The sequence below is a fragment of the Pseudomonas sp. DC3200b2 genome, assembly GCF_049895785.1.
GTDB classification, from domain to species: domain Bacteria; phylum Pseudomonadota; class Gammaproteobacteria; order Pseudomonadales; family Pseudomonadaceae; genus Aquipseudomonas; species Aquipseudomonas massiliensis.
Window position 1 is genome coordinate 216,858 of the sequence record NZ_JAFCTA010000003.1, and the last position, 57,671, is coordinate 274,528.

43 protein-coding genes, 1 tRNA gene and 1 pseudogene (2 of these 45 cut by a window edge) are annotated in these 57,671 nt (G+C 60.9%); 19 read left to right on the top strand and 26 right to left on the bottom strand.

Annotated elements, in window-relative coordinates; all coding sequences use genetic code 11:
* Nucleotides 1–647: the 3' portion of a long-chain-fatty-acid--CoA ligase FadD1 gene (fadD1, locus tag ACP691_RS10445; protein ID WP_426149387.1), read on the top strand. Its footprint begins 1,051 nt before the window's first position; 647 of the gene's 1,698 nt are visible here — the last part of the coding sequence; its start codon lies beyond the left edge, outside the window; the stop codon is at nt 645–647.
* A gap of 142 nt (nt 648–789) precedes the next feature.
* Here the strand turns inward: fadD1 and ACP691_RS10450 are convergent, their stop codons facing one another.
* The 3 genes from ACP691_RS10450 to ACP691_RS10460 form a co-directional block, all read right to left on the bottom strand.
* On the bottom strand, nt 790–2,073 hold the full coding sequence (locus tag ACP691_RS10450; RefSeq protein ID WP_426149388.1) for an NAD(P)/FAD-dependent oxidoreductase: 1,284 nt from the start codon (nt 2,071–2,073) through the stop codon (nt 790–792).
* Between the two features lie 22 nt (nt 2,074–2,095).
* Nucleotides 2,096–3,457: a glutamine synthetase family protein gene (locus tag ACP691_RS10455; RefSeq protein ID WP_426149389.1), complete on the bottom strand. Its 1,362-nt coding sequence runs from the start codon at nt 3,455–3,457 to the stop codon at nt 2,096–2,098.
* A gap of 73 nt (nt 3,458–3,530) precedes the next feature.
* A complete protein-coding gene (locus ACP691_RS10460; RefSeq protein WP_426199688.1) occupies nt 3,531–3,686 on the bottom strand; it encodes a hypothetical protein in 156 nt (51 codons plus the stop codon).
* A gap of 163 nt (nt 3,687–3,849) precedes the next feature.
* Between ACP691_RS10460 and hrpA the strand changes: the two genes are divergently transcribed.
* Together hrpA and ACP691_RS10470 are read left to right on the top strand one after the other, a co-directional pair.
* The gene (hrpA, locus tag ACP691_RS10465; protein WP_426149390.1) at nt 3,850–7,761 is read left to right on the top strand and encodes an ATP-dependent RNA helicase HrpA; all 3,912 of its coding nucleotides are present in this window, start codon (nt 3,850–3,852) and stop codon (nt 7,759–7,761) included.
* A gap of 102 nt (nt 7,762–7,863) precedes the next feature.
* Nucleotides 7,864–8,985 (top strand): beta-ketoacyl-ACP synthase III, encoded by a 1,122-nt coding sequence (locus tag ACP691_RS10470; protein WP_426149391.1) that lies wholly within the window; start codon nt 7,864–7,866, stop codon nt 8,983–8,985.
* 158 nt (nt 8,986–9,143) lie between these two features.
* On the opposite strand, the gene ACP691_RS10475 is transcribed toward ACP691_RS10470, so the two are convergent.
* On the bottom strand, nt 9,144–10,433 hold the full coding sequence (locus ACP691_RS10475; protein WP_426149392.1) for a putative porin: 1,290 nt from the start codon (nt 10,431–10,433) through the stop codon (nt 9,144–9,146).
* A gap of 388 nt (nt 10,434–10,821) precedes the next feature.
* On the opposite strand from ACP691_RS10475, the gene ACP691_RS10480 reads away from it, so the two are divergent.
* Nucleotides 10,822–11,946, top strand: a complete 1,125-nt coding sequence (locus tag ACP691_RS10480) for a GNAT family N-acetyltransferase (RefSeq protein WP_426149704.1) — start codon at nt 10,822–10,824, stop codon at nt 11,944–11,946.
* A gap of 10 nt (nt 11,947–11,956) precedes the next feature.
* Here ACP691_RS10480 and ACP691_RS10485 read toward each other — a convergent pair whose 3' ends face one another.
* From ACP691_RS10485 to ACP691_RS10495, 3 genes and pseudogenes are all read right to left on the bottom strand, one after another.
* Nucleotides 11,957–12,388: a methyl-accepting chemotaxis protein gene (locus ACP691_RS10485; protein WP_426149705.1), complete on the bottom strand. Its 432-nt coding sequence runs from the start codon at nt 12,386–12,388 to the stop codon at nt 11,957–11,959.
* 108 nt (nt 12,389–12,496) lie between these two features.
* A pseudogene (locus ACP691_RS10490) lies at nt 12,497–13,183 on the bottom strand (PAS domain-containing protein); the annotation flags it as partial.
* Between the two features lie 299 nt (nt 13,184–13,482).
* Nucleotides 13,483–16,074 (bottom strand): bifunctional diguanylate cyclase/phosphodiesterase, encoded by a 2,592-nt coding sequence (locus ACP691_RS10495; RefSeq protein WP_426149393.1) that lies wholly within the window; start codon nt 16,072–16,074, stop codon nt 13,483–13,485.
* 280 nt (nt 16,075–16,354) lie between these two features.
* Here ACP691_RS10495 and ACP691_RS10500 point away from each other — a divergent pair, with 280 nt between their 5' ends.
* Nucleotides 16,355–17,440 carry an MBL fold metallo-hydrolase gene (locus ACP691_RS10500; RefSeq protein WP_426149706.1) on the top strand — a complete coding sequence of 362 codons (1,086 nt, stop codon included), beginning with the start codon at nt 16,355–16,357 and terminating at the stop codon, nt 17,438–17,440.
* Here the strand turns inward: ACP691_RS10500 and ACP691_RS10505 are convergent, their stop codons facing one another.
* From ACP691_RS10505 to ACP691_RS10515, 3 genes are all read right to left on the bottom strand, one after another.
* A complete protein-coding gene (locus tag ACP691_RS10505; RefSeq protein WP_426149394.1) occupies nt 17,441–18,295 on the bottom strand; it encodes a formate/nitrite transporter family protein in 855 nt (284 codons plus the stop codon). It lies immediately after the preceding gene.
* 77 nt (nt 18,296–18,372) lie between these two features.
* Complete coding sequence (locus ACP691_RS10510; RefSeq protein WP_426149395.1) at nt 18,373–19,287, bottom strand: alpha/beta hydrolase; 915 nt, start codon at nt 19,285–19,287, stop codon at nt 18,373–18,375.
* 129 nt (nt 19,288–19,416) lie between these two features.
* A complete protein-coding gene (locus ACP691_RS10515; RefSeq protein ID WP_426149396.1) occupies nt 19,417–21,084 on the bottom strand; it encodes a methyl-accepting chemotaxis protein in 1,668 nt (555 codons plus the stop codon).
* Between the two features lie 140 nt (nt 21,085–21,224).
* Here ACP691_RS10515 and ACP691_RS10520 point away from each other — a divergent pair.
* Nucleotides 21,225–21,301 (top strand) — tRNA-Val (locus ACP691_RS10520).
* Between the two features lie 131 nt (nt 21,302–21,432).
* On the opposite strand, the gene ACP691_RS10525 is transcribed toward ACP691_RS10520, so the two are convergent.
* The gene (locus tag ACP691_RS10525) at nt 21,433–22,020 is read right to left on the bottom strand and encodes a hypothetical protein (protein WP_426149397.1); all 588 of its coding nucleotides are present in this window, start codon (nt 22,018–22,020) and stop codon (nt 21,433–21,435) included.
* 251 nt (nt 22,021–22,271) lie between these two features.
* Between ACP691_RS10525 and ACP691_RS10530 the strand changes: the two genes are divergently transcribed.
* The gene (locus ACP691_RS10530; RefSeq protein ID WP_426149398.1) at nt 22,272–22,823 is read left to right on the top strand and encodes an ATP-dependent Clp protease proteolytic subunit; all 552 of its coding nucleotides are present in this window, start codon (nt 22,272–22,274) and stop codon (nt 22,821–22,823) included.
* Here ACP691_RS10530 and ACP691_RS10535 read toward each other — a convergent pair.
* From ACP691_RS10535 to ACP691_RS10545, 3 genes are read right to left on the bottom strand one after another with little or no spacing between them, the layout of a single operon-like run.
* Nucleotides 22,820–23,329, bottom strand: coding sequence for a GNAT family N-acetyltransferase (locus ACP691_RS10535; protein WP_426149399.1), 510 nt, complete (start codon nt 23,327–23,329; stop codon nt 22,820–22,822). The two genes, ACP691_RS10530 and ACP691_RS10535, sit on opposite strands and share 4 nt — an antisense overlap.
* A gap of 14 nt (nt 23,330–23,343) precedes the next feature.
* On the bottom strand, nt 23,344–24,186 hold the full coding sequence (locus ACP691_RS10540; RefSeq protein ID WP_426149400.1) for a helix-turn-helix transcriptional regulator: 843 nt from the start codon (nt 24,184–24,186) through the stop codon (nt 23,344–23,346).
* A 35-nt stretch (nt 24,187–24,221) separates the two neighbouring features.
* Nucleotides 24,222–25,640 (bottom strand): aminotransferase, encoded by a 1,419-nt coding sequence (locus ACP691_RS10545; protein ID WP_426149401.1) that lies wholly within the window; start codon nt 25,638–25,640, stop codon nt 24,222–24,224.
* A 343-nt stretch (nt 25,641–25,983) separates the two neighbouring features.
* Between ACP691_RS10545 and ACP691_RS10550 the strand changes: the two genes are divergently transcribed.
* Both ACP691_RS10550 and ACP691_RS10555 read left to right on the top strand, forming a co-directional pair.
* The gene (locus ACP691_RS10550) at nt 25,984–28,488 is read left to right on the top strand and encodes a PAS domain-containing protein (protein ID WP_426149707.1); all 2,505 of its coding nucleotides are present in this window, start codon (nt 25,984–25,986) and stop codon (nt 28,486–28,488) included.
* Nucleotides 28,489–28,575: 87 nt separating this feature from the next.
* Nucleotides 28,576–29,187, top strand: a complete 612-nt coding sequence (locus tag ACP691_RS10555; RefSeq protein ID WP_426149402.1) for a trimeric intracellular cation channel family protein — start codon at nt 28,576–28,578, stop codon at nt 29,185–29,187.
* A gap of 25 nt (nt 29,188–29,212) precedes the next feature.
* Here ACP691_RS10555 and ACP691_RS10560 read toward each other — a convergent pair whose 3' ends face one another.
* Nucleotides 29,213–29,605, bottom strand: a complete 393-nt coding sequence (locus ACP691_RS10560) for an NUDIX domain-containing protein (protein ID WP_426149403.1) — start codon at nt 29,603–29,605, stop codon at nt 29,213–29,215.
* 129 nt (nt 29,606–29,734) lie between these two features.
* Entirely contained in the window at nt 29,735–30,811 is a 1,077-nt protein-coding gene (galE, locus tag ACP691_RS10565; protein ID WP_426149404.1) for a UDP-glucose 4-epimerase GalE, read from the bottom strand.
* A gap of 268 nt (nt 30,812–31,079) precedes the next feature.
* Between galE and ACP691_RS10570 the strand changes: the two genes are divergently transcribed.
* Genes ACP691_RS10570 through ACP691_RS10585 form a run of 4 tightly spaced genes read left to right on the top strand, consistent with a single transcriptional unit; the run spans nt 31,080 to nt 36,361 of the window.
* Entirely contained in the window at nt 31,080–32,255 is a 1,176-nt protein-coding gene (locus ACP691_RS10570; protein ID WP_426149405.1) for a glycosyltransferase family 1 protein, read from the top strand.
* Nucleotides 32,243–33,466 carry a UDP-galactopyranose mutase gene (gene glf, locus ACP691_RS10575; RefSeq protein WP_426149406.1) on the top strand — a complete coding sequence of 408 codons (1,224 nt, stop codon included), beginning with the start codon at nt 32,243–32,245 and terminating at the stop codon, nt 33,464–33,466. The genes ACP691_RS10570 and glf overlap by 13 nt, the downstream gene beginning before the upstream one ends.
* Nucleotides 33,453–34,607, top strand: coding sequence for a beta-glucosidase (locus ACP691_RS10580; protein WP_426149407.1), 1,155 nt, complete (start codon nt 33,453–33,455; stop codon nt 34,605–34,607). Before glf ends, ACP691_RS10580 begins: the two co-directional genes overlap by 14 nt.
* A complete protein-coding gene (locus ACP691_RS10585) occupies nt 34,604–36,361 on the top strand; it encodes an ABC transporter ATP-binding protein (protein WP_426149408.1) in 1,758 nt (585 codons plus the stop codon). Before ACP691_RS10580 ends, ACP691_RS10585 begins: the two co-directional genes overlap by 4 nt.
* Before the next feature lie 151 nt (nt 36,362–36,512).
* Here the strand turns inward: ACP691_RS10585 and ACP691_RS10590 are convergent, their stop codons facing one another.
* From ACP691_RS10590 to ACP691_RS10615, 6 genes are all read right to left on the bottom strand, one after another.
* Nucleotides 36,513–39,260 (bottom strand): insulinase family protein, encoded by a 2,748-nt coding sequence (locus ACP691_RS10590; protein WP_426149409.1) that lies wholly within the window; start codon nt 39,258–39,260, stop codon nt 36,513–36,515.
* 11 nt (nt 39,261–39,271) lie between these two features.
* The gene (locus tag ACP691_RS10595; protein ID WP_426149410.1) at nt 39,272–42,088 is read right to left on the bottom strand and encodes a TonB-dependent receptor plug domain-containing protein; all 2,817 of its coding nucleotides are present in this window, start codon (nt 42,086–42,088) and stop codon (nt 39,272–39,274) included.
* Nucleotides 42,089–42,177: 89 nt separating this feature from the next.
* Nucleotides 42,178–43,155 carry a FecR family protein gene (locus ACP691_RS10600; protein WP_426149411.1) on the bottom strand — a complete coding sequence of 326 codons (978 nt, stop codon included), beginning with the start codon at nt 43,153–43,155 and terminating at the stop codon, nt 42,178–42,180.
* Nucleotides 43,148–43,642: a sigma-70 family RNA polymerase sigma factor gene (locus ACP691_RS10605; RefSeq protein WP_426149412.1), complete on the bottom strand. Its 495-nt coding sequence runs from the start codon at nt 43,640–43,642 to the stop codon at nt 43,148–43,150. The genes ACP691_RS10600 and ACP691_RS10605 overlap by 8 nt, the downstream gene beginning before the upstream one ends.
* 243 nt (nt 43,643–43,885) lie before the next feature.
* Nucleotides 43,886–44,680 carry a substrate-binding periplasmic protein gene (locus ACP691_RS10610; RefSeq protein WP_426149413.1) on the bottom strand — a complete coding sequence of 265 codons (795 nt, stop codon included), beginning with the start codon at nt 44,678–44,680 and terminating at the stop codon, nt 43,886–43,888.
* A gap of 167 nt (nt 44,681–44,847) precedes the next feature.
* Nucleotides 44,848–46,218 (bottom strand): uracil-xanthine permease family protein, encoded by a 1,371-nt coding sequence (locus tag ACP691_RS10615; RefSeq protein WP_426149414.1) that lies wholly within the window; start codon nt 46,216–46,218, stop codon nt 44,848–44,850.
* Nucleotides 46,219–46,998: 780 nt separating this feature from the next.
* Between ACP691_RS10615 and ACP691_RS10620 the strand changes: the two genes are divergently transcribed.
* From ACP691_RS10620 to drt3b, 4 genes are all read left to right on the top strand, one after another.
* The gene (locus tag ACP691_RS10620; protein ID WP_426149415.1) at nt 46,999–47,172 is read left to right on the top strand and encodes a hypothetical protein; all 174 of its coding nucleotides are present in this window, start codon (nt 46,999–47,001) and stop codon (nt 47,170–47,172) included.
* The gene (locus tag ACP691_RS10625; protein WP_426149416.1) at nt 47,169–47,969 is read left to right on the top strand and encodes a DNA-binding protein; all 801 of its coding nucleotides are present in this window, start codon (nt 47,169–47,171) and stop codon (nt 47,967–47,969) included. Before ACP691_RS10620 ends, ACP691_RS10625 begins: the two co-directional genes overlap by 4 nt.
* Before the next feature lie 231 nt (nt 47,970–48,200).
* A complete protein-coding gene (gene drt3a, locus ACP691_RS10630; protein WP_426149417.1) occupies nt 48,201–49,466 on the top strand; it encodes an antiviral reverse transcriptase Drt3a in 1,266 nt (421 codons plus the stop codon).
* Nucleotides 49,467–49,476: 10 nt separating this feature from the next.
* Nucleotides 49,477–51,420 carry an antiviral reverse transcriptase Drt3b gene (gene drt3b, locus ACP691_RS10635; protein WP_426149708.1) on the top strand — a complete coding sequence of 648 codons (1,944 nt, stop codon included), beginning with the start codon at nt 49,477–49,479 and terminating at the stop codon, nt 51,418–51,420.
* Nucleotides 51,421–51,781: 361 nt separating this feature from the next.
* Here the strand turns inward: drt3b and ACP691_RS10640 are convergent, their stop codons facing one another.
* The 3 genes from ACP691_RS10640 to ACP691_RS10650 form a co-directional block, all read right to left on the bottom strand.
* Entirely contained in the window at nt 51,782–52,687 is a 906-nt protein-coding gene (locus tag ACP691_RS10640; RefSeq protein WP_426149418.1) for a LysR substrate-binding domain-containing protein, read from the bottom strand.
* A gap of 290 nt (nt 52,688–52,977) precedes the next feature.
* A complete protein-coding gene (locus tag ACP691_RS10645) occupies nt 52,978–53,592 on the bottom strand; it encodes a LysE family transporter (RefSeq protein ID WP_426149419.1) in 615 nt (204 codons plus the stop codon).
* A gap of 97 nt (nt 53,593–53,689) precedes the next feature.
* Nucleotides 53,690–54,451, bottom strand: coding sequence for an SDR family oxidoreductase (locus tag ACP691_RS10650; RefSeq protein WP_426149420.1), 762 nt, complete (start codon nt 54,449–54,451; stop codon nt 53,690–53,692).
* A gap of 204 nt (nt 54,452–54,655) precedes the next feature.
* Here ACP691_RS10650 and ACP691_RS10655 point away from each other — a divergent pair, with 204 nt between their 5' ends.
* A complete protein-coding gene (locus ACP691_RS10655) occupies nt 54,656–55,618 on the top strand; it encodes a tyrosine-type recombinase/integrase (RefSeq protein ID WP_426149421.1) in 963 nt (320 codons plus the stop codon).
* Between the two features lie 18 nt (nt 55,619–55,636).
* Nucleotides 55,637–56,275 (top strand): DUF6988 family protein, encoded by a 639-nt coding sequence (locus tag ACP691_RS10660; RefSeq protein WP_426149422.1) that lies wholly within the window; start codon nt 55,637–55,639, stop codon nt 56,273–56,275.
* A gap of 73 nt (nt 56,276–56,348) precedes the next feature.
* Here the strand turns inward: ACP691_RS10660 and ACP691_RS10665 are convergent, their stop codons facing one another.
* Nucleotides 56,349–57,671, bottom strand: the 3' portion of a protein-coding gene (locus ACP691_RS10665) for a hypothetical protein (protein ID WP_426149424.1). Its footprint extends 84 nt past the window's final position; the window shows 1,323 of its 1,407 coding nt (coding positions 85–1,407); its start codon lies off the right edge, out of view; it ends in the stop codon at nt 56,349–56,351.

Genomic DNA, 57,671 nt, shown 5'->3' on the forward strand with positions numbered 1-57,671 from the left:
GCTGCTCCATCTGCGAAGGCTACGGGATGACCGAAACCAGCCCGGTCGCGACCGTAAACCCCAAGCAGGCGGTGCAGATTGGCACCATCGGCATTCCAGTGCCTTCCACCCTGTGCCGGGTCATCGATGACACTGGCCGTGAACTCGGCCTTGGTGAAACAGGCGAACTCTGCGTAAAGGGCCCGCAGGTGATGAAGGGCTACTGGGAACGGCCAGACGCCACCGCCGAGATGCTGGATGACCAGGGTTGGCTCAAGACTGGCGACATCGCTGTCATTCAACCCGATGGCTATATCCGCATCGTCGACCGCAAGAAGGATATGATCCTGGTCTCCGGTTTCAACGTCTATCCCAACGAGCTGGAAGACGTACTGGTGACCCTGCCAGGCGTGTTCCAGTGCGCGGCCATCGGCATCCCCGACGAGAAATCCGGCGAGGCCATCAAGGTATTCGTGGTGATCAAGCCGGGCATGAGCCTGACCAAGGATCAGGTTCTGGACCACATGCGCGCCAATGTCACCGGCTACAAGGTACCGAAGGCCGTGGAGTTCCGTGACAGCCTGCCCACTACCAACGTAGGGAAGATCCTGCGCCGCGAATTGCGTGACGCAGAGCTCAAGAAGCTGGGCCTGAAGAAAACCGCCTGAGCCTTCGGAGCAGCGATTCCCCAGCTTACGCTGGGTCCCACGGGTTTCGGGTTGCATCAGGGGTTCAGTTGAATCCTGTGGGAGGCAGCGGCAGCTGCCGAATCGCTTCCCCAGCTTACGCTGGGTGCCACAGGGTTGCCGGCTAGCGCAGTTTTTCCAGCATTTGGTAATACCACATGCCCGCCGCGAGCAAGGGATTGCCCAGCAGCCTCCCAGCCGGTACCCGTACGTGACGGCACTGGGCAAAGGTGTCGAAGCGGGTGAGGGTACCGCTTACCGCTTCGGCCATGATTTCCCCCATGATGTGACTGGTAGCGATGCCGTGCCCCGAATAGCCTTGGCAATACCAGACATTCTCGGACAGCTTGCCCAATTGCGGAATCCGGTTGACCACGATGCCCATGGCGCAGCTCCATTGGAAGTCGATGGGCACGCCCTTTAGCCGGGGGAAGGTGCGCTCGATGCAGGGCCTGAGTTCCCCCGGGATATCCCGCGAATCCCTGCCCGAATAATTGGCCCCGCCGCCAAACAGCAGACGGCCGTCGGCGGTGAACCGGTAATAGTCCAGCACGAAGCGGCAGTCGTACACCGCCAGGTCCTGGGGGTTGAGCTCTCGTGCCAGCTCGCCCAGCGGCGCCGTGGCAACGATGCCGCCCATGGCCGGGAAGATCTTGCCGCCCAGCTTGGCGGGCTCCAGCCGATGATAAACGTCACCGGCCAGCACCACCTGGGCTGCGTCGATGCGCCCATGGGCGGTCACCAGGGCCGGGCGTGGGCCGTGAACAATCTCCACTACCTCGCTGTTCTCGAACACCAGCGCGCCCAGGCCATGGGCGGCCCGGGCTTCGCCAAGGCACAGGTTCAAGGGATGCAGGTGCAGGTTTCGGGTATTTTTCAGCGCGCCTATGTAAAGGTCGCTTTGCAGGTGGTCCCGCACGCCGGCGCGGTCCAGTAACGTGACCCTGTCGCCCATGCCACGGGCTTGGGCTTCGCTCAGGCTGGCGCGCAATTCGTCCATGTGCGCCGGCTTGAGGGCGGCATGCAGGTGGCCATGGCGCAGGTCGCAGTCGATGGCATAACGCGCCACCCTTTGCTCGATGATGTCGTGACCGCGCCAGCGCAGCGCCCAGATGAAGTCATCCACCTGTCCGCCCAGGCGAGCGCGCATCTGCTTGCGCATCGCCTGGTCTCCGGACAGGCTGCCGGTCACCTGGCCACCGTTGCGCCCGCTGGCGCCCCAGCCGACCTTGTTCTGCTCGACGATGGCCACGCGGTAACCGCGCTCGGCCAGCTCCACGGCCGTGGCAACGCCGGTGAAACCGCCGCCGATGATGGCTACGTCCACTTCATAGGAGCCTTGGCAGACGGGGTAATCGCTCTCCTGCCCAATGGTCGCGGTGTAATAGGAAGGGCTACGAGGGGTCATGCTCTTTACTCCGGATGCAGGCTCAAGCCTGGGTCAGATACCAGCGCCAGTCTTGCTCGCTGACTTCGGCCATGAATTGTCGGTATTCGGCGCGCTTCACCGCCAGGTACACCCGCCGGAAGCCATCGCCGAACGCGTCGCGAACCCAGGACGAGGCCTCGAAGGCGCTCAAGGCGCTCAGCCAGTCCGTGGGCAGGAAGGTGGTGGCGTGGGCATAGCCGTTGCCTTGCACGGGCGCGCCAGGGTCGAGCTGGCGGCGGATGCCATCTTCGAGCGCGGCCAGTATTGCAGCCGCCGCGAGGTAAGGGTTGGCATCAGCGCCACAGACACGGTGTTCGATATGCCGGCTGGCAGCGGGTCCGCCGGGTACGCGCAGGCTGACGGTGCGGTTGTCCACGCCCCAGGTGGGCGCCAGGGGGGCATAGCTGTTGGCCTGGAAGCGGCGGTAGGAGTTGGCGTTGGGGCAGAACAGCAACAGGCTGTCGAGCAGGTGCTCGAGCATGCCGGCGACCGCCTGGCGTAGCAGGGGCGCGCCGGCTTTGTCTTCGCTGGCGAACAGGTTGCGGCCTTGGTCATCCGCCAAGCTCACATGCATGTGCATCCCCGTGCCGGCCAGGTGGCCGAAGGGTTTGGCCATGAAGCAGGCTTGCATGCCATGACGATGAGCCACGCCCCTGACCAGGCGCTTGTAGCGCACGGCCTGGTCCATGGCCTGCAAGGCCGGACCATGCTCCAGGGTGATCTCTACCTGACCAGGCGCGTATTCGGAGATGGCCGTGCGCGCCGGGATCCCTTGCAGCCTGCAGGCGCTGTACAGGTCGGCCAGGAAGGGCTCGATCTGTTCCAGCTCGCGCAGGCCATAGACCTGGGTGGCTCGAGGCCTGCCGCCATCGGCATCCTGTGCCGGTTGCGGCCGGCCCTGGCCGTCGCGTTGCTGGTCCAGCAGGTAGAATTCCAGTTCGCATGCCATCACCGGATGCAAGCCCATGGCTTCCAGCCGCTGGATCGCCCCGGCCAGAAGGTGGCGAGGATCCGCGACCGTGGCAGGCATGCCCTCTACCGGGTGCATGCTCACCTGCAGCGCGGCCGTGGGAATCTGTCGCCAGGGTAGCGGAACCAGGCTTCCCGGCAGGGGGTAGGCGCGGCAGTCGATATCGCCCACGTCCCAGACCAGGCCGGAGCCTTCCACATCCTCGCCTTGCAGCGTCAGGCCCAGCATGGTGCTGGGCAACGGCCGGCCGCTGCGGTAGGTGTCCAGCAATTCCTCCCGATGCAGCAGCTTGCCCCGGGGCACGCCATTGGCGTCGAGAATGAAAAGCTCGAACAGCTCGATGTCCGGCTGTTCCTGCAGGAACAGCCGCGCTTCTACTTCGTTGGCAAACATGGCTCACTCGCTCGCGCCATCCAGGCGCACGGTTTCACAGCCGTGCCGCGGTGGCACGGGTTATGGGGAAGCCTTAAGCGAGGGTGTCTGGCGGGCGAGCGTGGCGGCAATGCCACAGGGCCCAGAAGGCGAGAATGATGTTGAACAGTGGATTCTGCCCAGGATGCTCGCCGCGCTTCGCGAAGGAAGGGCCGGTAGCGTTGCGCGAGGGGAGGGCAATAGCGGTCATGCCCGGATACTCACACGGCTTCGTTGTCCGCTTCAACGGGGATTCGACGATCTTCACTGAGCTGCCGACTAAACATTGAGCGGCCCTTGAGAGCCCCTAAGGGGGCGCAAATCTGCGACAATCGCCCCTACTTTTCCCCGCCGTGCCCCTTCGGGCCTGACTGATGACCGAATCGACGCCTTCCTTCGATACCCTGCTGCGCAACCTCGACCAAGCCCAGACCGCCGACCGCCACCGCCTGCGCCGCCAGCTCCAGGAACTGCGCAAGACCCCTGACGAGGCCAAGCTGGCGCGTTGGCTGGAGCGCTATCGTGCTTCCTGCGCGGCCGTGGAAGCGCGTCGCGTGAGCGTGCCGCGCATCGCTTATGACGACCAACTGCCCATCGCCGCCAAGCGGGACGAGATCAAGGCCCTGATCGCCGAACACCAGGTGGTGGTGATCGCCGGTGAGACAGGCTCCGGCAAGACTACCCAGTTGCCCAAGATCTGCCTGGAGCTGGGCCGCGGCCAGGCCGGCTTGATCGCCCATACCCAGCCCCGGCGGATCGCCGCCCGCAGCGTGGCCACCCGGGTGGCCCAGGAACTGGGCACGCCGTTGGGTGGCCTGGTCGGCTACCAGGTGCGTTTCGAGGACCAGACCGGCCCCAGTAGCCTGGTCAAGCTGATGACCGACGGTATCCTGCTGGCGGAAACCCAGCATGACCGCTTCCTCGAACGCTACGACACCATCATCGTCGACGAAGCCCACGAGCGCAGCCTGAACATCGACTTCCTGCTGGGCTACCTGAAAACCCTGCTGCCGCGCCGGCCAGACCTCAAGGTCATCATCACCTCGGCCACCATCGACCTGGAGCGGTTTTCCAAGCACTTCGATGGCGCGCCCGTGATCGAGGTGTCCGGGCGCACTTACCCGGTGGACCTCTGGTACCGCCCCTTGGTGGGCGAGCAGGACGAAGACGGCAATCCGGTGGAGGAGGATCTCACTGTCGACCAGGGCATCCTGGCCGCCCTGGAGGAACTGGCCGAACTGGAGCGCCGCGAACGCAAGACCCCGGGCGATGTACTGGTGTTCCTGCCGGGCGAGCGAGAGATCCGCGATGCCGCGGACTACCTGCGCAAGGCCCAGCTGCGCCATACGGAAATCCTGCCACTGTATGCGCGCTTGTCGCCCGCCGAGCAGCAGCGCATCTTCCAGGCCCATCCCGGCCGTAGGGTGGTGCTGGCCACCAACGTGGCGGAAACCTCGCTGACAGTACCGGGCATTCGCTATGTGATCGATACCGGCACCGCGCGGGTCAGCCGCTACAGCTACCGGGCCAAGGTCCAGCGCCTGCCGATCGAGGCGGTGTCCCAGGCCAGCGCCAACCAGCGCAAGGGGCGCTGCGGCCGGGTCGAGCCCGGGCTATGCATCCGCCTCTACAGCGAAGACGATTTCAACGCCCGCCCCGCATTCACCGACCCGGAAATCCTGCGCACCAACCTGGCGGCGGTGATCCTGCAGATGCTGCATCTGCGTCTGGGCGCCATCGATGCCTTCCCGTTCATCGAGCCGCCGGACGGCAAGGCGGTGAGCGATGGCTTCAACCTGCTGCAAGAGCTGCGCGCCGTTGACCGGGACAACCGGCTCACGCCGCTGGGGCGGCAGCTGGCCAGGCTGCCGGTGGATCCGCGCCTGGGGCGGATGCTGCTGGAGGGCGCGGAGCAGGGCAGCCTCGCCGAGGTGCTGATCGTGGCCAGTGCCCTGTCCGTGCAGGACCCACGCGAGCGGCCGCCTGAGCGTCAGCAGGCGGCCGACCAGGCCCACGCCCAATGGAAGGATGTAGACTCGGACTTCACCGCCCTGGTCAATCTGTGGAACGGCTTCGAGGCACAACGCCAGGCGTTGGGCTCCAACCCGCTGCGCAACTGGTGTCGCAAGCAATTCCTCAACTATCTGCGCTTGCGCGAATGGCGAGACGCTCACCGCCAGCTCGCTCTGATCTGCCGAGAGCTGCAGCTGCCGGTCAACCCCGAACCCTGCGACTACGCCAAGCTGCACAAGGCCATTCTGTCCGGGCTGCTCAGCCAGATCGGGCAAAAAGCCGAGGAAGGGGATTACCTGGGGGCTCGGCAGCGGCGATTCTGGGTGCACCCCTCCAGCGGAATCGGCCGCAAGCGGCCCCAATGGCTGATGGCCGCCGAGCTGGTGGAAACCACCAAGCTCTACGCCCGCATGGTCGCCAAGATTGACAATCAGTGGCTCGAGCCCCTGGCCGAGCACCTGACCAAGCGCAACCACTTCGAACCCCATTGGGAAAAGAAGCGCGGCCAGGTGGTGGCCTATGAGCAGGTCACGCTTTATGGTCTGATCATCGTCGGCCGGCGGCCGGTGCACTTCGGCCCCATCGACCCGGTGGCCTCGCGGGAGCTGTTCATTCGCGAAGGCCTGGTGCGTGGCGAGATCCAGTCCAAGGCCCGCTGCCTGGGCGCCAATCGCGCCCTGCTGGAGCGGCTCGACGAACTGGAGGCCAAGGCCCGTCGACGGGATATCCTGGCCGATGAAGAAACTCTGTACGCCTTCTACGAAGCGCGGCTTCCTGAGCACATTTACCAGACCGCCACCTTCGACAGCTGGTATCGCGCCCAGAGCCAGAAAGACCCCAACCTGCTGATCATGCGCGGGGAAGACGTGCTGGCCCGGGAGGCCACCGAGGTCACCGCCGCGCTCTATCCTGACACCCTCAGGCTGGGCGAATTGGCCCTGCCGCTGACGTATCACTTCGAACCTGGCGACCCGCGCGACGGCGTTACTGTTCGGGTACCGGCACCGCTGCTCCCAAGCCTGCCGGCCGAGCGCCTGGCCTGGCTGGTGCCAGGGTTGATCGAAGCTCGCTGTGTCGCCTTGATCCGCAACCTGCCCAAGGCCGTGCGCAAGAACTTCGTGCCCGTGCCTGACTTCGTCAAGGCGGCCCTGGCGCGAATGGTCTTCGGCCAGGGCGCGCTGCCCAAGGCCCTGGGGGCCGAGCTGACCCGCATGACCGGCGTCCGGGTGAGCGACGAGGCGTGGGCTGAAGCGGAGCGTGCCTTGGAAGGGCATCTGCGGATGAATATCGAGGTGGTGGATGCCGGTGGGAAGTTCCTCGGCGAAGGACGTGACCTGGACGCCCTGGCAGCCCGTTTCGCCGAAGCCGGACAGGCCGCCCTGGCCTTGCCGGTTGCCAGCAAGGCGCCGGAGCCGGTGCAGCCCAAGGGATTCTCTACAGTAGCCCAGACGGCGCGACAAAACGTGGCCGGGCTGCAACTCACGGTGTACCCGGCCTTGGTGGAAGAACAGGGCGAAGTCCGCGAAGGCCGTTTCTCAACCGCCGCCGAAGCGGATTACCAGCACCGTCGCGCCTTGCAGCGGCTGTTGCTGCAACAGCTGGCCGAACCGGCCCGCTTCCTGCGCGGCAAGCTCCCGGGGCAGACCCAGATGGGCCTGTTGTACCGTGAACTGGGCCGCATCGAGGCGCTGGTCGAAGACATCCTGCTGGCCAGCCTGGACGCCTGCATACTCGAAGGCGAGACCCGCCTGCCCCGTGATGGCGCCGGCCTGGCCAGCCTGGCCGAGCGCAAGCGTGGCGCCTGGGCCGAGCACGCCGAACGCCTGGCACGGCTGGTACTGGAAATCCTGACCCTTTGGCATGGCCTGCAGAAGCGCTTCAAGGGCCGTATCGACCTTGCCCAGGCGGTATCGCTCAACGATGTCAAGCAGCAGCTGGCCGCCCTGATCTATCCTGGTTTCGTGCGGGAAACCCCCGCCCACTGGCTCAAGGAGCTTGCGCGCTATCTCAAGGCAGTGGAGCTGCGGCTCGACAAGCTGGGTGCCCAGGTCCAGCGTGACCGGGTGTGGAGCGCGGAGCTGGGCGGGCTGTGGGCCCAATACCAGGCGCGGGCGACCAAGCACGCCCAGGAGGGCAAGCGCGACCCTGAACTGGTCACTTACCGCTGGTGGCTGGAGGAATACCGGGTATCGCTTTTCGCCCAGCAGTTGGGCACTCGCGTGCCGATCTCGGACAAGCGCCTGGCCAAGCAGTGGACACTGGTCGAACCTTGACAGCGCCCCTGGGACACTGGGCAAAACCAGCACGTTCGTTCCAGGTGTGGCAAAATCCGCCTCCGTCGCCTGCGAGGCGCTCCAACATTCAGAGGAACGAGCGTGCATAACGTCGTGATAAGTGGCACCGGGCTGTTCACGCCGCCCTACAGCATCAGCAACGAAGAGCTGGTGGAGTCGTTCAATACCTGGGTACATCAGGAAAACGCCGCCCACGCCGAGGCTATCTCTCGCGGGGAACGTGAGCCGCTGCCCGAGTCGAGCGCCGCCTTCATCGAAAAGGCCAGCGGCATCAAGAGCCGCTACGTGATGGACAAGGCCGGTATCCTCGACCCTCGGCGCATGGTGCCGCGCCTGGCGGAGCGCAGTAACGACGAGCCTTCCATCCTGTGCGAGATGGCGGTGGCCGCCGCGCGCCAGGCCCTGGAGCGTGCCGGCCGCACGGCCGCCGACGTGGACGCGGTGATCGTCGCCTGCTCCAACCTGCAGCGGCCCTACCCGGCGTTGGCCATCGAAGTGCAACAGGCCCTGGGTATCCAAGGGTTCGGCTTCGACATGAACGTGGCTTGCTCCTCGGCCACCTTCGGCATCCAGATGGCCTGCAACGCGGTGCAGCTGGGGCAGGCCCGGGCTGTGCTGGTGGTGGACCCGGAAATCTGCACCGGGCACCTGAATTTCCGCGACCGCGACAGTCACTTCATTTTTGGTGACGCGGCGACCGCCGTGCTGCTCGAGCGTGCCGACCTGGCCACCTCGCCCTACCAGTTCGAGGTGCTCGGTACCAAGCTGCTCACTCAGTTCTCCAACAACATTCGCAACAACTTCGGCTTCCTCAATCGGGCGGCGGAAGAGGGCGTCGGTGGCGATGACAAGCTGTTCGTTCAGGAAGGGCGCAAGGTCTTCCGTGAGGTCTGCCCCATGGTGGCCGAGCTTATCGGCAAGCATCTGGAAGAGAACGACATCCAGGTCAGTCGGGTTTCGCGCTTCTGGCTGCACCAGGCCAACCTGAGCATGAACCAGCTGATCGTGAAGAAGCTTCTGGGTCGCGATGCCACCGCCGAGGAAGCACCGGTAATCCTCGATACCTATGCCAATACCAGTTCCGCCGGTTCGGTGATTGCCCTGCACAAGCACCAGGACGACTTGCCCAGTGGCGCTCTCGGGGTGCTGAGTTCGTTTGGCGCGGGCTACTCGATCGGCAGTGTGATTCTGCGCAAGCGGTAAGCGCCAGCACGGCTTCCCCAGCTGGCGCTGGGTCCCACAGAGTGGTCGAGCAGATGGGGTTCGGTTCAGGTTTGAACGAAGCCGCGCCGACGCCTGCCGGGGGTGGATGAGGTCCCTGAGAGGCGCCGGCGCGGCCGGCGAACGGTGTTACCGGTGAATCAGAACTTCGCTTCCACGTCCACCTGCAGGGTGTCTACGTCGGCGTCGGTCTTGTTGGTCACGTAGGTATCAGACTCGGCCATGAAGTAGGTCGCGCCCAGGGCGAAGTTCTTGTCGATGTCGTAGGACACCTTCAGCTTATGCCCGCGGGCACCGGTGAAGCCGCCGCCGAAGTCCGAATCGGTGAAGGCGCCGACCACCGCGTTACGCTGCACGTCGCGATAGTTGTAGTCCAGGCCCCACTTGTCGAACACCTTGGTCTTGGCGCCTACCAGCCAGGCGGTGTCGCGGTCGTCGCTGGCGTCGGCGTTCTTCACGAACTGGCCGTACATGGCCAGGGGAATCGCCAGGCCGCTGACGTCCATCTGGGCGAAGCCTTCATACAGCTTGAATTGTTCATTGGCGCTGTTGCCGTTGATGCCGGACAGCTTGCCTGTGCCGGAGGTATCTTCGCCATCGCCATCAAAGCCGTACACGCTGCCGCCCACGGTCAGCTTCAGGTTGTCGGTAAGGCCGAAACGGCCGCCCAACTGACCGGCGTACATTCTCAGGTCATGGCGGAACTGCACGCCTTCGCCGTCGACGTTGTCCTTGAGGTTATAGTAGCCAGCGCTGCCGAACAGCTCGTTCTTGCCACCAAGGGAGTGCTTGTAGGTGGCGGTCAGGCCTTCGGGGTTGATGTCACCGTCCCAGATGACATCGCCCATGTTGACCCATGGCTGAAGCATCTTACCGCCGATCAGGTGCAGGTTGGGGAGGGCGGTAGGGTGGTAGTCCAGGTAGGCCAGGTCGATCCAGGAACTCTTCTTGACGAAGTAGTTGTCCAGGTTCTCGTTGGTGGAGCGTGCGTCGCTGCTGCTGCCAGTGGCCAGGCGAATGCCGGCGTCCACTTGCGGGTTGATCTCGCTGTATACACCGAAACGGGCGCGTACGCGCTGACGATCCTGGTCCTTGCCGCTATTGCTGGCCGCGCCATCGGTGTTCTGGTCTTCGTAACGAAGACGAACGTCACCTTTGATCTGGGTCTTGGCGGCCCAGGCCACCTTTTGCTCGAAGGCAGACAGTTCCTGCTTTTTCGCTTCCTGCGCCGCAGCGATCTGTTGCGCCTGCGCTTGCTTGTCGCGCGCCAGCTCGCCTTGGAGTTCGGCGTATTGGCCGGCGCTGATCGAACCGTTGGCGCGGAGCATTTCCAGCAATTTTTCATCCACGGCTGCCTGGGCAGGCACGGTGGCAGCCAGCAGCATGGCGGCGCAAACGCCCGCTCCGGTTCGTGTTGAAACAAGACGCATAAGGTTCTCCCTGGTTATTAAAGCGGGATGAATTCACCCCAAGGACAGGTCCGGAAGGACGGCATCGCGGGGTTGCGCCTGGGCTGCCCCGTCTTCGAAATCTGGCGCAAGTATTGCGGCGGCCTATTACAGGTTAGTGGCGAGAAGATGGCAGTTTCATGACAAGCGAAGCGGCAAAAAGGGCTCTAGACCGGGGATTTTTCCGCGATATGCGGGCAAAGTGCCTTTATCTGGCGGTTCGGTTTTCAGATAGGCCCGGTCTATTGAAAAAAGAAACCTGCACGCGGCAGGTAAGACGAAAGTTCATCTCGGACTCTCGGTATTGAAACCGAGAAATGCCACAGGCTTTTACGCGATACTGCCTCTACGTCGAACGGAGGGGCGCATGATGAACATGCAGATCGTGAATCGCTTGGCCGAGGTGCCTGCCGCCTGCTGGGATGCTTTGTTGCCCCACGAGCAACCCTTCCTGCGCCACGCCTTCCTGAGCAGTCTGGAAGACAGTGGCAGCCTTGGACCTGGTAGCGGTTGGCGAGCTGAACACTTGCTGGCCTGGGAAGGCGATGAGCTGCGTGCCGCGCTGCCGGCCTACCGCAAGCGGCATTCGTATGGAGAGTATGTGTTCGACCACGGTTGGGCGGATGCCTGCCGGCGCGCGGGGCTGCGGTATTACCCCAAGTTGTTGTGCGCCGTGCCGTTCAGCCCGGTGACCGGGCCGCGGTTACTGGCGCCGGACCTGGAGCATGGCATGGGCCTGATCCGGGCCCTGCCTGAACACTTGCTCACTCAAGGGTACTCGGGGGCACATATCAATTTCACCGAGCCCGACCTGAACGAACGAATGACCACCGAGGCGCACTGGCTGGAGCGCTGGGGCTGCCAGTACCACTGGCATAACCGTGATTATCGGGATTTTCAGGATTTCCTCGACACCTTGAGCTCGCGCAAGCGCAAGCAGATGCGCAAGGAGCGTGAGCAGGTAGCGGCCCAGGGCTTCGAGTTCGAATGGATGTGCGGCGCGGAGCTGAGCGAGGCCCATTGGGACTTCGTCTATGCCTGTTATGCCAATACCTATGAGGTGCGCGGCCAAGCGCCTTACCTGGAGCGTGCCTTCTTCAGCCTGCTGGCCGAGCGCATGCCCGAGGCGTTACGCGTGGTGTTCGCCCGTCAGCGGGGGCGGCCGGTGGCCATGGCGTTCTGCCTGATGGACAAAGGCACCCTGTATGGGCGCTACTGGGGTTGCCTGGCCGAATTCGATCGGCTGCACTTTGAAACCTGCTTCTACCAGGGCATGGACCAGGCCATCGCCCTGGGGCTGACTCGGTTCGACGCCGGCGCCCAGGGCGAGCATAAACTGATTCGAGGATTCGAACCGGTGATCACCCGTTCCTGGCATTACCTGGCGCACCCTGGCCTGAGGGCGGCGGTGGCAGAGTTCCTCGAGCAGGAGCGCGCCGGCATTGCACAATACGCGCTCGAAGCACGGCAAGCGCTGCCCTACCGACAAGGGTAGGGCAGGGCCGTCACTGGCCAAGCTGGTTGGCGAACTGGCCGACCGCGCTGACCACTTTCTGCGCGCCGTCCTGGATCTCGACGATCACATCCCCGGCTTGCCCCGCCAGTTCCAGACCACTCTCAGCCTGCTGCTTGCCGGTAGCGATTACCGTCACCGCATCGGATGCCAGCTTCTGGTTCTGCTGCACCACGCCAGCGATCTCAGCCGTTGCCTGGGTGGTGCGGGAGGCCAATTGACGCACCTCGTCGGCGACCACGGCGAAGCCACGACCCTGCTCGCCGGCCCGGGCCGCTTCGATGGCCGCATTGAGCGCCAGCAGGTTGGTTTGCTCGGCGATGCCGCTGATGGTCTTGATGATGGTGCTGATCACTTGGCTTTGCTGATCCAGTGCCTCGATGCCCTCGGCGGCGTCCTGCATGTGCTTGGCCAGGCCGCGCATGACCGCCACGGTTTCCTGGACCACATTGGCGCCGCGCTGCGCGCTGCTGTCCGTTTGCACCGAAGTGCTATAGGCAATGGTCGCGGCTTCCGCCACGGCCTGCTCACGATTGACCTGGTCGGTGATGACGGTCGCGAACTTCACTACCTTGATCAGCCGGTCGTTGGCGTCCAGCACCGGGTTATAGGAAGCTTCCAGCCATACCGGACGCCCATGGGCATCGACGCGCTCGAAACGTTGGGCCACGTATTCGCCACGGCGCAGACGCTCCCAGAAAGCCTGGTATTCAGACGAATTGTATATTTCGGGGCGGCAGAACAGGCGGTGATGCTTGCCTTTGATCTGCTCCAGGCGATAGCCCATGCCGCGCAGGAATTGATCATTGGCCGTGAGCACATGGCCTTGCAGGTCGAACTCGATGAAGGCCGTCGAGCGCATCAAGGCCTTGATCAGGCCTTCCTGTTCACGGGACGTTTCGATGGTACGGGTCAGGTCACCGGCATAGATACAGAACTCGTTGACTACGCCCTTAGTGTCGCGCATGGGCACCATCAGGCCACGAAGCCAAGCCTCCTTGCCGTTGCCACGCAATAGTCGCAAGGCACCGGCGAATGATTCACCTTTGTCGCAGGCATTGCGCACACGCTGCTGGAAGGGGTCATTCTTCACATGGGGGGGCACGATGTCATCGAGACGGCGGCCGATCAGATCCTGGCGGCGGTAGCACATCTCCTGCTCGAAGTTGGCGTTTACATCCAGAATATGGCCCTGGTTATCCAGACGCAGGACGATCATGTCCGCATTGAGTCCGTCACGGATCTGTTTAACGGCGGCCAGCTCTTCCCGGAGCGCGGCTAATTCAGCTTTGAGTTTGTTGTTGAACACGGCGGCACCCGACAAGAACAGAGGGAGGTTGCCATATCATCGGCCAGGAATGACTGACCTTTAACGGCTTTGTACCTAACCTCTACAAAAGTGCCATGGCTGGCCGGCAGGCTGAATCGATACCCTTGCAAAGCCAAGCGGCGCGGCGCGTCCGTTGGTCGGCGAGCCCCCCATGGCTGGATCGCAAGGGTTGATCAAAGCTATACAGCTCAGCTTTCCCCGGTTGGCTGGAACAGCGCGGGGGGCTCGGCCGTCGCCAGCAGCTGTTCCAGGGATGCCTGGTCCACGGGCCGGCTCAGGAAATAGCCCTGCACTTCATGGCACTGGTCAATGGTCAGGGCGCTGAGCTGCTGCTCGGTTTCCACGCCTTCGGCAGTCACCGTCATGCCCATGGCCTTGCCCAGGCTGATGATTGCCCTCACCACCGCCCGGTCGCCTTCCGAGGCGGTGCTGCCATTGAGCGCCGCGATGAAGCGGCGGTCGATCTTGATGCTGTCGAAGGGGTAGGCGCGCAGGTAGCCGAGGGACGAATAACCCGTGCCAAAGTCGTCCATATTCAGGCGCACCCCCAGCTCCTTGAGGGCGATCATGGTAGCCAGGGCATTGTCGATAGCCGTGAGCATCACGTTCTCGGTGATCTCCAGCTCCAGTCGCTGCGCGGGCAGGCCGCTGGCGATCAGGGCGTCCCGCACATCCTTGACCACGTCGCTGCGAGCGAACTGAGCGGGTGAAAGGTTGACCGACACCATCAAGGGCGCTGGCCACTGGCAGGCTGTACGGCAGGCTTCGTACAGCACCCAGCGCCCCAGGGGTACGATCAGCTCCGATTGCTCGGCCAAGGGAATAAAGGTATCCGGGCCGATCAGGCCTTCGATAGGGTGGTTCCAGCGCACCAGTGCTTCCACCGAGACAATGCTCAGCCCATTTACCTGATACCGGGGCTGATAGTGCAGCACGAGTTCTTCGTTGCGGATAGCCAGGCGCAGCTCGCTTTCCAGGCGCCGACGATGCTGGATCTGCTCACTCATTTGTTCAGAGAAGTAACGCCAAGTGTTCTTGCCGTCGGCCTTGGCCTCGTAGAGCGCGATATCCGCGCAGCGGATCAATTCATGGCCGTCATACCCCTGCAGGCGACTTTGTGCGATCCCCAGGCTGGCACCCACATGCAGGCTGTGATCGCCATGCACGATTGGATGTTGCAGGCTGTCGATGAGGCGCTGGCAGAAGCGATCGATCTCGAAACGGTTTTCCGGGCCACACAGGATCAGCACGAACTCGTCGCCGCCCAGCCGGGCCACCAGGTCGAGGTCGCGGGTACTGGCCTTAAGGCGCTTGGCGATTTCCCGCAACACGACGTCGCCCGCCGGATGTCCAAGGCTGTCGTTGATCGGCTTGAAGTTGTCCAGGTCGATGAGGATCAGCGTCAGGGGTGGCCCTTCCCCTCGAGTTGTCAGGGCCTCCTCCAGGTAATGTCCCAGCAGGTTACGGTTCGGCAGACCGGTCAGCGGGTCGTGCAAGGACAGATGCTGGATCTGGGCCTGGGCCGCCACTTCGTCGGTAATGTCGGTGGCGGTGCCCCTGAAGCCGACGGCCTGGCCGCTGTCCATGATAGGGCGCGCGGAAACGCGGCAGTGACGGCGGTCGCCATTGTTGTCCCGGTAACCGCAGCGCAGTGTCGAGGTCGCGTTCGGATGTTCCGGAAGCGAGGCCAGCCAGGGCGCGATGGGGGTAGTCTCGCAGCTGAGCAACTGGTCGACGGACACGCCCATCAGGCTCTGGACGTCATAACCGGTCACCTCGGCGAAACGGGCCGAAAGATAGGTGAGGCGACCGCGGCTGTCGGTTTCCCAGATCCAGTCCGAGGCGGCTTCAGCCACGGCACGGAAGCGCTCTTCACTGGCTTCCAGGGCCCGGTTGCTGGCCTTGAGCACTTGCAGATGCTCATCGATGCGGCGTGATGCACGCATGGCGAAATAAAAGAAATAGGCCAACAGCAAGGCCAGGATGACCCCGATGGTCAGCAGGGCTGGCAACACGCTCCACAACAGCTCGCGCCCGGGCTGGGCCTGGCTCCAGGTGAGTTCGAAGCCGGTGCCATCCAGGGGCATGTGGGCTCTTGGCCCCGGCTGCCGGTCCACGCTGAGGTTTTTCAGACCGAAGCTTTCACCCATCAGGGCGAGTTTTTCAGGCGTCAGTTGATCGACGAAAACCAGCACGGGCAGCGTCTGGATCTCCTGCGCCGGCAGCGGCCGTTCAGGCTGAAGGACAGCGGCCACCAGCAGGGCGGGCCAACCGTTGAACAGCACATAGCGGCTGATGCCATGCTTTTGCGCGCCGGCTTCCCTGGCCGCGTCCACGATCTGCGCCTGGCCATGGTCGATGAACGAAGCGAAAGGCGCGTCGCTCAGTTGCCCTTTGTAAAGGGCGTAGCGAGTCTGTCGGCGATCGATGACGAACACGGCTTCGTAACCAGAGGTGGTATATAGGGTGCTGCCCATATTGCGTTCTTCGAATGCCCAATGCCGGTTCAAGGGCTGGGCGGCCAAGGCCTTGTAGGCTTCGTCCCACACGGCGTTGGTCAGCAACATGGCCATGTTGCTGGCGATCCTGGCGTCCAGAGCTCGCTGGGTGAAGAAACGGCTTTGCTCGATCTCAGTGCGGTCCAGCCGGTTGGCCAGGGCGAAGAGCGGCGCCAGCGCAGCGGCGAACGTAATGGCGAACAAGGCACCGACGATCAGCAAGAACCTGCGGGTGCGCAGGAATTGGGGCTTGCTGCCTGACGCGGACACGTTCGTTTCCATTGATCGGCAGGTTCCTTGTGCAAGGCCGCGGAGTTCACCACGCTATGCCTGACGCGAGCGGCGACGTAGCCTCTCCCTGCAAGCCACGGGTCCTGCGCGCTAGGGCCTATGATATCTCGACGGACCAGGGCGGCGGAGGTTCCAGAAAGCGTAGACCGACCGTCAGCGGCCCGGCGCTGTCTTCATGCAAGGGCGGGGCGGCCTCTGTATGCTGAACGGCCACAGCCCTCTTGCTACACGCGCTGGAGGTCAAGTGAAACTAAATGTTGCGATGGGAGTGATGTTACTGATGGCTTCGCCTGTCTTGCACGCTGACCAGCAGCCTACGGGCCTGCCCCATTCTCGCCAGGAGGATGGGCGTTACCAGAATCTCACCGCTTTTCCCAAGGACGGGGTATGGAAGAAGCTGCGCATCGGTTTCAAGTACCTTTTGTTGCGCAAGCCTCCCAAGACGCGCCCCGGCGCGCCCTTGCCTGTTCAGCGGCTGTCTACCCAGGCGCTACTTGAAGCGCCTGACAACAGCCTGTGGCGGCTGGGGCATTCCACCGTGCTGATCAAGACGGCCGGCCGTTTCTTCCTTACCGACCCGGTATTCTCCGAGCGCGCCTCCCCGGTGCAATGGGCAGGGCCACGCCGCTTCCATGCACCTCCTATCGCCCTGGCCGACCTGCCGCCCCTGGCGGCAGTGGTGCTATCGCATGATCACTACGATCACCTGGACCACGACAGCGTCATGGCCCTGGCGGCACGTACCGAGCTGTTCCTGGCGCCGCTGGGAGTGGGGGATATCCTGGTGAAGTGGGGCATTGCTCCAGACAAGGTTCGCCAGCTCGATTGGTGGCAGGACACCGAAGCCGCGGGGGTGCGCTTCGCCGCCACGCCCACGCAGCACTTTTCCGGACGTGGGCTGTTCGACAGCAACCATACGCTATGGGCCTCCTGGGTGATGATCACGCCCGGCTGGCGACTGTTCTTCAGCGGAGACTCCGGTTACTTCGACGGCTTCAAGCGCATCGGTGAACGCTACGGCCCTTTCGACCTGGCCATGGTGGAAACCGGCGCCTACAACCTGGCCTGGCCCAACGTGCACATGCAGCCCGAGCAGAGCCTCAAGGCCACCCAGGACGTTGGCGCCCGCTGGATGCTGCCGATCCACAATGGCACCTTCGACCTGTCCATCCACGCCTGGCAGGAGCCGTTCGAACGCATCACCCGGCTGGCCCAGGCCGCGGGCATGCCTCTGGCCACGCCTCGCCTGGGAGAGCGCCTGGACCTGCTGTCGCCCAAGCCTGGCGACCCGTGGTGGCGTGACCTGGCCGATGGGCAGTCGGCAACCGGCGAGCGCGAGGTGGCCTACCGGCCCTGATCAAGGGCCGGGGCGGGTAGAGGCGTCGCTGCGGATCTGCGCGTGGCTGATCAGCGCGAAGATGCAGCTGCCGCCGATGATGTTGCCCGCCAGGGTCGGGCCGGCGAAGCCCAGCCAGAAGTCATGCCAGGACAACTCGCCTGCCCAGACCAGGTAAGAGGTTTCCGCCGCGCCTACCACGATATGGGTGAAATCCCCCAGAGCCATCAGGTAGGTGATCATGATGATCATCCAGATCCGTGCATTGTCCAGGCCGGCGATCATCCAGACCAGGGTCGCGATCATCCAGCCCGAGACGATCCCCTTGGAGAACATTTGGGTGGCGCTGTTTTCCATCACCTTGCGGCCGATCTCCAGGAAGGCGGCGTCAGTGGGTGCGTTGAAGATGGGCAGGCGCAGCATCACCCAGGACACCAACAAGGTGCCGACCAGGTTGCCGCCCAGCACCACACCCCATAGCCGCAACAGACGGCCGAAATTCGCCAGGGTGGGGTGTGTCATCACCGGTAGTACGGCGGTAATGGTGTTTTCGGTGAACAGCTGCTGACGGGCCAGGATCACCGCGAGGAACCCTGCGGAGTAGCCGAAGCTGGCGATCACGTGGCTGGCCTCTCCTTGGGGCAGACGCGCGTTGAACAGCCCCATGGCCATCAGTGACAGACCCATGGTCAGGCCGGCGGCCAGGGCTGACCAGAACAGCGCCGCCACGCTACGCTCCAGTTCATGGTCGCCCTGGCTGCGAATGATTTCATGCAGCACCGCCGGCCGGGGCGGCGCCTTTTCATCGACCTCCTGACGTTCATCGCTGGACAGGCCAGGGGTTTCTTGATGATGAGAGTGATTGGGCTCGGTCATGGTGTTCGCTCCGGAAGATGAGCTACTGACTACGGGCCGCTGCGTTAGGTTCTGTATGAGAATTTACAATCTGAAGCTTACCGGGTCGCGTTGGCAGGAGCACCTGCTCGCCCATCGATTCCGAACAGTTTCTGCAAGGCCTGCGCATATTGCTGGCTGCCGAGGGCCATGGCGTTGAGGTGGGTGGCGCCGGGCACCAGCAATAGCCGCTTGGGCTCGGCGGCGGCGTCATACAGCTGGCGACTGAAGCGGTCTGGCACGTATTTGTCCGCGGTGCCGTGCACAATCAGGACTGGTACCTCGATCTTGCCGATCTTGTCGATGGAAGCGAACTTCTCGGACAGCACCCAGCGCAGTGGCAGCGAGGTATCCATCACCGCCTGGGCAGCGTCCGCCATGTCAGTGAAGGTAGACTCGACGATCAGCCCCGCCGCCGCTGGCACTTCACCTTCGGCGGCGCGCTTGGCCAACTCCACGGCAATGGCACCGCCCAGGGAGTGACCATAGATGAAGCGCTGGCTGGGTTCGGGCTGCAGGTCCGCCAGGCGAGCCCAGCCCGCCTGGGCGTCCTCGTACACGCTGCGCTCGGACGGAAGCTCACCCGGGCTCTGCCCGAAACCTCGATAGTCGATGGCCAGCACGGAGAAACCCAGCTCGCGCAATGCCGTGATCCGCCGGACCTGGGCCGTGAGGTTCCAACGAGTGCCGTGCAGGTAAAGCACCGCCGGAGCGGACCTGCTCGCCGCTGGCCACCACCAGGCATGCAGGTATTGACGCGAACTCGCCAGATTCGCCGCCACGGGAATGTCCATCTCCACCACACCGGGCGGAAGCCCGCTGAACCAGCTCGCCGGGCCCGGCTCGATATTGAAGATCAACTCCCGCTCCTTGTAGGCCAGGCGAGCGCAGCCATAAGGTAGCCCCACGCCCAGCAGGAGGACGACGGCAATCAGCGAAAGCCAGCGGCGATTGGTCAGGTGGAGCAGCGGCATGGGTGGGCCTGGGTTGCGCGCCGGCAGCGCGTACAGAGGCTAGGACAGCCGAGGATTGCATGGGTTGCAGCCTTGTCCGGGTGCCACCCGCTGGCGTGAGGCATCAGCGCCGGCCTGCAACCCACTACCTCAAAGCGCAAACCGCCCCATCATGCGCTTCAGTTCGCCAGCCAGGTCCTCCAGGGATTCGCTGGCGGCGCGGGTATTGGAGGCGCCGCTGGCGGTTTGCAGGGAGAGGTCACGGATGCGCACCAAGGTACTGTCGACGCTGCGCGAGGCTTGCGCCTGCTCGGCGGCGGCGCGGGCGATGACCTGGTTGCGGCTGTCGATCCCGGCGACCGACTCGTAGATGGTGCCGAGGGTGTTGCGGGCGGTTTGCGCCCGTGCGCGGGTACGCCCGGCTTGAGTGGCGCTTTCGCTGAGGGCGCTCACAGCCAGGTCGGTGCCGCTGCGGATTTCGCTCATCATCTGCTCGATTTCGCGCGTGGAAGCGCCAGTGCGGTGCGCCAGGCCACGGACTTCATCGGCCACGACCGCGAACCCTCTGCCCACTTCACCCGCGCGCGCCGCTTCGATGGCGGCGTTGAGGGCCAGCAGGTTGGTTTGTTCTGCAACGTTACGGATTACGTCCAGTACCTTGTGGATGTTCTGGGTCTGGCTGGCCAGCTGTCGCGCCTGGCTGGCGGCGCTTTCCACCTGGCTGGCCAGTTGGTCGATATCACCCATGGCGGCGTCCAGTTGGGCTTGCCCATCATGGGCAGCACTGGCCGAATCCCGCGACGCGTCGGAAGTGGAAAGCGCATTGGCGGCCACGGCTTCCACCGCGTCGCTCATCTGACTCACCGCGGTGGCGGCCTGCTCGATTTCGTTGTATTGAACGCGAAGGTCCTCGGCACTGCCCTGCATCACGCTACCCATGTCATGGGCGGCGGCGTTGAGGCGGTCCACGCTGGTGCCCACTTGGCTTAACAGGCTGTGGAGCTGATCACGCATATGGCCCAACATGGTCAGCAGTTGCGCGCATTCGTCCTTGCCTTCGCTTTTCACGGTCTCGCGCAGGTCGCCATCGGCCACCGCCCTGGCGACCTGCACGGCCTGGCGCAGGGGCGCGGTGATGCTGAGGGTCAGCCGCCAGGCCAGCACCAGCATCACCAGCAGGGCCGTGGCGATGGCGGCAGGGACTATCACCTGGGTTTTCTGCGCGGCGACCGCCGCCTGTTGCACCGCTTCGGCGGAGCTTTGCTTGTTCAACTCACGCAGCAGTTGCACCTGCATGTCCATCAGGCCGCCTTGAAGCCCCAGCGCGTCGCTGGCCTTTTGCACCCCTTCGGCTAGGCGCTGCTGGTCGATCAGGGCCACGGCCTCCTTGAGCGAGGCCAGGAAGGGGTCATAGGCGGCGCGCAATAGCTGTACGGATTCCTGTTCGGTGCCAGGCTGCAGGTTGGCCAGGTAGGCGTCGAAACCCGGTTGCAGGCTACCGGCCAGCTGCTCGATGGCAATGCGACGGTTGACCATCTCGCCAGGGTCATTGGCGGAGCTCATCAACAAGGCGGCCTCGGTACGCAGCTTGCCCAGGTCCAGGGCAATGGCATCGGCCTGAGCGATGCTGCTCAAGGGGCCGCGCTCGATCACTTCGGCCTGGTGGCGAACCGCGTGGATCTCTACCAGGGAAAACGCCCCGACGCCCGCCAGAAGTAGCGCGCACAAGCTGAAACCCGCGAACAGACGCAGGCCGATGCTGAGCCTGCGCAATATCAAGGGAGAGCGGAAAGACTGGAAACGATGAAGGATCGACACGGGAAACAGCCTGCGCAAGGAAAAGACAGGCGGGTTGTAGCAGAGCAAGATGATGGCTTTATGACAGCTTCGCAGGTGGCAGGTTTACAGCAATAGATATTGACAGGCGTTCGAATGTGCGTAGAATGCCGCGCCACAGCAGGCACATAGCTCAGTTGGTTAGAGCACCACCTTGACATGGTGGGGGTCGTTGGTTCGAGTCCAATTGTGCCTACCAAATCCAGGCCCGGTTATCCAGGCAAGAAAAGGCGATCCGCAAGGGTCGCCTTTTTTCGTTCCGGGCTGGCTGGGCTGGCCAGTTGGCGAATGGTTGAAGTCATCCGTTCGCCAGATCTTCTGGGCCTACCGCTACTTACCCAGGATATGTTGCACCAGGGTATCGTGGCCGCTGCGGTCGGCTTCACGGGAAATGACTTGCACCACCGCCATGCGCTTGCCCTCAGCGACTATGAAATAGGTGGTCAGGGTTTTGCCGCCACCGATGCTGGCGGTAGCGTCCAGGCGCTGGGCGGGCAGGCCGTTGAGAATCACCTGAGCTTCTCCCGTCTTGTGAAAGTCTGGCAATGCCTGCGCCTGTTGCGTAACGAATCCTTCGCTGATACCCGCCAGGAACACCTCGTCGGCACCAGCCGCGCCGGCATCGTTCTGTAGCGGGAGTTGGGTTGCGACCACGATGCGCTTCTGGCTTTCATTCATATAAAGCGTGCCTTCGGCATCGGCAGTGCCCTTGGCGGCGTCGCCATGGGGCAGGGGCGCGGCCTGGTAGCCTGGAGGCAGCATGAAGTGAAGCTTGCCGCCCAACAGTGAAACGGCTGTGCCGGTGCTCGGCGTGCTGGCGGCCGCGGCGGGACGAGCGGTCTGGGCCTGGGCCAGGGGCAGGGCGGCGCAGAGTACAGCCAGGCAGAGCGCGGGCGCGAACAGACGGGGCAGGGTCATCGGGACTCCAGCGATGGCTTCGAGAAAGAAACCGGATTCTCTCACATAAGAAGTACCCTGGTTGTCCGGCCCGGGACAGCCTCCCCGGTCAAGGTGATCAACGCACTATTAGCCGGTACACGAGCATTTAGCGCCACCCGTCCCCGTGCTGAGGGTGTTCCTGAACTGGCCTAATGCAGTCCTGTTCAACATTCCTGTAACAGGGCGCTAGCTCGGTTTGCTTTACCTTGCCGCTGGGAGAGCCGTTAGTCATGACCACACACATCGTCCACTTCACCGCGTCTATCAACTCCACTTCAACCGGCGAGCTGATTGAAAAGTGTTCCCAGGCCGTGCACAAGGGCGCCTCGGAGATCATCATCAAGATCGCCACCATGGGCGGCGAGTGCAGCTATGGCTTCTCTCTCTACAACTTCCTGGTGGCGCTGCCGGTTCCCGTGCATACCCACAACCTGGGCACGGTGGAATCCATGGGCAACATCATTTTCCTGGCTGGTGACCGCCGTACCGCCTGCAAGCACAGCAAGTTCCTGTTCCACCCCTTCCATTGGAACCTCCACGGGTCGGTGGACCACGCGCGCATGTCCGAGTACGCCATGAGCCTGGACTATGACTTGGAGCTGTACTCGCGCATCGTCGACGAGCGCACCTATGGCGCCGCCGTGCCTCTGGATGTCTCTCGCTGCCTGATCGCCTCGCCGCGTATTCTCAACGCCGAAGAGGCACTGGCCGCTTCGGTGATCCATGCCGTGGATGAAGTGCCGATGCCCGCCGATGCGGTGTGCTACAGCGTGCACGGCTAGCTGTCCCGGTCGACCAGGCGCAGTTGCATATGGGTGGTCTGCCAGACGGGGTCCGGATCGACCTGAAGCAACTCGAAGCCTTGCCGTTGCCAGAAGTCGATAGCGCCTGCCAGGAAGGGATGAGTATGCAGGTACAGCACCTGCTGGCCGCCGGCCTTGGCGTGCTCCAGCAGCGCCAGCCAGAGTGAGCGGGCCACGCCCCCGCGCCTGTGCCCGGGCGCTACGAACAGGCGGACCACTTCCACAGCCCGCAAACCTGGATAAGCGATGTTGGCGAAGCGCCCATCGTAGGGAAGATATCCGATGGTGCCGACGAGCTTGCCGTCCTGGCGCGCCAGCAACAGGCAGCTTGAGTCCTGTTGGTAAACGCTTTCCAGCTGTGCAAGGTCCGTGGGCAGGGGGCTGCCTTCCAGCTTGGGGAACATCATCTTGCGCGCTTCCAGTAGAAAGGGCAGGACGTCGGCCAGATCAGCGTTTTGCAGCGGGGCGATACGCAGAGGGGGCATGGGGCCTCGGTTGGTCAGGCGGGGCTGCCTTGGGTCAGCCAGTCGATGAACAGAGCGAACAGCTCGGCCTGTGAGCTGATCGCCAGCTTGGTGTAGAGGTTCTTGCGGTGCATGCGCACCGTCTCCGGAGAAATGCCCAGCGCCTTGGCGGTGGATTTCACCGAGTGGCCACGCAGGATCAACTGGCTGATTTCCCGCTCGCGCTCGGTCAGGGCGTCGCTACCGAAACGCTCGAATGCCAGAGTCAGGTCCTGATGAAGCGGTGAGGAAAACGGGGTCGTCATCCTCAGGGCGCCGAAGCCGGCCAGGCCACCCTGGCGGGAGAACTGGCGAAACAGCTCCAGCACCAACGGCGCCACCGCCCGGAACAGCGCTTGCTGGGCGGGGCTGACGCTGCCCTGGCTCAGACCCTGGAACAGGCACAGCGATACCTTCGTGCTGGCGTCGATGTCGATGATGAAGTAGCAGTCATCGGTGACGCCGCACTTGAGGTAGTAGGTCTTGTAGTACTCGCTGCTGAAGAAATCGTCCGGGGCGATTTCGCAAAGATGGTAGAAGCCTTCGCTCAGGCCACTCTCCACCGCAAGGCAGAACGGGTCCAGCAGGTAGCCCGCGGTGAAGTAGCGATTGACGATCTCGTCGCGAAACGGCGCCAGCAAGCCTTGGGCGTGAATCAGTTCCGGCGCCTGGCTTTTGCGTTCCAGGCACACCACCAGGGTTTCCGCGCCAAGGGCTACCAAGGCATCGCACAGACGAGGAACGAAGGTTTCATCCCCCACGGCCGCCAATGCACGGGCCAATCGGGCGTGCCACTGGCAAAGCATGGGCGTGGGGGGCAAGACGGGCTCGGGTATCATGGCCGTCAGTCTAACCGGACCGGCAAGCAAAGTCCTCAGGCGCCGGTATAGTGGCCACTGGCGGTAAGTGCCGCGGCGGCGTCCAGGATAGCCTCGCGCAAGGTCGTCACCACCTCGTCCACCTGGGCCCTGGTGATCACCAGGGGTGGGGACATGATGTTCAAGTGCGCGATGGGGCGAACGAGCAAGCCCTTGGCCTGGGCGCGGCTGTGAATCTGCTCGGCGATGTTCACTTTGTCGGGGAACAGGGCCTTGCTGCGTTTATCGGCCACGAATTCAATACAGGCCATCAACCGCTTGCAGCGGACTTCCCCGACCAGGGGCAGCTCGGCCAGGGTCGCTAGCCGGGCTTCAAGGTAGCGGCCTACATCCTCCACATGGGCCAGCAAGCCTTCGCGTTCGATGATCTCGATGTTCTTGAGGGCCGCCACGCAACTGACCGGATGCCCGCTGTAGGTAAAGCCGTGGGCAAAGCAGCGACCCTGCCCAGGCTCGCTGATCACGTCCCAGATGCGCGTCGAGAAAATGCACGCGCCCAGCGGCAGGTAGCCGGAAGTCAGCCCCTTGGCAGTGGTGATGATGTCTGGCTGGACATCGAACACTTCGGCAGAGGCGAAGAAGTGGCCGAGACGACCGAAGGAGGTGACCACTTCATCGGCCACATAGAGAATGTCGTAGCGCTGGCACAGCTCCCACAGGCGGCGATGGTAGCCATCTGGCGGAATGATCACCCCGCCGGAGCCCATGATGGGTTCGGCGAAAAAGGCGGCGACCCGCTCTGGCCCCAGTTCGAGCACCTTGGCCTCGAACTCGCTGACCAGATGCTCGAGAAAATCCGCTTCGGTCATCCCCGCCGGTGCCCGGTAGTAGCCGGGGCAGGAGAGGTGATGGAACAGGTCGCTCTGGAAATCGAACTCCGGTGCGCGGTCACCGGCCTTGTTACCGATGTTCATCGTCAGAGTGGTGGAGCCATGGTACGAGTTGATGCGTGAGAGGATGTGCTTCTTTTCCGGTTTGCCGCGGGCGTTCTGGTAAAACTGCACCAGCCGGTAGGCCGTGTCCACGGCAGTGGAGCCGCCCGTGGTGAGGAATACATGGTTAAGGTCGCCTGGCGCCAGGCTGGCCAGCTTTTCGCACAGCTCGATGGCCGGCACGTTGGCCATGTCCGCGAAGGGATTGGCATAGGCCAGGGCACGCACCTGGGCAGCGATGGCATCGGCCATTTCCTCGCGGCCCAGGCCGATGTTGGTGCACCACATGCCGCCCACCGCGTCCAGGTAGCGGTTGCCCTGGGTGTCATAGATATAGGCACCTTGGCCAGCTGCAATGTTCAGGGAGCCCTGTTCGCGGTGCTCGTCGAACATATGGAAGCCGTGAAGGTAATGGGCCTTGTCGGCGGCCACCAGTTTGGCCTGGTCGAAGGTGTCGAAGAACGTCGGGGCGAGGGTGGTCATGGCAGCCTTCCTGGTGCGAAATGGAAACGTCGGCGCGCACTGTCGCCCAACGATGCCACTCAGACCATTCCCCGAATGGGTAGGTAGGCCAGCGCGCTGATAGTCCGGAGATAAAGAAGAAGCCTGCCGTTCGTAAGCAGCATCAAGGCGTGGGCTTGTACAAAGCCGGTACTGGCGCCATGCTGGCGCACCTTGCGGTGCAAGCCAGCCTTCCGAACCACCCTCCCTGTCGTTTAGAGATTCCGCCCATGCCGAGCCTTCGATATCCACTGCCATGCCGAGGTGGCCGTTGAGCGTGCCAAGCATTGAAGCGCTGCAAGCTGAGATCACCCGGCTGCGCGGCATGCTCACCGCCGCCGGGCTGGACCCTGATGCCTCGACCTACCCGCCCGCGTCGCTCGATCGGGGCCTGGGAGGGCAGCCTGCGCGCGCATTGGCCGCGCACCCGTTCAGTGAAGCCGTGCGCGCGAGCAGCGATGTGGTATGGAACTGGAATATGCTCGATGGCCATGTGCTACGCAGCCAGGCCCTGGAGATCAGCTATGGCTACGCCCACGCCGATATCGGCAATACGACGACCTGGTGGCTGGCGCACATTCACCCGGCCGACCGCGACCGTGTCTGGGCCTCGGTAGAGGCAGCGATGAAGAACGCGGCACCCGCCTGGGTGCAGGAATACCGCTTTCGCCGAGCCGACGGCTCCTACGCCGAGGTGCTCGATCGAGGTCATTTGTTGCGTGACGCAACGGGCAGGCCGGTACAGATGATCGGCGCCATGCTGGACCTGACCCGCATCCGCATTGCCGAGACGGCCCTGCGCCAGAGCGAGGAACGTTTCAGGACCATCCTGGAGACCGTCGACGCCGCTTTCGCCATCGTGCAGGTGATCTTCGACGAGCAGGACGAACCCATCGACTACCGTTTTCTGGAGGCGAACCCGGCGTTCGAGCGCCAGGCCGGGGTCGACCTGCGCGGCAAGCGGGTCAAGGAATTCGCGCCGGAGCTGGAGCGCTTCTGGTTCGAAACCTATGGCCACGTAGCCAAGACCGGCGAGCCGGCCACCTTCGAGAATTACGCCAATACCTTTGAACGCTGGTTCGACGTGCGTGCCGTACGCGTGGGCAACCCGGCGCAGCGGCAGATCGCCATCCTGTTCAGTGACGTCACCGAGCGACGCGCGGCACAGGAGCGACTGCGTGTCAGCGAGGCCCTGGCGCGGGAAAATGTCGAGCGAGTGCAGTTGGCCCTGGCGGCGGGGGCGATCATCGGCACCTGGCACTGGGACCTGCCCACGGATCGCTTTTCCGTGGATGAGGCCTTCGCTCGCGCGTTCGGGCTCGACCCGGCCCTCGGCCTGAAGGGTCTGAGCCTGAGCCAGGTGACCGCCACCGTTCATCCGGATGATCGGGCCTCGCTGAGCGCGGCGATCAACCAGGTGATCGCCCAGGGCGGTGCCTACGCGCACCAGTACCGGGTACGCCGCGCCGACGGCAACTATTACTGGCTCGAAGCCAACGGCCGGGTGGATCTGGGCGAAGATGGCACCCCATTGAGTTTTCCCGGCGTGTTGATCGACGTGCAAGAGCGACGGGCGATCGAAGCCGAGCGTGACCGTGCCCTGGCCGCCTTGCGGGCGCTCAATGAAACCCTCGAGCAACGGGTCGCGGAACGCACCACCGAACTGATGCATGCTGAAGAGAAGCTGCGCCAGTCCCAGAAAATGGAAGCCGTGGGCCAGCTCACCGGCGGCCTGGCCCACGACTTCAATAACCTGCTGGCCGGGATCTCCGGTGCCCTGGAGCTGCTTGGGTCGCGGATCGCTCAAGGTCGCGCGGCCGAGGCCGGCAGGTACATCGAGGCGGCCCAGGGCGCTACCCGTCGCGCCGCGGCCCTGACTCACCGCCTGCTGGCCTTCTCGCGGCGGCAGACGCTGGATCCGCGCCCCACCGACGTCCGCGCGCTGATCGAGGGCATGATCGATTTGGTGCAGCGCACCGTGGGCCCCGGCATCGTGGTTCAAGCCAGCGGAGCGCCGGATCTGTGGCCGGCCCTGGTGGATGCCAGTCAGCTGGAAAACGCACTGCTGAACCTGTGCCTGAATGCGCGGGATGCCATGCCCGACGGCGGGCGCATCGTCATCGAAACCGCCAATGTCTGCCTCGATACCCAGACGGCCCGCGGGCTCGATACCCCCGAAGGGCAATACCTGAGCCTATGCGTGACCGACAATGGAGCCGGCATGACACCGGGGGTAATGGCCAAGGCGTTCGACCCTTTTTTCACCACCAAGCCCATCGGCCAGGGTACCGGGCTGGGCCTGTCGATGATCTACGGCTTCGCCCGGCAGTCCGGGGGGCAGGTGCGCATCTATTCCAGCCTGGGCGAAGGCACGCGTGTGCAGATCCACTTGCCGCGCTACCTAGGCCAGACGGGCCCTACCTTGACCAGGGTCGAGCCTGTGCCGCGAGTTGGCGACCAGCCCGGGCACAGTATTCTGATCGTGGACGACGAACCCACGGTCCGTCTGCTGCTGGCGGACCTGCTGGGCGAACTGGGCTACAGCCTGCTGGAAGCCGCGGACAGCGCGGCCGGCCTGACGCTGTTGCGCTCTTCGGCGCGGATTGACCTGCTGATCACCGACGTCGGCTTGCCCGGTGGCATGAACGGTCGCCAGATGGCCGACGCTGGACGGGAACTGCGGCCAGGACTGAGAACGCTGTTCATCACCGGCTATGCAGAAAACGCCGCCATGGCAGGCGCGAGTCTGGGAGCAGGCATGGCGGTACTGACCAAACCGTTCACGGTGGAGCAGTTGACCACGAGGGTGCGGGAGCTGCTGGCCAGCTAGCCCAGCACGGTTGGCGCGGCATCGGCGATTTGCGTACCCTTGGTGCCCCGTCGCCCTGCGGGCGCCCGTCCGTCGTTGGAAGCCTCCATGCTGCTTGCTCTCTATCTTGTTGCGATCACCGCCGAAGCCATGACTGGCGCCCTGTCCGCGGGGCGCCGGGGCATGGACTGGTTCGGCGTGGTGTTCGTGGCCTGCGCCACAGCCTTGGGCGGAGGGTCCGTGCGGGATATGCTATTGGGCCATTACCCCCTGACCTGGGTGAAGCATCCTGAATACCTGATGCTGACTACGTCGGCTGCCATCCTTACCATCTTCATCGCCCCTCTGATGCGGCGGCTGCGCCAGCTGTTCCTGGTACTCGATGCGCTGGGGCTGATGGCGTTCACCCTGATCGGCTGCATGACGGCGCGGGAGATGGGCCTGGGTTGGCTGGTGGTGGCGGTGAGTGGGGTGATCACTGGAGTCTTCGGCGGCATCCTGCGGGATATCTTCTGCAATGACATCCCCTTGGTGTTCCGCCGGGAAATCTATGCCAGCGCCTCGTTGGCGGCGGCCCTGTGCTTTCTGCTGTGCCTGGAGCTGGGGATGCCAGTGGAGCAGGCCACCTTGCTGACGCTGTCCGCCGGGCTGCTGCTGCGGCTGCTGGCGATCAGGTACCACTGGAGCATGCCCAAGTTCGTCTACCAGGAGCGACAATAGCTTGGGGGCCCAGCACGCGGACGTGTCAGGCTTGTGATTGAAGCAGCGCCAGGATAGGGCGACGGACCTCACGCTCGCTGATCTCCTCCGGGCGGAACCACTGGCAGGCCTCGATTTCATTGCAGGGGCGCGGGACGGCCTGTTCCTTGAACTCGGCCTCGAACACGTAATGAATGACCCCCATTTCGTAGTGATGAGTGACGAAGCGCAGGTTCGCCAAGGCCAGGCCGGTTTCCTCGGCCATTTCCCGCAGCGCCGCCTGCAGGGGCGTTTCATGGGCTTCTACCCGCCCGCCAGGCAGGTTCCACTTGGCGTTGCGCTTGCGTACGAACAACACTTCGCCGTTCTGGCGATACACCACGGTAGCGCGGTGCTTGACGCCTTTGGGTTTGCGCTCAGGATGGGTAGGTACGTTCATGACATGCAGGACCTTGGACGACAGTGAGCCAGCGCGCGCTGTGCCGAAGCTGGCGCCTACCTTCCTTATCGGCGGCGCCGGGCATTGCATGAGGAGCGGCTCGTCGGAAGCCTGCGGTTCCCTGCGGATCTAGCGCAGGGGCAAAGCGCTGGCGCGCTCGTCGCCTACCTTGGCGGCCGTGCCGCTGCCAGGCATTTTGCTGTACCCGGTGGGGTTGGCCCGCTGCCAACGCCAGGCGTCGCGCAACATGGTATCCAGGTTGCGCCGGGCCACCCAGCCCAGCTCTTCCCTGGCCCGGGTTGCGTCGGCCCAGCACATGGCTACATCGCCAGGACGGCGTTCACGCATGTCCAGCGGCACGCTGATGCCGCTTATGCGTTCGAAGGCATGCACCAGTTCCAATACCGAATAGCCCAGGCCGGTGCCCAGGTTCCAGGCCCGAATGCCGCTGCTGCGACGCAGGTAGGCGAGGGTATCCAGATGTCCGGCGATCAGGTCCAGCACATGGATGTAGTCTCGTACGCCGGTCCCGTCCGGGGTAGGATAGTCATCGCCGAACACCGGAAGCGCTGGCAATTGCCCTCCAGCCACCCGCAGCAGGTAGGGCAACAGATTGCTGGGGACGGCTTTGGGTGATTCGCCCAACAGGCCCGACGGGTGCGCGCCAACCGGATTGAAGTAACGCAGCACGCCGATGCTCCAGCGGTCGTCCGCCTGAGCCAGGCTGGCCAGCACCTGTTCGGTCATCAGCTTGGACTGGCCATAGGGGTTGGTCGGGTGACCGCAGGCGGTCTGCTCATCGATGGGCATCCGCTGGCAATCCCCATAGACCGTCGCCGAAGAGCTGAACACCAGGGTGAACACGCCAGCGTAGGCCATCGCCTGGCACAGGTTGATGCTGCCGCCAACGTTGGTATCGTAATAGCGCAACGGTTGTCGCACGCTTTCACCCACGGCTTTCAGACCCGCGAAGTGCATCACCGCATCGACGGGAAAGCGCTTGAACAGGTCATCGAGCACCGCCCGGTCGCGTACATCGCCTACCACCAAAGCTGGCTTGCGCCGGCTGATGCGCCTTACCCGTCTGAGCGCTTCAGGACTGCTATTGGCGAAGTTGTCCAGCACTACCACCTCTTCACCGGCTTCCAGCAGCGCAAGTACTGCGTGCGCCCCCAGATACCCCGCTCCACCTGTTACCAGAATCATCGGCCGTCCCTTTTCCAAGCGTTCGTGATCGGTGGCCGGGCGTGCCAGTAAGCGAACGCACAGCGTGTGTATTGAATTACGGAAGCGAGACAGGGCAAGACAGTTCAACCTAAAACGCGAGCGGTCGTGTCGTTCGTCGCTTCGCATGGCGGCGGTGCTGAACGACGGAGGGGGCAGGGCATCCATAGCTGTGCTTACGTCGGCTCGAGATCCTTCGGGAACGTAGTGGAGTCGCCCTACCTGCTGACAACACAAGGAAGCTCTGGTCATGAACGTCCCGTCCCAGCAACCTTTAGCCGCGGTCGCCGAAGCACGCGCCCCTGGCCTGGCTCCGAACACCACCGCACGACCGCTGCTGGTCTGCCTTTCCCATCTACGTTGGGGATTCGTGTATCAACGGCCCCAGCACCTGATGTCGCGCATGGCCCGTCGCTTCGACGTGCTGTTCTTCGAAGAGCCCATACCCGCCGACACCGATACCCCGTACCTGGAGGTCTATCCACAGGGCAACGGGGTAACCGTAGTCACGCCTCGGGTACCGCATGGGCTGGACTTTCCCGCCACCGAGGTCGCGCTGCGCGAGGTGCTCGATGGCTATCTGCGGGACAACCCTCACCCTGAGTTGCTGTTGTGGTATTTCACCCCCATGAGCCTGGGTTTCAGCGACCATCTGCGGCCCAAGGTCACCATCTACGACTGCATGGACGAGTTGTCTGCGTTCAAGGGCGCGCCGCCCGAGCTGCTGGAACGCGAAAAGCAACTGCTGGCCCGCGCCGGCGTGGTCTTCACCGGGGGCGTGAGCATCTGGGAAGCCAAGCGCAGCCAGCATGCCAATGCCCACGCCATGCCTAGCAGCGTGGACATCGCACACTTCGGCGCGGCCCGTGAGGGTCTGGCCGAGCCGGCGGACCAGGCTGGCATTGCCCGCCCGCGCCTGGGCTTTTTCGGGGTCATTGACGAACGCTTCGATGTGCCCCTGGTGGAAGCCGTGGCACGTCAGCGCCCCGACTGGCAGATCGTGCTGGTGGGGCCGGTAGTGAAGATCGACCCCGCCAGCCTGCCGCGCTTGTCCAATATCCACTACCTGGGTGGCAAGGGGTATGACGAGCTGCCGGCCTACCTGGCTGGCTGGGACGTGGCGCTGATGCCCTTCGCGCGGAACGAGGCCACCCGTTTCATCAGCCCTACCAAGACCCCCGAATACCTGGCCGGCGGTTGCCCGGTGGTGTCCACCCCCATCACCGATGTGGTGCGTACCTACGGTGACAGTGCCGTGGTGCATATCGCCGAAACGCCAGAGCAGTTCATCGCGGCCGTGGAGCGCGCCCTGGTCCAGGGTAAGGATCGCGCCGAACTGCTGCGCCAGGCCGACCAGGCCCTGCAGGGTATGTCCTGGGACAACACCTGGAACGCCATGATGGAGCAGATCCAATGCCTGCGATAAGCCTGGAACAAGCGCTTGAGCGTGCCAACACGCCGGCCATTCACGGGGGCACCCACGGTGAGCCGGAGGGTACCCCTTTCTACGACTACCTGATCGTGGGAGCGGGCTTCGCCGGTAGCGTACTGGCCGAGCGGTTGGCCGCCGGGCTGGGCAAGCGTGTGCTGTTGGTCGACCGCCGCGAGCATATCGGTGGCAACGCCTACGATCATCTGGACGAGAGCGGCGTGCTGGTGCATCGCTATGGCCCCCACATCTTCCATACCAACGCCCAACGCATCGTCGACTACCTCTCGCGCTTCACCGAGTGGCGGCCTTATGAGCACCGGGTGCTGGCCGAGGTGCGCGGCCAGCAAGTGCCGGTGCCCATCAACCTCACTACCCTGAACACGCTCTACGGCCTGGAGCTGGACGAAGCCGGCGCCCAGGCCTTCCTGGCCGAGCGCGCCGAGCCGGTGGACCCTGTCCGCACTTCCGAAGATGTGGTGGTCAGCCAGGTAGGCCGTGAGCTGTATGAGCTGTTCTTCCGCGGTTACACCCGCAAGCAATGGGGGCGGGACCCTTGCGAACTGGATCGCTCCGTGACGGCGCGGGTGCCCACCCGCACCAACACGGACGACCGCTATTTCGGCGATACCTTCCAGATCATGCCGAAGAACGGCTACACCGCCATGTTCGAACGCATGCTCGACCATCCCAATATCGACATCCTGCTGGGCACCGACTTCGCCGTGGTCGACGAGCGCCTGCCCCGCGGGCACCTGGTGTACTGCGGGCCGGTGGATGAATATTTCGGCTTCGAGCTGGGCAAGCTGCCTTACCGCTCCTTGCGCTTCGAGCACCGCAGCCTGCCCCAGGCTCGGTTCCAGGCTGTGTCGGTGGTCAACTACCCCAGCGAGGAAGTGCCCTATACCCGGATCACCGAGTACAAGCACCTCACCGGCCAGGAACATCCCCATACCAGCATCACCTACGAATACCCCAGCGCCGAGGGCGACCCGTACTATCCCGTGCCCGCCGCCGAAAATGCCGAGCTGTACCAGCGCTACAAGGCGCTGGCCGAGCGCACTCCAGGAGTGACTTTCCTCGGCAGGCTGGGCACCTACAAGTACTACAACATGGACCAGGTCGTAGGGCAGGCATTGGCGCTGTACCAGCGCATCGAGGAAGCGGAGCAAGGCGGTTCGGCGGAGGCCCCCTATGCACAGGCCTGAGCTGCTGGCCAGCTTTGTCATGGGCGGGTTCGAGTGCTCCAGTTGCCGCCGCGCCGATGGGCGCAGGCTTGACCTGCTGGCCAGTACCGGCCATGCCCGGCACGCTGAGGCGGACTACCTGGCCCTCCGGGCGGAAGGCATCGCCACGGTGCGTGACGGCCTGCGCTGGCACCTGATCGAACAGCGCCCCGGCGTGTACGACTGGAGCAGTTTCGACCTGTTGCTCGACGCGGCCGAGCGTACGGGCACCCAAGTGATCTGGGACATCTGCCACTACGGCTACCCTGATGACCTGGACATCTGGCAGCCGGCCTTCGTCGAACGCTTCGCCCGTTTTGCTGGCGAGGCTGCCCGACATGTGCGCGAGCGTAGCGATAGCGTGCCGTTCTACTGCCCGATCAACGAAATCTCCTTCTGGGCCTGGGCCGGGGGCGACGTCTCGTACTTCAACCCCAGCCGCGAGCGGCGCGGCATGGAACTCAAGCATCAGCTCGTGCGCGCCAGCATCGCCGCCATCGAAGCCATTCGTGCCGTGGAACCCCGCGCGCGCTTCGTCCAGGCGGACCCGCTGATCAACGTGGTACCCGCCCCTGACCGGCCGCAGGATGGGGAGAGCGCGGAAAGCTACCGCCAGGCGCAGTTCGAGGCCTGGGACCTGCTCAGTGGCCGTGCCTGGCCGGGCCTGGGCGGACGCGAAGCGTATCTGGATATCCTCGGGCTGAATTTCTACCCGCATAACCAGTGGTACCTGGGTGGAGCGCAGATCCCGCGCGGGCACCCGGACTACCGACCCTTTCTGGCAATGCTCAAGGAAGCGCACTTGCGCTATGGTCGGCCCATGATCATCACCGAAACCGGAGCCGAAGGCGACGGCCGTGAACCCTGGCTGGACTACATGGGCGAGCAGGTGGACCAGGCCTTGGCCGCCGGGGTGCCGCTGGAGGGTCTGTGTCTTTATCCGGTGCTGGATTACCCCGGTTGGGATGATGACCGCCATTGTCACACCGGTTTGCTGGGCTTCCCTGACGCCCAGGGCTGCCGCCCGGTCCATGCCGGCACGCGGCAAGCCCTGAAACGGTTGGCCGAACGTATCGGGGACCACCTGCCAGCCGGGCTGCACGGTCAGCGGGTATCGGCATGAAGTCGGCGGGTGGCAGTACAACGCCCCCGCCCACCGCCGCCGGCTTCCTCTGGTCTTATGTGCGAAGACGCCCTGGCGCCTATGCCGGAGTAGCCAGCTTTATCATGGGCGGGGCCAGCTGCGCGGTGGCTGTGCAGTACGGCATGAAGCTGCTGGTGGACAGCATGAACGCCAATCACCGTGGCGATGCCGGTGTGTGGCTGCCGTTCTTCCTCTTCATTGCCTTGATTGCCGTGGAAAACGTGTTCTGGCGCCTAGGCGGCTGGCTGGGTTGTCGTACGGTGGTAGCCAGTTGCGCGGACATGCGGGTGGACCTGTTCAGCCACCTGACCGGCCACCCCATGCGCTATTTCACGGAGCATTATGCCGGAGCACTGGGAGCACGGATCTCGGCCACCGGCTCGGCCGCCGGTGCCGTGTACGGCGCGCTGATCTGGAAGATCACGCCACCGTGCGTGGACTTCATCGGCGCCGTGGTAGTGCTGGCCACGGTCCGGGTGGAAATGGCCGCGGCGCTGGTGGTGTCGGTGGTATTGGTGGCGGCCATCATCACTTTCTTCGGTATCCGCGGGCGTAGCAAGCACCAGCACTTCGCGGCCCAGGCCGCCGTGGTTGGCGGCGAACTGGTGGATCTGGTCAACAACGTCTGGACCATCAAGGCATTCTCCGCCAGGGAGCGTGAGCGACGCCGGCTGGATGAAAAGATCCAGGCCGAAGCTCAGGCCCAGCGACGCAGCTGGCTGTACCTGGAAAAAGCCAGGGTGCTGCATGATCTCTGCCTGGCGCTGATGGCCGGCGGCATGCTCGCATGGGCCATCGCCTTGTGGACCCAGGGTGGGGTAACCGCGGGCGATGTGGTCATGGTCAGCGCGCTGACTTTCCGTATCCTGCACGGCTCTCGCGACCTGGCCCTGGCATTGGTCGACACCAGCCAGCACATGGGGGCCATTGGTGAAACCCTGCAGATCATCGCTCAGCCTCACGCTTTGCCTGACCATGACGCGGACTGGCCGGTGCAACAGGGCGCCATTGAACTGGCCCAAGTCACCTATGCCTATCCCGGTGGCGGAACGGTGCTGCGGCAGTTGGACCTGCGCATCGAGCCCGGCCAGCGGGTGGGTATCGTCGGCCCCTCCGGAGCGGGCAAATCCACCTTGATCGGATTGCTGCAGCGGCTCGATGACGTGACCGAGGGCGCGATTCGCATAGACGGGCGAGACGTGCGCGAAATCAGCCAGGACAGCCTGCGTCGGCAGATCGCCGTGGTACCCCAGGAACCGGCACTGTTCAATCGCACCATTTACGAAAACATTCTTTATGGCCGTCCCGAGGCCACCCGCGAGGAAGTGATCGCCGCCGCGCGCAGCGCCTATTGTCATGATTTCATCGAGCGGTTGCCCAAGGGCTATGACACCCAGGTAGGGGAACGGGGCGTAATGTTGTCCGGCGGCCAGCGCCAGCGCCTGGGCATCGCTCGGGCATTCTTGAAGAACGCCCGTATCCTGATTCTCGACGAAGCCACGGCCGCCCTGGATTCACGCTCGGAAGCGGTGATCCAGGCCGCGCTGAACGACTTGATGCAAGGTCGCACCGTGCTCGCGGTTGCCCATCGCCTGGCCACTATCGCCAGTTTCGACCGTGTGCTGGTGATGCAGGACGGCAGCGTGGTCGAAGACGGCCCCCCGGAAGAGCTGCGCAGCGCTGGTGGCCTCTATGAAAACCTGTGGCGCGCCCAGGCGATGTCTCAGCTGTAGACGGCGCATTCGTCGTCGTGGGACCCAGCGTCAACCGGGGAACGGGCGTTTACAGACCCTGCCATTCGGCAGCTTCGCTACCTCCAACGGGACTTTGCATGCCCTGTGGGACCCAGCGCCAGCTGGGGAACAGGCGTTTGATAGTAGAAGGTCAGGGTTGCGGCACCGGGACTGTACGTAGCTGCAACCTATGCTCGCTATCTATCAGGGTACGCGCCAGGCGTTGCAGGCTCGCCAGCGAAACATGTTCGCTCAAGGCCGTCTGCGTACTCAGGTAGCGCGGATCGCCGTATTGTCTTTCCGATAGTTGCAAGCGGGCCAGTTGGGTGGCGGGGTCGGCCCTGCGGGCAAGCTCATCCTGGGCCAACTGGGCGCGTAGGCGCCGGGCCGTCTCTTCGTCAAGGCTTTGCGGCAATGCCCGGAGGGTCTGTTCGGCCAGGTCTACCAGTTCGTCCAGTTGCTGGGGCGCGGTGCGCAGGCTGAGTTGGCTGTGCACGTGATCCGCCCCTGGGGCCAGCGTGCTGGAAAACTCCACGCTATACACGCCCCGGGCTTCATCACGCAATCGTGACTTGAGCTGGCGGCGGGCCAGGTCGCTGAGCAGAGCGATCTGGGCGGCATCTTCGGGCGCCCAGCGCAGCGGATGGTAGCTGGCCCACTTCAGATCCCCACGGGGCTCGATGCCGATGGGGAGCGTCTTAACAGCGCGGGCGGGCAGTGGGGGCGCGGTGGCGCTGGCCGAGGCCTCGCCACGAGCGAGGCTGGCCAATTCCTGGCGCACCAGTGCCTCCAGTTCGTGTTCAGGCAGCAGGCCCATGACATAGTAAGTGACCGGCACCGCGGCCTGTTGGCGCCAAGGGGTCAGGATAGCGGCGGGGGTCAGCTCCGCTGGCGTTGCTGGCTCAGTGGTGTCCTGTTCCAGGCTAAGCCAGGCCGCGGCCTGTTGGCGGCTCACGCTGTCCGGACGCTGCCCTTGGCGCTGCATGGCTTCGCGCGCGCTTTGCAGAAGCGCGGGGTGCAGATCCTGGTTGGCTTGCTGATGGCGATAGAGCCTGAACAGGTCGGCCACGCCCGCGACTGGCGCGCTGGCCTGGAACTCCATGCGCCCCGGCCCGACCAACCAGCTCGATTGCAACGCGCGTTTGGTTTTCCAGGCCTGGGTACGGGGTTCGTCCCAGCCTGGGAGCACGTGGCTCATCAGCTCTAGGCTCAGTTGCGCCAGCCTCGGATTGGTGGCCGTAGCGGCGCTGCTGGGGCTGTCTATCCGCAGTGCGATGCGTCCATCGGGGCCCGGTCGCTTGAGCCAGACCAGCCGGTCGCCGTTGCTTAGCCGCCAATGTTCAACCTGCTCCTTGGCGAAGGTCTGGCGCTCCACGATGCGACCCTCGGTTGTGCTCGGTGTCAGATCCGGGTCTTCGGCTCTGGCCGTTTCAGCGACAAGCTTCGTGGCCGACAGGGGGCTGTCTTGCCACTGGGCGCGCCACTGGGCGATTCGCTCCGGGCTCGGCAACGTTACGGCCAGGGCCGTTGGGGCGGTGATCTGCACGACCTGATCCTTGGCGTCGGTCCACGCCCGCAAGCGAGCCTGCAGGGTAGGCGGGTCGATGCTGTCCAGCGCTTGCAAGCTCAGCCGCGCGCGCTGTTCCCGAGTAGTCAGTGGCAAATGCTGGCGCTCGGCTTCGTCCAACTGAATCAGCCATTCGCGAAGGTCCTTGTCCCTTTCGTTGCCCTGCATGGCCAGGGCTACCTGGCGGATGTCGCGCTTGAGTTCATCCACCAGCGCCTTGGGAAAACCGTGGCGCCTGATCCGCTCGATTTCCCCCAACAGCCGGCGCAGTGCCTCCGGGTGCTGTGCGCCACGGGGGGTAGCGGCAAAACCGACTACGGTACTGTCCCGGCCGATGCGTACCTTTTGCAGGCTATAGGCGCTCACAGGTTCGCCGCGGGGTGCCTGTTGCAGCAGGCGAAGCGTGGCTTTGGTGGTCAGCCGGTCGATCAGGCGTTCACGCAGACCATCGGCAGTGGCTGCGCTACTGGCCGGGGTGCGCAAACGGTAGAGCAGCGTGACCTGGTTGCTGCCGCTTTGGCTGTCCTGCAGGCGGTAGACCTTGAGCTGGCCATCCAGGGCCAGCTCACGCTCGCCCTTCGCGGGTAGCGCAGCCTTGGGCAGTGCGCCGAGGTGCCGCTCGAAAGCGGCGATCGCTATCTCCGGGGATACATCCCCCACGAGTGTGATGAGCATGTTATTGGGGTGGTACCAGCGTCGTTGATAGTGGTACAGCGAGGCCAGCCTGGCGGTCTGGATCGCCTTTTCGTTACCGATGGTGGGGTGGTGGGGATAAGCCGAGCCGCCGCGCTGGCTGGCGATGCGTTGATCGTTCATGCGTTGGAAGGTGCCCAGGCCTTCGCGCCACTCTGCCAGCACCACGGGGCGTTCGCTGGCCAGGTCCGTCTCGCTGAAGGTGGCGGGGCCAGCCAACTGCGCCAGAGCCTCCAGGGCCAGGTCCAGCTGAACACTGCCTTGGGGTGGGCTGAGGCGGTATTGGGTACGTTCGTAATTGGTCACGGCATTGAAGTGGCTGCCCTGTTTCCACCCCGCATCGAGCAGTCGCTCGCGTACAGTCTGCCCGCGCGAGTCGCGGTTGTAGAAGGCCAGGTGTTCGACCAGGTGCGCCACCCCGATTTCGCTTGCGGTTTCATCCAGGGAGCCGGCACGCACCGTCAGGTGCACCTCTATCCGGCCGCCGGCCTTGGCCAGTGGCGCCAGACGGTACTGCAGGCCGTTGCTCAGTTCACCTGCGACTATGCGTTTGTCCCATTCCAAGGCCTGGCCGTGGGCAGAAAGACACAGGGCACCTGCTAGCGTGGCGAGCAGCCAGCAACTCATCATCTTCATCATGCCAAGGGTTCTCAGAAGCGGTAGCCGACTTCCAGCCAATATTGCCGGCCGGTTTCATAGGTGGTGGCGCCAGAGGTGGCGCTGACGATGCGGTTCACCTTGTCAGTGAGATTGGTGATGTCGAGGGTGACGAACACGGCTTCGTCCTTGCGCAAGGGCAGTTCCCAGGCCACTTGGGTATCCCAGGTGAAGGCACCCGGCACGCGGGCCTTCTCATAAAGGGCGTACTCGATGCCGTCCAGGGAAACGTCATCGCCGGTGTCGACGATCTGGTCATAGCTGCCGCGATAGCGGAAGAAGTTGCTCCAATCCAGGTTCAGCGCCGGGATACCGGTGATGGTGGTCAGGCGCAGTGCCCAGGGGCGATTGAAGTTGCGCGCCGGAAGCTCGCTCCAGCGGGTGAGCTTGCCGTCATAGACCACGTCACCATCGGCATACTCGTTGGCATCGAGCACGCTTTCGTAGTCGGTGTACGCGTCCTTCGTGCGGGTCCAGTTCGCCGCCAGCTGGGCGCTGGTCTGGGTGCCCAGCCAGTCGAGGCGCTGCCGGGGCGTCAAGGTCAGGGTGAGGCTGTCCGTTTCGCTGCGGCCAGCGTTGGTCCAGGTGTAGTAGTTGGTAACGTAGCTACTGCCGTCGCCGCTTTCCAACTGCTGTGTCTTGGCCGTGCTACGAGTGATCTTGTCACGGCCGAAGCGGTGTACGTACTTGAAGTCGACATCCGTGCCAAGCCATTGCTGCTGGATACCTGCCATCAGCTCATCGTCGTAGGGCACGTCCAGGCTGCTGTAGCGGGTCGTGTTGACCTGGCGCGTGGCGGTCCAGGCGCCGTTGTAAGTGCGGCGGGTATAGGTAGTGTTCAATGCCTGGCGGCCATCGGACAGGGCGTATTTGTACAGGTTGCGGCCGTAATAGCGGTTCGCACCCGCCACCAGTACGGTTGAGCGATCGCCGAAGAGGTCATAGTCCATGGCCAGGCGCGGGGCCAGGGTGGTCTGGGTGGAATAGCTGTCGTAGTCCAGGCGCAGGCCCGGGCGTACGCTGTAGCGGCCCAATACGATCTGGTCTTCAAGAAAGACGCCCACCTGGTTCTGCTGGGTTTCCAGGCGCCCCGCGGCATAGCGCGTGTGGGTCGTCGCGTACTGGCGGTTGCTGCCGTTGAGCAGGGTGCCGTTGGAGCACAGGGCATCGCCGCTCAGGCAGGCGCCGTTGTCCCGGCCCAGGCCCGTGGCCGCCTGGGCATCATCGGCCCGCTCCCAGGTGGCCTGTGTATGGGCCCATTCCAGGCCCGCGCCGACGCGGTGCTCGCTGGCGCCCAGCGATACGGGCAACCATTGGCCCTTGAGCTTGTAGCTGACGCCTCGCTGGGTTTGCTCCAGGTCACCGAAACTGCCTTCGGCGCTGCGCGACGTGTTGCCGTTCAGGCGCCCCCAGTTCTTGGTGCCGGAATAATACCAATTCACATAATCGTCGCTTTCCGCGTCCCTGGAGCTGTGCAGGTCGGTCAGCGCCAAGGTATGCGTCCAGGTTGTCCGGTCGGCGAGCCAGGTGGCCTTGATCGAGGCCTGGTAGCCGCCATTCTGGGTGGTGAACCCAGAGTCCTTGCGGTTGGCCACGAAGTAGTAGCTGTCTTGGGGCGCGTAGGTGAAGGAGGTGTCCAGCAACAGTTGCTCATTGACCTGCCAGTAGGTCTTGAGCAGGTAATTGTCCAGCTCGCGGGTCTGGTCCTTGGTCTGGCTGCTGTAGCCATCGCTATAGGCATGCAGGGGAATGGTCGAACGCTTGCGGGAAAAATTGAGCAGGGCGCCGAAGTTTTCGGTGAGGTGGCCTTCGAGGGTTCCGCGTATGGTCGTCTTGACGAACTCAGGCTGGTATTGCTCGTCCGAGGCGGTTTCGAAGCCGCCCCGGTCTGCTTCGCTGATGTGGTAGCGGGTCCATTCCGAGCGGGTCATGGCCGCGGACAGCTTGCCATGCAACGCCTGGCTGGGCGCGCGGGTGATGGCGTCGACCACGCCACCATTGAAACCGCCATATTCGGCTGGCACGTTGCTGTCGTACACCCGTACTTCCTGCAGCAGGTCCGCGTCCAGGGCGATGCCGTGGGCACGGCTGGGAGTGGAGTCGAACTGGCGTATCTCGTTGTAGCTGTTGGCCCCCGGGTCCAGGTCATTGTTGATTCCGACGCCGTCGATCATGAAGCTGTTCTGGTAGTACTTGGCGCCATTGATACTGATGTTGGCGGGCTCGATTTCGCCGGGGCTGTTGGACCCTTTCTGGGCATTGTCGAAGCCCACCGAGGGGTGCATCTGTAGCAGGGTGGTGATATCGCCATTGGCGCCAGGAAACGCTTGGATCGAACGTCGGTCGATGACAGTGGCACCGGCATAGGCATTCTCCACCTCGCCCAGCACCAGGGTGGGCGCCAGTTCCACCGGCGGCGCGGGTGTCTTCAGCAGGTTCAGGGCCGCACCGGTGACACCGCTCGGCGCCAGGCTGAAGGTCAGCATGTTGTGTGGGTCTACCGACCAGGCGATTCCTGAGCCGCGCAGCAACTGGTCCAAGGCGGCCGCCTTGCTCATATGGCCCATGAGGGGGGCGGACCGGCGGCCGGCCAGCAAGGCGTCATCAATGGTCAGCTGCAGGCCGCTTTGCTGAGCGAACGTCAACAGGGCCGCCCCCAAGGGCTGGGCAGGTACGTCGAAATCCTGGACCTGACCGGCGTCGTACAGAGGGGCGGCCGATACTTGCCCGGGATGGGCAACGAACAGGCCTGCCAATAGGGCAGTGGCCAGCCATGAAGGCCAGCGCGTGCTGTGGATGAAGTAACGCATCTATCTCCCGAGCAGGTTACAGCCTGCGAATGAGTCTCATTAGTCGGGGAATGACGCGCTGCGGAAAGAAATCTTCAGAATTTGTGAAATTATTTTTCTTCGACGACGTAAATGTAGGGCGCAAGCTGGCGAAGCCGTGCTGACCATGGCTGTAGCACCGAGCGTAGGGCCTGCTCCGGCTGGTCAATATCATATAGCCCAGTCACCTTGCGCTGGCCGAGCTCATCGTTTGGCATCAGCACCGTCCCGGGAAGGTAACGGTCTATTTCCCTGACCACTTCGGCCACGGACTGGCCGTTGACCGCCAAGCGCCCGTTTCGCCATGGCGCTATCTGAACAGCGGTGAGGGTGGCCTCGTGCATGCCGCTGGCATCGGCGCGCAGGCTATCCCCGGCCTTGAGCACTTCGACCGACGCGTTAGGCATGGCGACCCGCACCGAGCCTTGCGCTACCTCTACGCGTGCGCCATCCGGGCCAGTCCGAACCTCGAAGGCCGTGCCGGTGACCGTGACGGTGATGGGGCCAGCGTCCACCAGGAAGGGCCGGCTGGCGTTGTGAGTGACCTTGAAGAAGGCCTGCCCGCGCAGCAATTCCACATGGCGCCCACCTACCTCGAAGCGCACCGCCACGGCACTGTCAGTATCCAGTTGCACCTGGCTGCCATCGGCCAGTTCAATGGTCTTGCGTTCGCCCACGCCGGTACGGTAGTCGGCACCTGGCAACCAGTGCTGATAAGCCCCTAGCGCGATCAACACGGCTGCCGCCGCGCTGCTGAGCCAGGCCAGTCGGCGTCGCTTCCGAGGACGTGCCTGGACGCTTACGGGCGAAGCTTGGGCCTCTGGTGCCGCTGGCGGTGCAAGCCCCGCGGCCAGGCCCCAGGCCCTTTGAGCCTTGGCGTAGGCCTTGGGGTGGGATTCGTGCTCGTTCAGCCATTGGGCCAGTTGCTCGGGCAGGTCCAAGTCTTCGGGAGAGGCCTGGATACGCAATAGCCAGTCCGCCGCCTGCCGGTTGGCGGAGCGGGCCAATGATTCCGGGGGAGCGCCACCCGTAAGGGGATGCTCAGTCATCGTCCAACGCCTCCATGCAATGTACCAACGCCTCGCGAACCAATTGATGGGCCAGTCCCGCGGAGATTCCAAGGGCTTCGGCGATGGCCTGGTAGCTCAGGCCACCGAGCCGGTGCAACTCGAATGCCCGGCGGGTTCTGGCCGGCAGTTTACACAAGGCATGTTCCAGCTGACGCAACTCGTAATGGCCGTGCAACTGACGTTCGGGAGAGGAAAGGTCGCAACTGAGCCCGTCCAGGGCGTGTCCGTCACTTACCCATGGCTGGCGTTCGTACTGCCTTTGCGTATCCAGGGCCAGGTTGCGCACGATGCGGTAAAGATAGGGCAGGGGGCGTTCGATATCGCTGAGACGCTCATTGGCGAAGCGCAGCCAGGCGTCCTGTACCACGTCCTCGGCTTGTGCCGTGCCTCCCACCATGGAAGCGACGTAGCGCACCAGCGAACGCCGATGTTCCAGGTACAGCCTGAGTCTGCTGGCCGCGTCCATTGTGCTGCTCGGAACAGGAAAGGCGGCGAGGATACCGGTATTGAGAAGCGTTATCAATAATGACTCAAGCTGCCTTTGGCCCGCTGGTGCTCTGCTCGGAACCCCTGGCGCGACATAAACAGGATTTCATCGAACTCCTCATATGGAGGATGACCGAGCGTTTCCCCTGACCCGCTCGTAATGAAAGAGGGCTACAGATGAGATGCCCGGCCAGTGCGGAGCTGCCTGCGCCTGAATTCAGGGTCAGGGGGGCATTTCATGGCTTGGCAGCCCCTTTAGATAACGCTCTGTGATCAGCCTCAGGGTACCGTCGGCACGAAGACGCTCCACTGCCGCCTTGAGTTTCAAGACCATCTGCGGATCGCAGCGCCTGGAACAGGCCAGGTACAGATCCGAACTCATGATCACGGGGCTCATGGTCAGCGGTCGGTCCGACACCTCCTTCCAGATATAGCGGGTTTCGGCGATACCGTTGAACCAGGCGTCCACTCTGCCCAGGAGCAGCATCCTTGCAGGATTTTCTCCTATCTTGAGGGAGTAGATCTGGCTGTCGCTGAAGCCTTCATCACGAAGCTTCTGCTCCTGGGCGCTACCCATGCCGACGGCGATCCGCCGATAGGTTTCGCGTGCCTGGGCAAAGGTTTCGACCCTTTTGCCGAGGGTGAAAAAGGCGCGGTCCATCCTGATCACGGGCGCTATCCAGGTGTAGCGCTCTTCCCGGTCCGGTGTACGGGACAAGGGTATGATCAGCAGATTTTCCCCGGCGGGCACGATGCGTTGCGAGCGAGGCCAAGGCAATGAAACGGGGCGTAGGCTGTAGCCCGCCAGGGCGGCCGCCTGTACCGTTACCTCACCGACGATCCCACCGACGCCTGTAGAATCCAGGGTACTCAAGGGCGGCGCGGGAGCCAGGTAAAGCTCGACCATATTCAATGGCTCTGCATGACTCAGCCGGGCAAGCAGGGTGAAAAGCGCGGCACAAAGCGGTCGCAGCGTCTGTTTGCCGAGTTGGCCGAAGGGCCGCGGCGAGATGGGCATGGTGTGGAACCGAAATGGCCTGAGCAGGGGATAAGTGAAACAAAAGCTACACAGGTTGCCAGCCCGCTTGGCGTGATTCGGACGATAGGTCTTGACGGTTCAGGCTGACGCCCAACCGTAGAGTGGGGCTGGCCTGCTTGCCAACCCCGGTTACTGGCCAGGCTCCATCACTCTCGATGAGGCAGGAACCAGTTCAGCAGCAACGCGCAGATACCGCCGGTGGCCACCCCGGACTCCAGCACGCTACGCAGGGCCGCGGGCATGTGGGCGAGGAACTCCGGCACCTGGGCCACGCCTAGGCCCAGCGCCAGAGACACGGCGATGATCAACAGGGCGCGCCGGTCCAGCTCGATGCCGGCCAGGATGTTGATGCCGCTGGCGGCGACCGCGCCGAACATCACCATGGCCGCGCCGCCGAGCACGGGTTCCGGCACGGCCTGGATCACCCCTGCGACGGTCGGGAACAGGCCGAGCACGATCAGCATGAGCGCGATCCAGCCACCGATGCGGCGGCTGGCGATGCCGGTGAGCTGAATCACGCCGTTGTTCTGGGCAAAGATCGAGCTTGGGAAGGTGTTGAACACCCCGGCCAGCAGCGAGTTCACGCCGTTGACCAGTACGCCGCCCTTGATCCGCTGCATCCACAGCGGGCCTTCCACTGGCTGCTGGGATACTTTGCTGGTAGCGGTCACGTCACCGATGGCTTCCAGGGAGGTCACCAGGTAGATCACCAGCATGGGGATGAACAGACTCCAGGAAAAACCCAGGCCGAAGTGCAATGGCGTCGGCACCTGGAACAGGGGCGCCTGGTGCATGCCGGTGAAGTCCAGCCGGCCGAGGTAGCCGGCCAAGGCGTAGCCCACCAGCAAGGCGATGACGATGGCGCAACTGCGCATCCACACCAGCGGGATGCGGTTGAGCACCACGATCACCGCCAGCACGACGCCGGAAAGCAGCAGGTTCTCGCCGTTGGCGAAGGTGCCGTTGGCCATGGCGCCGAAGCCACCGCCCATGCTCACCAGGCCGACCTTGATTAGGGTCAGGCCGATCATCAGCACGACGATGCCGGTGACCAGCGGGGTAATGAGCTTCTTCACGAAAGGCAGGATGCGCGAGATCCCGATCTCCACGAAGGAACCGGCGATCACCACGCCGAAGATCGCCGCCATCACGGCTTCCACCGGCGTGCCTTGCTTGACCATGACCGCGCCGCCGGCGATCAGCGGGCCGACGAAGTTGAAGCTGGTGCCTTGGACAATCAGCAACCCGGCCCCTAATGGGCCGAAGCGGCGGCACTGAACGTAGGTGGCGATACCCGAGACGATCAGGCTCAGGGACACGATCAGGTTGGTATCCCGCGGCGACACCCCCAGCGCCTGGCAGATCAGCAGCGCCGGAGTGACGATGGGTACGATGATCGCCAATAGATGCTGGAGCGCGGCAAGGATTGCCACCATGGGGCGTGGCCGATCCTCCAGGCCGTAGATCAGCTCGTCCGCAGGCGAGCCGGGCTTGGAAGGGGAGTGTGCTGGTTGCATGGGAAAGGCCCCGGGCCGGAAAAAGGGCGGATTCTACAGAGGGGTTGGGAGAGTTCTCAAATTCAAAGATCAGTGGCTAGGTTCATAGGGGGCAAGCACCCTGAGCGCGACTCCGTTCAGCTGGTAGGAAATCACCCAGCCGGTAGGGGGGACGGGTAACGGGCGAAGCTCGCGAAAGCTCAACGTCGAGGAGGCTGCTATGACAATGCCTTGGCTGAGCGCTTTCTTCAGTTGTCAGAGCGGGAGCGAGACCGACGAACGATCTACGCGACATGTGATGAGGCGCGAGGTGATATTTTTGGTCATATCGAATGTCTATAACTCCAAGCGGTGATATGGCGGTGCTATGCGGCTGTTTCCGGTAGAGGGTAAGGGACGTTGTCTTCTGAGCTTCGAGACTATGCATGAGCTCCGGGGCGATTAACAACTTCACCATAGGCGGTCTTGAAAACTTTTTTGAAAACAATAACTGGCACAAGATTATATATTTAAGTGGCTGGTTCTGCTAGTAAATAGTTATCCTGCGAACTAATGAATGATATCTTGGCTATTGCTGAATTTACCTGCTGAAGGGGCATGGATTAAATCGTGATAATGGGAGGTAATCACGAATTTTTTGACGGATGAATATTTTTCATATCACTTGCAGTATGGATATAATCAAGTCAATTCGACCGGTTTTTTGCGATTCCGGGCCGTTTTGGGCCTGAAAGAAGGGCCAGGCCCTGTAAAACCGGCCTGCCGAAAAAGCCGTTCAATTCGTCACGTGAGAGAACTTTCGTGAATACACCTTCTGCCGCCCGCAGCGGCCTGCCGAAAACCCGCGACCTGGTGCGCCATTACGCCGGGCAGTTGCTCGAGGCCGGCGCCGAAGTGTCGGTGACCGCCATCCGCGCGCGGATCCTCGAGGAGCACGAGGTGAGCGCTTCGCCGAATGTGGTGGGGACGAGGTGAAGCAGTTCTGGGCGCGCACCGGGCCACTGCTGAATGCGCGGTTGAAACGGCCGGGGATCCCCGAGGCGGTGGGCCAGGCCTTGGATACGGTGTGGGACGTTGCCTTGAACGAGGCGACCCAGGCCTATGCGATTGAGCGCTCGCACTACCAGCAGGTGGCCGAGCAGGCGCAGCGGGAGGCCGCCGAAGCGCGGACGGCGGCGGCGCAGGCGACGGGGCGCTTTGCCGACCAGGAACGGCAAATCGCGTTGCTCACCGAGCAGGTGCAGCGGCTCAATGGGCAGCTGGACCGCGCGCAGTCAGAACACGAGGCCCTGAAGAACGAGCTGGCCGAGCTGACCGCGCAGTATCAAACACAGGACCAGCGCTACCGCGACGCGCTGGACCGCATCGACGGGGCCCATCAGGCCGAGCAGCAGCGGCTCGCCGACACCCATGCGGCGGAACTGGCCCGGCTGCAGGCCGTGCACCAAGAGGAAAACGCTGCGCTGCGCGCCGAGGTCAGCCGCCAGGCCGATATCTTCGAGAGCACCTCCAACCACCTGATGAAGGAAATCAGCCGGATGCGCGACGCCGCCAGGCTGGAGACCGAGCGACTGACCCGGGAGCTCGCGCAGCGTCGCGACATGGTCGATCGGCTACGAGTGCAGCGCTCGGAGGCCAAGGAGGAGAGTGCCGGGTTCCGCGCGCAAGCCGACAGTGCTACGGCGCAGCTGAAGCAGCTGCAGAAAGCACATGAGCGACTGGAGGTTAAGTATGAGGCATTTCTGGCAGCAAAAGCACAAGGACAGAGTTGAACTGGCAAACCCAGCATAATATGTTTGTTTAGCCCTCTTCAAGCCATTCAAAAGACATCGGCTTGTCGGGGCGATGCCTCACCGATTAGCAGGCAATTGGTCTATCATCCGCTTCATCATCTGCACTGGCGCCCCGGAGAGTAAAAATCGCATGCATCCACTGCCGTGACTTCCACCGCATTTAATTAACCCATAGAAGAACCAAGGAAAGAACCATCACAAGGAGTAGTTATGTATGATCAAAGTTTCACGCTAAAGACCGTAAGGCAAGAGTTACGGAAAAGTGACTTCATAAAGTCACCAAGACTTAGATCTATCCCCATAAAAGAGCAAGAGATAGATACTGCAGTTTACAAAGCACAGGTAGAATGGGATATTCCACACTGCTTGACTGAAAGCACTATAAAAGGAAAAAGGATATTTAGCCCAAAAACATTTAGCGACGAATTGCTACTCCGAAAAATAAATAGAAACTTGCAAAAGAATTTTAATCAGTCAGAAATAAGCAGAGATAGCGTAGTCGCAAATCTAAGAGAGCTTCTGAGGGAGGGGATAGACTATCGTATTTATCGTCTCGACATAAAGAGCTTTTATGAATCGGTAGATCACACCTTGATCAAAGACCGCCTCCATACATCCTTACTGACCAGTGTGCAAACCAAAAAGTTTGTCGGATCTATAGTGGAGGCGCACGCACTTCGAGGTCTAACGGGCGTGCCCAGAGGTTTGGCTCTTAGCGCCACATTAGCAGAAATAATTATGGCGGATTTTGACAACCTTATAAAAAACGATAGCCACGTACGCTATTACGGCCGTTACGTAGATGACATTATAATAATAACTGACAAAAAAGAAAGAGCTCATAGATTTATAACATATATTCAAAAATCTTTGCCTAATGGTTTCGAGCTAAACAGGAGCAAGCAAGCTATATGTGAGACAAACGGGGACGTAAAGCCTCACAAAAATGGGACCCCCGCTACTAAGGAGATTGATTTCGAATATTTAGGATACCGCTTTCAAGTGAGATCTCCGATACTCACCAAAATGAAGCCAAGTCAGCATTACAGAGACGTAAAACTAGATATTGCTCACACTAAAGTAAAAAAGACCAAGACAAGAATAGCCAAAGCTCTGCTCGCCTATATCTTAGATAGGGATTTTGACCTCTTGCTATTGAGGCTTAAATTTCTTTGCTCAAACTTTAGCGTCATGGATGCGGATAGAGATAGGAAGCGCATGGCCGGAATCTATTTCAACTATCACCGGATTGACGGCTTAGAGTCAGAAAGTTTAATTGAGCTGGATAGGTATCTTATTAAAATCATTTCGTCTGGGAGGGGGAGGATTTCCAGCGAATTACACTCTTGCACTACCCTTTCTCAGAGGCGGATACTGCTGCGCATTAGTTTTTTACAAGGGTTTTTAAATAAGACATTCTTGCATTTTTCTCAGAGAAAAATTGGGGAATTACAAAGGTGCTGGAAGTATGCCTAATAGTAACAAAATGCGAAAGGTCCGGCGCGGCGATTATGATCGCGTACTTATTACGGAGACAATTCCCTACGAGACACCCATCATGTATTCCAATGATGGATTTTATAAGAATATGAGGATAGAGGATGTATCCCCCATATTCACATTCATAGTACAAACTCTCATTAAGGGAGCTGGCCGAACAAAATATTTTACAATCCCATACACGTATAAGATCAAGAAAAACGCAATTGAATTTAGGGCGTTATCTATCCTGCACCCCATTTCACAATGGGAAATCAAGAACTTCTATAAAACATACGAAAGGCTGATCTGTCACTATACCAGCCAAAGCATTTTTTCAATTCGATCGCCTAAAAGCGTCGCGTCTACATTTTTTTATAAAAATTCATGGGAGAATGTTAGCAAATATAAACGTGGAGGGGTGAGTGAAGCTGAAAATGACGAACTTGTAAAGCACTCTTCTTCCTTCTATGCATATCGCGGATACGACCGGCTATATAAATTCTACAATTCCTCAGACTTTACAAGCCTCGAAAGAAAGTTTTCACATTTCTGGACACTAGATGTATCAAAATGTTTTGATAGCATTTACACCCATTCAATAGCTTGGGCAACTAAAACAAAATCGCATGTGAAAGAAAAGGTCACGGTTAGCTCGACTTTTGGACAAGCTTTTGACGCATTGATGCAACGTTCAAACTACAATGAAACCAATGGAATTCTTATAGGCCCAGAAGTTAGCAGGATTTTCGCAGAGATAATATTCCAAGACATTGACAGGCAGGTAGAGCAAGCTCTTAAAGCAACAGGAAAATCATTCGAAATTGATTATTCTATTCGGCGCTACGTCGACGATATATTTATATTTTCAAAGGATATAGAAACTGCACGACTAGTGTATGAGCTATACACAGACAAATTAAGATATTACAACTTGCACTCCAATACTTCGAAGTCATTAAAGTATGAGAGACCATTCTATTCAGCCAAGTCAAAGGTTATCAAGGAGGTCGATTCATTTGTAAATATATTTATTGAAAAATTCCTCGAAAGTGATGAAGGAAACGCAAGGCTTATTCCGAAAAAAATTCACAGAAGAACCAGGCTAATTCAAAGCTTTATAGACTCGTCTAAAGCCGTGTGCTCGAACAGCGAAACTGGATACGACTCCATTTCTGCATATATAATATCTGCTTTTTTCGAGCGCATCAAAAAAATCATAAACTGCAGTGAATTACAAATAGAAGATTCTGGAGCGAACCATTATGTGGATGCTTTAATAGTCCTTATAGATTTATTGTATTTTTTCTATTCAGTTGCCCCTTCGGTTAGCTCTTCATATAAAATCGCAGCATCTGCAATTCTCGTCAGCAGATTCGCCGAGTCTTACCTCGCTGAATACGAGCACACGATAAAACAGAAATTTTATCAAATGACCATAGAGTTACTGACAGGAGATCTTGCTCGGTTTGAAACATCAATTGATCAATTTGTCTATCTGGAGGCTTTAAACGTGGTACTAGCAATCAGTGAGCTAGGTGAAAACTATTGGCTGCCTCCTTCGCTTCTAGAGAAACTCCTGAGGTCCACTTGCTCATACCATGATTTAATGTCTTGTCTCTTTTACATCAAAGACAACCAAATATACCTTTCTTTGCGTGAAACCATTATAAACGAAATTGATAAACGTTTAAGGAACTTGGGGCAAATTCAAATAGAAGCTGAACAAGCGAGCCTCTGGTTAGATTCAATAGCATGTCCTTTTATTCCTACCAGCCGCAGACTTAAATGGGTCAGACGCCTGTATAAAGAAGCAAACGTTACGGCTCCACCGAGAACAATCATAAACAAGTTTTTAGATGGCGATGAAAACCGGTATTGGTTCACAAATTGGTATGAAATAGATCTTTTAAATTCTCTTGAGCGAAAAGAATTGAAACGAGTCTATTAGCGTGCTAAGATCCCGCATGGAAAATGACCAATATACTCTCCACGGCTTTGCAGCTCGCTCAAAGCCGATTACCTTTTACAAAAGGTGGGATATTCCGTAAAGGAAAGCATTTCATATATTGTTCAAGGAGCGAATGGCTCTGGCCAGGAGCACACACTAACGAGGTGAGGTCATTTTCCACCTCTCAGTCTTTTATATATAACGGGGACAATCTTTCTAGGGGCGGCTAGCTAGTTGAGCTTCGAAAGTGTATTTTGGGTCGGCAGCTACATTTCATGAGTTATCGCCATAGCTGCTTTTTTATAGAATTCCGTTTACCATAACACCCGTTACGCGCATTTTATTAGACTAATGCTTTCTGTCACCCGCCAGGCCAAGCGTCCAAAGCACAGTCGAGCAGCCATTCCTTGAAGCTCTGCGCAGCGACTGAAAGCCCCACCTTTTCCACCTGGACAACGTAGTAAGCCAGAGGGCTGGATTGCGCTTCACCAAAGGGTCTGATTAACCTACCGGCCTGCAAATCGCCTGTGACCAAGCTGCTGCGTCCCAGAGCGATTCCGCTGCCTGCCATCGCCGCTTGTAACCCTGCAGCCGAGTCATTGATACGTAGAACTCGGGCTTGATCTACAGGCGGGTGACCGGCCCGCTCCAACCAGCTATTCCAGGTAGGGAAGGCCGGGGTATTTCGCATCGATAGGTCGTGGATCAGCACATGGTGACCGAGCATCTCCGGACCCGTGGGGGCGAATGGCCCTTTCATCAGTGCCGGGCTGCATACTGGAAAAAACGTATCGTCCATTAAATGGGTGGCAGTCAGTCCTGGCCAGTGACCGTGGCCAAACCGAATACCCAGATCGACCCTGTCTCCGGCCAAATCCACCAGACGTCCTTCAGTGTTGAGGATCAATTCGAACTGCGGATAGATTGTCTGAAAGGCCTCCACTCTCCCTAGCAACCATTTGTCAGCAAAGGCAGGGGGAACGGTCACGCTGATTGAAGCCGGCGCTGCCCCGCGCTTGAGTCCTTCCACTGCTCGGCTCAACAGATCGAAGCCTGCACGCAGCTCTACCAGCGCGTGACTGGCGGCAGTGGTCAATTCCAGACGTGAAGGGCCCCCGCGTGAACGGTAAAACAACTCCTGACCAAAGCTCTCCTCCAGCTGGCGTACCAACTGGCCGACTGCTGCTGGCGTGACGTTGAGCTCTTGGGCTGCACCGACGAAACTCAGGTGACGGGCAGCGGCTTCGAAAGCTCGCAAAGCGTTCAAATGACGCGGGGCTCTCATATTCTCACTCGCATTCAAATGTCTCACGAAAAGCGAATCGACCGGGCATAACGCCGGTCATTACACACTGCATTCCACCGCGGGCGTACCGGCCATGCCGCAGATCAGCCAGCCGCCTTGCAAAACCTGCAGACGTCTGCCCAAGAGGGCGGTGATTACAGCAACTGAGAGAAATACCGCCACAAATGCCAGAAGACTGTTTGGAGCGGTCACCGGTGTTAACTCCATATGATCGACAATTTGAGGATCGGTCAATCGCGGGGGAGCTGACGCTATCGTGCAATCAGGAGCTTGACGCCGAAGCCGATGAGAAATGCTCCAGCGATCCTTTGGAAGAAAAGGGTCAGCGCCTGGTTGGATCTGATGCGCTCGGCAAAAAATCGTATGAGCCCGATGACAATTACCCCATAGAGGAAGGTAAGACTCGAGACCGTAAGCGCCAGCGCAGTAAAAGTGGCAACGCCTCGATGTTCCGAGGGATCGATGAACAGGGGCAGGAAGGCGAGGTAGAAGAGAACCGCCTTGGGGTTACACAGCGTGATGAACAGCGTCTGGCGAAGATAATGGAAGGGCGCAATGTTCACCACGCTGGCCTCTCCGGCCTTGGCCAGCATTAACCGCAACCCTAGATAGCCTAGGTACAGGCCGCCCAGGATTTGAACGCCGTGGAAGGTGGCGGGGTAGGTTTTGAGCAGCGCAGCCACGCCTGCCAACGCAAGCCACATAAGAATCTGGTCGCCGATAATGACCCCGGCTATCGCGGCCAGACCTCCCTTTACGCCTCCTTTGCCGGTCGAGGTAATCAGAGCAAAATTACCCGGGCCGGGCAGGATGAGCAGCAAGATGAAGGACACAACGAAGGTGCCATAGTGCGCAATTCCAAACATGGGCGGTCTCCTGATAAAACCGGTGCTCGTGACAGCTGGGTGGTGTCCTGCGCTGTCACGAGTGCAGTGGAACCTCAGGGGCACGATCTCGCCCCGGTCAGAATTGTGACAGACCACCGTCCACGACGATCTCCTCGCCTGTCATGAAGGACGACTGGTCGCCGGCCAGGAAGAGCACAGCGTTGGCGACTTCGGACGCCTCCCCGAAACGCCCCAACGGCACCGCGGCTTCGATACCTGCAGCCACTTCGTTGAGCTCTGCATCCGAAAGACCAAGCTTTCCGTGGAAAGGCGTGCTGATCGGACCAGGGCTTACAGCGTTAACCCGAATGCCCCGGGGGGCCAGCTCCGCACCCAACGTACGCGCAAGAGATCGAACGGCTGCTTTGCTTGCCGAAAGAATCGACATGCCGGGGGTGCCTACCTGGTTCAAGAATGAGGTGGTCAAGACCACGCTGCTACCTTTGCTCAGCAACGGTGCCGCTTTTTGTACGGTGAGAAAAGTACCGGTGAAATTAAGTGCAAACTGCTCCTCGATCTGGGTTTTGGTAACCGATTCCAGCGGCGCTGCTGTGCCAGCACCAGCATTTGCAAACACGATGTCCAACCGACCGAAACGCTCTTGGACGGTACGGATAACCGGGTCCAGCGCCTCGGGCTGACGCAGATCAGCCGCCATGATCAAGGCATGGTCACCCAGCTCCTCTTGCGCCGATTTGAGACGCTCAGGCGATACGCCTGTAGCAATTACCTGCGCACCCTCGGCAACAAAACGGCGTGCTACTTCCAGGCCGATACCGGAGGTACCACCGGTAACCAGAACCACCTTGCCTTCGAAATTAAGGGATTTAATAGTCATAACATTTCCTCTTCCGGTAGGGTTGGCCGAGCACTCGGCATGGATCAACTATCCAAAATTTCAGCTAGGTCGCCAAACCAGAAGATTTACTGCAGCAGTAAAGAAAAACTATCTCGAAAGTATCTCAGGATTAGTATTGATAAAAAGGGTTATCAAGAGTTTTCGGTTAGCCTGGCGTTTGGGGCGTTTTGAGGAGGGTAGGGGATGGGCGAGCTAGTCGCGCACCAAGATGAAGGCGAACGCCGATTGACGGCGGCCGAGTTTCAGCACCTGGCTACGGTTCCAGCCGCGGTTGAATGGTTTGCCAACATTGATAACCCGCGCACGCGCCGTGCGTACCAAAACGACCTCGAAGACTTTTGTTCCTTTATAGGGCTGGCCACTGCGGAAGATTTTCGCGTGGTGAACCGTGCGCACGTCCTGGCCTGGCGTGCTCAGCTGGAAAAGCGCGGCCTGGCCGGGACCACCATCCGGCGCAAACTCGCCGCACTGGCCAGCCTGTTCGACCATCTACTGAAATGCAATGCTGTCGCCGGCGGCAATCCAGTCCATGGGGTCAAACGGCCCAAGATTGAAAGCAACGAAGGCAAGACTCCAGCGCTGGGCGATCACCAGGCCAAAGCGCTGCTGGAAGCACCGGACGTGGCCACGCTAAAAGGGCTGCGGGATCGAGCCATTCTGGCCGTGCTGCTCTACCACGGCCTTCGCCGGGAAGAGGCGGCCCAGCTGGGCGTAAGCGATATGCTGGAGCGGCGCGGGATCAAGCACCTCCTGATCCACGGCAAAGGCGGCAAGGTGCGTTATCTGCCCCTGCACCCGGTAGCCGCTGACCGCATCCATGATTACCTGGAGCGCTCGGGGCATCACCTGGTCACACCGAAAGGCCCGCTGTTCCTGCCGCTACGCGGCCCTATAGATCGAGGAGGCATTACCGCCGATGGCATCTATAAAGTAGTGGAAGCCTATGCGAAAAAGGCAGGCATCGAGGTCGCGGGCCTGGGCGTGCATGGCCTGCGGGCAACGGCAGCCACCAATGCCCTGGAGCATGAAGCGGACATTGCCAAGGTCCAGGCCTGGCTAGGCCATGCGAACATCAGCACGACCCGAATGTATGATCGGCGGCAGAATAGGCCGGAGGATTCTCCAACCTACAACGTGAAATATTAACAATAGGACGAAAACTGAATGCAACCACAAGTTTTTCAGCATCATCCAGACCTAAAAGCTCTTTTGAATAAATCTGAGAAATGGATGTTTGAATCATATCAACTGGCCGGAACAGGCGGTTTAGATACAGATGATAAAAACTTGGTTGGTAGAGTGCTGTGGCATTTATCAATTGAGCATTTCCAAGCTATCCATATACTTATTGATAATGGTCTATTTGGCTCAGCGTATGCTTTGCTACGGCCTCAGTTCGAGGGCTATGTTCGCGGGACTTGGCTGCACTATTGTGCTTCCCCCGAGCTACAAATTAAATTTACACAGGGGAAAGAACCTCCCAGATTTTCGGAAATGCTAAAAGCAATTAAACTAATAGAAAATTTTCAGGAAGGCGAGCTGACGGAATTTAGCGAACTCATGCTGAAAACGCTTCACGATTATACCCACGGCGGTGCCGGCCAGTTTTGGAATCGTATCAATGACAGCGGCATCGATTCGAATTACGAACAAAAAGACGTAACTCAAATATTAAAGCTATCTTTGCATATATCCTACCTGGCATTTATAGCTCTGGCAGAAACTGCTAATAACGTAAAACTTATGAATTGTCTGAGCAATAAGTATTTGGAAACCTTTGATTACATAGCGCCAGGTGCATGAACCCGTAGTCTTGGAAAAATCCCGGTTGCTTGACCATGACCAAAACCTTCATAAAGTGTACTTATCCTTGATACTACATTGGACTTTTGAATTGTGAATGAGCGTTCATATACCGGGGCTGTTCTTGCTTTGGACTATATGATCGCGCTTGGTTATCTATCGAAACTTTACTTGCAAGGATATCTCGGGCCTCGCCTAGCGACCAAACCGTTGAAAGATCATGCGTCAAATTACGATAGACAGCGCGAAATCCTCTTGGCCTTTTAAGATCGTAAAGAAAATCTGGTAGTTTAACTTTAAAGTTATAAGCGGGAATTTTCGGCAGTGCTTTAAGCGCTGCCACCGTATTGTATACCTGCACAAGCTTGGTTACCGGTACACCTTGTCTTGTCTGCAAACCATATTTTATCCTCATATCGTTTGAGGCTTTTGATATATCTGAAATCAAGGATGCTACACGCTTGTTTGCAACTGCTATTTCGTCTTCGTCAAATGAGCGTCTTACTTCACGCGTTTTTTCCCGAGCCTCAACAAACTCTGGATTATTTCTAATATTGCATGCTGCTTCTACTATGTGGGCTGGATCACCAGTTTCCTTTGCCAGCCATGCAGAGAAAACCGGAAGAGGTGTTGCTGTTGCCGTTGTTTTCCCAGCAGAGTGAATATCTATCAAATCATTGCTAAGCGAAGTAGAGAAGTGCTCAACTATATGCTTAGCATAATCAAACCCATACTGGCATTTTTCACTTAGATAAACTTGTTGGTATGCTTGTCTTATTGGATGAAGAAAAGTATCCGCTTGGAAATCTTTAGCTGCAAGTGAATAAAATACCGAACGATTAGCTAGCCAGGTTAGCGAAGCCACGAAGGCTTTGATTGCATCTGATGCTTCACCAGCAGAAGTACCATCCCCCCATTTAGCACCAGGAACCTTGTATCCTTTTCTTATAGGGTTACCAAATCGATCCAGCAGTTCTATACTACTTTTAGCCCTATTCCCGGAATCAGCAGCATCACCAAGCTCTGAAAAAATGGCAGCCGCAATATTTCCATATTTTTCAAACTCTCTGTTGTCACTCGATAGGTTCTTCAGTGTCAAATGGTAAACACTTGAGCTAATATCCCACGTGCATATGATATGCGTCTGAAGTAGCTCAATCAGCTTTCTAAAATCGTCATTAACAAACTTCCCTCCGCGTAGCTTAGGTTGCAATTCGTCAGATATTCTTTTGGCCTCATTTTCGATTACATCTAAGCCAAACGATTTTTTATCAAGGAAAGATATGTTGCTAAAGTAAGAGAGCCTGTTATTTCTATGCTCCGGTATGTAATCGTCCACCGCAACAATTCTGTCATAGAACAAAATCGACTGTATATAGTTTTCGAAAGCCACAAT

Excerpts from the sequence above, each read along its gene's own strand:
- ACP691_RS10585 (WP_426149408.1), top strand. The coding sequence starts at position 34,604 with ATGAAGTCGGCGGGTGGCAGTACAACGCCCCCGCCCACCGCCGCCGGC.
- ACP691_RS10605 (WP_426149412.1), bottom strand. The coding sequence starts at position 43,642 with ATGGACGCGGCCAGCAGACTCAGGCTGTACCTGGAACATCGGCGTTCG.
- ACP691_RS10595 (WP_426149410.1), bottom strand. The coding sequence starts at position 42,088 with ATGCGTTACTTCATCCACAGCACGCGCTGGCCTTCATGGCTGGCCACT.
- ACP691_RS10550 (WP_426149707.1), top strand. The coding sequence starts at position 25,984 with ATGCTCACCGCCGCCGGGCTGGACCCTGATGCCTCGACCTACCCGCCC.
- ACP691_RS10650 (WP_426149420.1), bottom strand. The coding sequence starts at position 54,451 with ATGACTATTAAATCCCTTAATTTCGAAGGCAAGGTGGTTCTGGTTACC.
- ACP691_RS10660 (WP_426149422.1), top strand. The coding sequence starts at position 55,637 with ATGCAACCACAAGTTTTTCAGCATCATCCAGACCTAAAAGCTCTTTTG.
- ACP691_RS10535 (WP_426149399.1), bottom strand. The coding sequence starts at position 23,329 with ATGCCCCCTCTGCGTATCGCCCCGCTGCAAAACGCTGATCTGGCCGAC.
- ACP691_RS10530 (WP_426149398.1), top strand. The coding sequence starts at position 22,272 with ATGACCACACACATCGTCCACTTCACCGCGTCTATCAACTCCACTTCA.
- drt3a (WP_426149417.1), top strand. The coding sequence starts at position 48,201 with ATGTATGATCAAAGTTTCACGCTAAAGACCGTAAGGCAAGAGTTACGG.
- ACP691_RS10455 (WP_426149389.1), bottom strand. The coding sequence starts at position 3,457 with ATGTTTGCCAACGAAGTAGAAGCGCGGCTGTTCCTGCAGGAACAGCCG.
- ACP691_RS10590 (WP_426149409.1), bottom strand. The coding sequence starts at position 39,260 with ATGATGAAGATGATGAGTTGCTGGCTGCTCGCCACGCTAGCAGGTGCC.
- ACP691_RS10485 (WP_426149705.1), bottom strand. The coding sequence starts at position 12,388 with ATGCGCGGCCTGGCCAAGCACATGCAGGACGCCGCCGAGGGCATCGAG.
- ACP691_RS10525 (WP_426149397.1), bottom strand. The coding sequence starts at position 22,020 with ATGACCCTGCCCCGTCTGTTCGCGCCCGCGCTCTGCCTGGCTGTACTC.
- ACP691_RS10540 (WP_426149400.1), bottom strand. The coding sequence starts at position 24,186 with ATGATACCCGAGCCCGTCTTGCCCCCCACGCCCATGCTTTGCCAGTGG.
- ACP691_RS10450 (WP_426149388.1), bottom strand. The coding sequence starts at position 2,073 with ATGACCCCTCGTAGCCCTTCCTATTACACCGCGACCATTGGGCAGGAG.
- ACP691_RS10555 (WP_426149402.1), top strand. The coding sequence starts at position 28,576 with ATGCTGCTTGCTCTCTATCTTGTTGCGATCACCGCCGAAGCCATGACT.
- ACP691_RS10475 (WP_426149392.1), bottom strand. The coding sequence starts at position 10,433 with ATGCGTCTTGTTTCAACACGAACCGGAGCGGGCGTTTGCGCCGCCATG.
- ACP691_RS10570 (WP_426149405.1), top strand. The coding sequence starts at position 31,080 with ATGAACGTCCCGTCCCAGCAACCTTTAGCCGCGGTCGCCGAAGCACGC.
- ACP691_RS10600 (WP_426149411.1), bottom strand. The coding sequence starts at position 43,155 with ATGACTGAGCATCCCCTTACGGGTGGCGCTCCCCCGGAATCATTGGCC.
- ACP691_RS10500 (WP_426149706.1), top strand. The coding sequence starts at position 16,355 with ATGTTACTGATGGCTTCGCCTGTCTTGCACGCTGACCAGCAGCCTACG.
- ACP691_RS10495 (WP_426149393.1), bottom strand. The coding sequence starts at position 16,074 with ATGGAAACGAACGTGTCCGCGTCAGGCAGCAAGCCCCAATTCCTGCGC.
- galE (WP_426149404.1), bottom strand. The coding sequence starts at position 30,811 with ATGATTCTGGTAACAGGTGGAGCGGGGTATCTGGGGGCGCACGCAGTA.
- ACP691_RS10580 (WP_426149407.1), top strand. The coding sequence starts at position 33,453 with ATGCACAGGCCTGAGCTGCTGGCCAGCTTTGTCATGGGCGGGTTCGAG.
- ACP691_RS10645 (WP_426149419.1), bottom strand. The coding sequence starts at position 53,592 with ATGTTTGGAATTGCGCACTATGGCACCTTCGTTGTGTCCTTCATCTTG.
- glf (WP_426149406.1), top strand. The coding sequence starts at position 32,243 with ATGCCTGCGATAAGCCTGGAACAAGCGCTTGAGCGTGCCAACACGCCG.
- ACP691_RS10505 (WP_426149394.1), bottom strand. The coding sequence starts at position 18,295 with ATGACCGAGCCCAATCACTCTCATCATCAAGAAACCCCTGGCCTGTCC.
- ACP691_RS10545 (WP_426149401.1), bottom strand. The coding sequence starts at position 25,640 with ATGACCACCCTCGCCCCGACGTTCTTCGACACCTTCGACCAGGCCAAA.
- ACP691_RS10560 (WP_426149403.1), bottom strand. The coding sequence starts at position 29,605 with ATGAACGTACCTACCCATCCTGAGCGCAAACCCAAAGGCGTCAAGCAC.
- ACP691_RS10510 (WP_426149395.1), bottom strand. The coding sequence starts at position 19,287 with ATGCCGCTGCTCCACCTGACCAATCGCCGCTGGCTTTCGCTGATTGCC.
- ACP691_RS10615 (WP_426149414.1), bottom strand. The coding sequence starts at position 46,218 with ATGCAACCAGCACACTCCCCTTCCAAGCCCGGCTCGCCTGCGGACGAG.
- hrpA (WP_426149390.1), top strand. The coding sequence starts at position 3,850 with ATGACCGAATCGACGCCTTCCTTCGATACCCTGCTGCGCAACCTCGAC.
- ACP691_RS10610 (WP_426149413.1), bottom strand. The coding sequence starts at position 44,680 with ATGCCCATCTCGCCGCGGCCCTTCGGCCAACTCGGCAAACAGACGCTG.
- ACP691_RS10480 (WP_426149704.1), top strand. The coding sequence starts at position 10,822 with ATGAACATGCAGATCGTGAATCGCTTGGCCGAGGTGCCTGCCGCCTGC.
- ACP691_RS10655 (WP_426149421.1), top strand. The coding sequence starts at position 54,656 with ATGGGCGAGCTAGTCGCGCACCAAGATGAAGGCGAACGCCGATTGACG.
- drt3b (WP_426149708.1), top strand. The coding sequence starts at position 49,477 with ATGCGAAAGGTCCGGCGCGGCGATTATGATCGCGTACTTATTACGGAG.
- ACP691_RS10460 (WP_426199688.1), bottom strand. The coding sequence starts at position 3,686 with ATGACCGCTATTGCCCTCCCCTCGCGCAACGCTACCGGCCCTTCCTTC.